The following is a 57,183-nucleotide window of genomic DNA, read 5'->3' as shown; positions in this document are numbered from 1 at the left end:
GCCTGCGGGTCCTGGCCTACCGGGAAGCCATCGACGAACCCGGTCTGCGCCGCCCAGCCATCGCGGTCGGGCAGCACGCTCACCTTCAGGCCGGCGCTGGCACGTTCGAATTCGACCGGCAGCTTGCGCGCGGCACTGCCGAACGGTTTGGCCTTGGCCGCGTCATCAGCGTCGGCATCGCCGAACTGCACCACGAAGTTGTCCTGCGACCGGTAGATGCTGGTGCCGTCCCAGAAGTGCTCGTGGGCGAACGTCTGGATGTTGGCCACATGGCGCGGGGCGAACTGCGGCGCCAGCTCTATGATCACCCGTCCGGCCGGCAGGTCCATGTACAGCAGGTTGGCCGGGTCCGGCGTGCGCCAGTCGCTGGCCGCCGACGCATCGAGGATCTGCTGCGGGCTGCGGTATGGCGTGGCCGCGCTGGACAGGGCGGGCAGCAGGCAGGCGAGGGCAAGGGCGGACAGGGCGAGACGAGGGCGCGACATGGAATCCCCGGAACATGAACGAGGCTTCGATTCTGCGCGAGCAGCGCGTCGACGCCAACCAGCAGGGTGACTAACGACACATTCGCTATACCGGACTTCGCACTACTGTTTACTCCAACATAGTGGAGGGGCGGTCATGAGCGAGGACGACGTCCACCTGAAGAAGTTCCAGAAGGAGCTCAGTGCCGGAACCGTGTCGCTGGCCCTGCTGGCGGTGCTGGCCCGGGCCGGGGAGCCGCTGTATGGCTACCTGATCGCCAAGGAGCTGGAGCGCGTGGGTGAGGGCGTGCTGAGCGGCAAGCAGAGCGCGCTGTACCCGGTGCTGCGCAACCTGGAGGGGGCCGGCCTGCTGGAAAGCCATGTCGAGCCGTCCAGCAGTGGCCCGCCGCGCCGCTACTACCGCATCAATGAACGTGGCCACCGGGTGCTGGCGCAGTGGCGCCAGGCCTGGCAGGCCACCCGCGATTCCGTCGATTCCGTGTTGGAGGGGGTACCGCAATGAACGAGCAGAACCTGGCAGGCAGTGGCCTGCCCACCACGATCGCGCAGTACCTGGCACAGCTGCGCGCGGCCCTGCAGGGTGCCGATCCGGCGATGGTGCAGGACGCCCTGTACGACGCCGAGGAGTACCTGCGCTCCGAACTGGCCGCGCAGCCGGGCCGCAGCGAGGCCGAGGTGATCGCCGACGTGGCCGGCAGCTACGGGGCGCCGGAGGAAGTGGCGGAAATCTATCGCGAGACCGAGGTGACGGTGAACCGCGCGCTGCGCACGCCGCGCGCCGACACCGGCCCGGTGCTGCGCGCCGCCGCCGAGGCCATTGGCGGCGCACCGGCCGCGTCGACCCCCGTGCCGGTGCCGCGCTCGCTGATGGCGCGCTTCTTTGGCGTGGTGACCGATCCGCATACCTATGGCGCTCTGTTCTACATGCTGCTGTCGCTGGCCACGGGCATCTTCTTCTTCACCTGGGTGGTAACCGGGCTGTCGCTGTCGCTGGGCCTGATGATCCTGATCATCGGCATCCCGCTGACGGTGCTGTTCTTCGGCTCGGTGCGCGGGCTGGCGCTGCTGGAAGGGCGGCTGGTGGAAGCGCTGCTGGGCGAACGCATGCCGCGCCGGCCGCAGTACACCGACCGCAGCCGCACCTGGCTGCAGCGCATCGGCGACATGTTCACTGATGGCCGCACCTGGCTGACGCTGCTGTACTTCCTGCTGATGCTGCCGCTGGGCATCGTCTACTTCACCATCGCGGTGACCCTGCTGGCGGTGTCGCTGGCCTTCATCTGGTCGCCGGTGGCGGCGCTGTTCGACTCGACCGCGCCGAGCATCTACATCGATGGCACCAACGTGCTGCCGCTGGCGTTCACGCCGGTGCTGGCGGTGGTGGGTGCGCTGCTGCTGCTGCTGACGATGCACCTGGCCCGCGGCATCGGCAAGCTGCATGGTCTGCTGGCCAAGAACCTGCTGGTGCGGCTGTAACAGGCCGGGGGGAATCCTGCAGTGGTAGGTGCCAACCTTGGTTGGCACGATGCCGCCGGCATCGGGGTCCACGGAAGAGCGCCAACCAAGGTTGGCCTCTACCCGGAGCAGGCCGACCCCACGGCGGGGTCTTACCCCGCCTTGCGCCGCAACGGGGTGACGTTGCTCTTCTTCTTCGTGGCCTTGGCGGCCGGTGCTTCGGCATGGGCGGCGAAGAAATCGCGCACCTTCGGGTACACCACTTCGCGCCAGCGGCGGCCGCTGAAGATGCCGTAGTGGCCGGCGCCTTCGACGATGAAATGTTCGCGGCGGTCGGCCGCGATGCCGGTGCACAGCGCCTGCGCGGCTTCGGTCTGGCCGAGGCCGGCGATGTCATCCAGCTCGCCTTCGATGCTCAGCAGCGCGGTATCGCGGATGGCCGACGGGTCGACCTTCTCGCCATTGACCACCCACTCGCCACGCGGCAGCAGGAAGTCCTGGAACACCACCGAAATGGTGTCGAGGTAGTACTTGGCCGGCATGTCCAGCACCGCGTTGTACTCGTCGTAGAACGTGCGGTGCGCGTCGGCGTCTTCCAGGTCGCCCTTGACCAGGTCGGTGTAGAAATCCCAGTGCGAACTGAAGTGGCGGCTGGGGTTCATCGACAGGAAGCCGGCGTGCTGCAGGAAGCCCGGATACACGCGGCGGCCGGCGCCGGGGTAGCTGGCCGGCACGGTGTGGATGACGTTGTTCTCGAACCACGACAGCGGGTTCTGCGTGGCCAGGTTGTTCACTGCGGTCGGGCTGCAGCGCGCATCGATCGGGCCTCCCATCATCACCAGAGAACGCGGGGTCGGCTCGCCACGGCTGGCCATCAGCGAAACCGCGGCCAGCACCGGCACCGTCGGCTGGCACACGCTCACCACGTGCAGGCGTTCGACGCCAAGGTGGCGGATGAATTCCTGGATGTAGGCGATGTAGTCGTCCAGCCCGAACTCACCTTCGCTGGCCGGCACCATGCGCGCATCCACCCAGTCGGTGACGTACACGCGGTGGTCGCGCAGCAGCGTGCGCACGGTATCGCGCAGCAGCGTGGCGTGGTGGCCCGACAGGGGCGCCACCACCAGCACGAACGGCTGGTTGAGCATCGTGTGCAGCTGGTCGGCTTCGTTGCTGTGGCGCTTGAAGCGCAGCAGCTTGCAGAACGGCTTGCTCACTTCCTCGTGCACGACGATCGGCACGCGCTCGCCTTCGACGTCGATTTCGTTGATGCCCCATTCGGGCTTCTCGTAATCCTTGCCGATGCGATGGAAGAGTTCATTGACCGCCGCCAAGCGATCAGCGCCGGGCATCTGCGACCACCAGTGGCCCTGGTTGGCGAAGAACCTGGCGTTGGCCTGGGCCTGGTGCACCCAGGGGGCGAGCAGGTTGCGGGTCAGTTCGTGTAGTTGATAGAGCATGACGACCGAATATGTATGGTCATATGTTGCCGCGCAGCATATCCCATCCGGGCGTCCCACAGGTTAAGTGGGGCAAAAATAATGAATCCGGATTCACATCTTTTCCAGGGCGGCGGCCTCGCTGGCCAGACCCGGGCCCAGCCACAGGTGTGAACCAACGGCCTGCAGGCCCTGGCGGGCCAGCTCGCGGCGGTACCAGCGCGCCGGCCGGGCCTGGAAGCCCTCGTGGTCGCCGTCGAACGCATCCTCGGCCGCGAAGGTCTCCAGGAAGGCCACCCCGGCGGTCAGCTCGCCCACGCCGGACAGGCCAGCGCGCAGTTCGCGGTCGGGCACGTAGTGCATCACGTCCGAGCACACCAGCAGGTCGACCGGGGCACAGGGCCGCAGCCAGGCGAAATCGCCGAAGCTGGCCATGTGCAGGTTGCGGGTGCGGCCGTAACGGCGCACAGCGTACTCGCTGCTGTCGAAGCCGAGGTATTGGACCTTCGGACGCAGCTTCAGCAGCGGCGCGCGCCAGGCGCCTTCGCCGCAGCCGATGTCGAGCACGCTGCGCACCGGCCGCTCCAGGTAGTACTCGGCGGTGGCCACGGCCAGGGCGACCTTGCGCGCCAGGCGGGCGCTGCCGCCGATATCGGCACGGCGGTACCAGCGTTGGAAATAGGCGGCGTCGTAGGTCTTGTCCATGGGGCAGGGCACGTAGAGGGTGAAAACGGCGCCTATCGTAAGGCGTCGCGGCCATGGCGCGGCAATTGGCCGCGGCATCCACCCACGGGGTGGCTCTACTGCGACAATGGGCGCCCATCCCCGCCAGCCGCCGGAGCGAGCGCATGCAGAGCTATTACTGGGTCAAGACTTTCCATCTGCTTTTCGTGGTGGCCTGGATGGCGGCGGTGTTCTACCTGCCGCGGATCCTGGTGAACCTGAGCGAGACCGCCGGCCAGTTGCCGGTAACCGAGCGGCTGCAGCTGATGGGCCTGCGCCTGTACAGGTTCGGCCACATGATGTTCGGTTTCGCGCTGATCCTGGGCCTGGTGCTGTGGCTGGGGTACAAGGTCATCCCTGATTTCCCGACCATGGTCGCGCCCGGTGGCGCCGGCTGGCTGCACGCCAAGCTGGGCCTGGTGGTGCTTCTGCTGGTCTACTTCATCTGGACCGGGCGCCTGCTGAAGGGTGTGGCCAAGGGCCGCGCGCTGCCGTCCTCGCGCGCGCTGCGCTGGATCAACGAGATTCCGCTGCTGGCCTTCATCCCGATTGTCTGGCTGGTGCTGGCCAAGCCGTTCTGACATGCCCCGGTAGATCCACGCCATGCGGGAAGGGGCCCCTGTAGAGTCGAGCCATGCTCGACTGCTTCGATCAGCAGCAGTCGAGCATCGCTCGACTCTACAGAAAGGCAGGGCGGCCGATCAGGCGGCTTCGTAGGTGCCGTAGCTGCGCAGGCGCGTATAGCGCTGTTCCAGCAGCTGTTCGGTGGAAAGCTTGTCCAGCGCTTCCAGCTCGTTCAGCAGCACGGCCTTCAGGCGCTTGCCCATCTGGGTCGGGTTGCGGTGGGCGCCGCCGGTCGGCTCGCGCACCACCTTGTCCACCAGGCCCAGGCTCTTCAGGCGCGGGGCGGTCAGGCCCAGCTGTTCGGCGGCGTCCTTGGCCTTGCCGGCGTCCTTCCACAGGATCGAGGCGCAGCCTTCCGGGGTGATGGTTGAATACACCGCGTATTCCAGCATCACGGTGCGGTCGCCCACGCCCAGTGCCAGCGCGCCGCCGGAACCGCCTTCACCGATGACGGTGCAGATGATCGGCACCTTCAGCTCGGCCATTTCCATCAGGTTGCGGGCGATGGCTTCGGACTGGCCGCGCGATTCGGCGTCGATGCCCGGCCAGGCGCCGGCGGTGTCGATCAGGGTCAGCACCGGCAGGCCGAAGCGTTCGGCCATCTTCATCAGGCGCAGGGCCTTGCGGTAGCCCTCCGGCTTGGGCATGCCGAAGTTGCGCTTGATCTTTTCCTTGGTGTCGCGGCCCTTCTGGTGGCCGATCACCATCACCGAGCGGCCATTGATGCGGGCCAGGCCGCCCATGATGGCCTTGTCGTCGGCGAAGGCGCGGTCACCGGCCAGTTCCTGGAACTCATCGAAGATGATGCGCAGGTAATCGGCGGTATACGGGCGCGACGGGTGGCGGGCCAGCTGCAGCACTTGCCACGAGGTCAGGTTGCGGAAGATCTGCGCGGTGCGCAGGCGCAGCTTGTCCTGCAGGGCGTGAACCTCGGCCTCGACATTGACCGCCGGTCCGGCACTGGCGTTGCGCAGTTCCTGGATCTTGGCTTCCAGGTCGGCGATGGGTTGCTCGAAGTCGAGGTAGTTCGGATTCATCGGAAGCCGTCGTGTAAAGAAGAGGGGAATTCTAGCCGAATGCGCAGCAATGGCCCGTACGCCTTCGTCTGGAAGGCGACGGTACCCCAGCCGGGCAGGGGGCGCCAGTCAGCTCAGGGCAGGACCACGGCGCTGCGGGCCATTTCGGTGCTGCGCACGGTGACGAAGTCGTTGTAGGCCTGGTTGGCGGCCACCGGCAGCTTCGAGCCCAGCGTCGCGGTGGCCTGGGTGAACGCCATGCTGGCCTGGAAGTCTTCCTTGCGCAGGGCCTTCTGCTCGGCTGCGGTGCTGGCCTTCAGCCAACGCGCGTAGAGATCGCGCAGCGGGCCGGCGTGGGCTTCGAAGGCCGGATCCAGAGCGGGCAGGCTGGCCGGGGCCGGTTCCAGGGAGTAGACCGGGGCCACGTAACCGGCCGGCTGCTCGCGCTTGAACGCGCCCGGTTCGCCCATGCCTTCCTCGACATAGGTGATGAAGTCGGGTGCGGTGAAGATCTTGGTGCTGATCTTGCCGCCCGAGGAATCGACGTGGGCCACGATCTGTTCCTGCGGGAACGGTTCGCGCACGCCGAAGTTCCAGGTCTTGTCGATGAACAGGCCGTGGAACTTGTCGAACGGGCCCTTGAACGCCACGCCGCCGATCTCGATGCCCAGGCCGCTGGCGCCGAAGTTCTTCAGCTTGTCTTCGCCGGTCACGTAGATCTCGCGCGCGGTGACGTACTCGCTGAGGGTCGGGTTGATCAGGCCGCCGCGGCTGTCGACGTAGACGATGAAGCGCACATCGCCCAGGCGCTGGGTATGCAGGGTGTGCTCGCCCGGCGCCAGGCTGACCGGGCGTGAGGCGTTGGGCGCCACCGGCAGGTCCTTGCCATCGATGCTGACGGCCAGCGGCGTGGCGGTCGGGTTGTCGATCTCGAAATCGACCTTGGACGAGCAGGCGGCCAGCACCAGGGCAGCGAAGCAGGGGAACAGCAGTTTCATGACGGTCTATCGTCCTTGATGGCAACAGCGGAAAAACGCAACGCGTGGGCCAGCCTAGTTGGCCCACGGCGGGCTGTAGCGCACTTTCAGCGTGCGCACGGCCGGATCGGCACGCAGCGCCTCCATCAGCTTGGAGTCGATGCGCACCGCGTTTTGCCCGGATACGTCGAGCATGCCGGCCACGCCGCCCTGCGGGCCCTTCAGCAGCAGGTCCAGGCGCAATGGCGTGCGCCCGGGGCGATGGCGGTCGAGCAGGGCATTGACGCGCTCCCAGACCGGGCGCTGCTGGCGCAGGTCCAGGCGCAGCGACAGGCGCGTGGCGTAGTTGGCGCAGACTTCATCGAAGTCCCAGCACTGGCGGATGCGCAGCGCGTAGCCACCGTTGAACTCGTCCTCGCGCAGGCCGCCCTTGACCACCAGGATGCGGTCCTTGGTCATCAGGTGGCCAAACTCGGCCATGGCATCGGAGAACGCGCTGCACTCGACGCGGCCGCGGCCATCCTCGAGCTGGATGAAGATCTGGCTTTCGCCCTTGCGGCGCACGCCGACCACCTGGCCGGCCAGCACGGTCGGTACTTCCGGGCGCCAGCGCTTCTCGCCGCCGTTGCCACCACCGCCACCGCTGTTGCTGGAACTCCAGATCTTCTCCACCGAGCCCAGGTCGTTGCCGACCAGGTCGCGCACATCGTCGCGCCACGGGTCGAACGGGTGGCCGCTGAGGTAGAAGCCCAGCGTGTCGCGCTCGCCGTTCAGGCGCTGCAGCAGCGGCCATTCATCGGCTTCGACCAGGTCCAGCTGGATGGTCACGGTGCTCGGGTCGGGGCCGCCGAACAGCGAGTTCTGGCCCGAGGCACGCTCGCGCGCCATCTGCTCGGTGGCCTTGATCACTTCCGGCAGCTGCAGCATCAGCGACGCGCGGTTGTGGCCCAGCTCGTCCAGCGCGCCGCAGTTGATCATCGCTTCCAGCGTGCGGCGGTTGAGCTTGGCCGAACCGACGCGGGTGCAGAAATCGAGCAGGTCCTTGTAGTCGCCGCCCTTCAGGCGCTCGTCCACCACCGCTTCGCAGGCACCCTGGCCGACGCCCTTGATCGCGCCCAGGCCGTACTGGATGGTGTCCGGCGTGACCGCTTCGAACATGAACGCAGAGTGGTTCACCTTCGGCGGCAGCACGGTCAGGCCGAGGTTGCGCACTTCGTCCAGGAAGCCGACCACCTTTTCGGTGTTGTCCAGGTCCGAGGACAGCGTGGCCGCCATGAACTCGGCCGGGTAATGGCGCTTGAGCCAGGCGGTCTGGTAGCTGACCAGCGCGTAGGCGGCGGCGTGCGACTTGTTGAAGCCGTAGCCGGCGAACTTCTCCATCAGGTCGAAGATCGCATCGGCCTTGGCTTCGTCGACGCCGTCCTTGGCCGCACCCTCGCGGAAGATCTCGCGGTGCTTGGCCATTTCGGCCGGCACCTTCTTGCCCATCGCACGGCGCAGCAGGTCGGCGCCGCCCAGCGAGTAGCCGCCGACGATCTGCGCCATCTGCATCACCTGCTCCTGGTACACCATGATGCCGTAGGTGTCTTTCAGGATCGCTTCGGTGCGCGGATCGGGATAGATGATTTCTTCCTGGCCGTGCTTACGCGCGTTGAAGGAAGGAATCAGGTCCATCGGGCCGGGTCGGTACAGCGACACCAGCGCGATGAGGTCTTCGAAGCGGTCGGGGCGCGCGTCCTTCAGCAGGCGGCGCATGCCCGAGGATTCGAACTGGAACACCGCACCCGTGTTGCCGTTGGCGAAGATGTCCTTGTAGGTGGGCGCATCGTCCAGCGGGATCGCGGCGATATCCACCGGCGGGATGCCGGCGCGCTCATGGCGCTTGTTGATCGCCTTCACCGCCCAGTCGATGATCGTCAGCGTGCGCAGGCCGAGGAAGTCGAACTTCACCAGGCCGACTTCTTCGACGTCGTTCTTGTCGAACTGGGTGACCGGGTTCTTGCCCAGGCCGTTTTCATCGTGTTCGGCGTACAGCGGGCAGAACTCGCTCAGCGGCTCGGGCCCGATCACCACGCCACCGGCGTGCTTGCCGGCGTTGCGGGTCAGGTCTTCCAGCTGCAGCGCCAGGTCGATCAGGTCGCGGACATCGTCCTCGCTCTCGTAGCGCTGGATCAGTTCGGCCGAGGCCATTTCCGAGCTCGGGCCTTCCTTGCCCTTGCCCAGCGCATCCTTCAGGTGGATGCCGAGGATGTTCGGGATCAGCTTGGAAACACCGTCCACCAGGCCGTACGGGAAGCCCAGCACGCGGCCGGAGTCACGCACCACCGCCTTGGCCGCCATGGTGCCGTAGGTGATGATCTGGCTGACGCGTTCGCGCCCGTACTTGCGCGCGACGTAGTCGATCACTTCATCGCGGCGGTCCATGCAGAAGTCGATGTCGAAGTCGGGCATCGACACGCGTTCCGGGTTCAGGAATCGCTCGAACAGCAGGTTGTACGGCAGCGGGTCCAGATCGGTGATCTTCAGCGCCCACGCTACCAGCGAGCCGGCACCCGAACCACGGCCGGGGCCGATCGGGATGCCCTGGTTCTTGCCCCACTGGATGAAGTCGGCAACGATCAGGAAGTAGCCCGGGAAGCCCATCTTGATGATGGTGTTGAGCTCGAACTCCAGGCGTTCGAAATACTCTTCGCGGGTCTTGCCCGGCGCCAGCGGATTCTTCTCAAGGCGCTCTTCCAGGCCGTCGCGCGACATCTTCTGGATCCAGGTGTCCAGGGTCTCGTCGTCGGGCACCGGGTAGTTGGGCAGGAAGTAGGTGCCCAGCCGCATCTCGATGTTGCAGCGCTCGGCCAGTGCCAGCGTGTTGTCGATCGCATCGGGGATGTCGGCGAACAGCGCGCACATCTCCTCGGCCGACTTCAGGTACTGCTGGTCGCTGTACTCGCGCGGGCGCTTGGGATCGTCCAGCACGCGGCCGGTGGAAATGCACACGCGCGCTTCGTGCGCGCTGAAATCGGTCGGCGCCAGGAAGCGGACATCGTTGCTGGCCACCACCGGCAGGCCGCGCTGGCCGGCGGCCATCAGCGCGAAGCGGTTGAAGGTTTCCTCGCCATCGCGGCCGGTGCGGGTCAGCTCCAGGTGCAGGCCATCGCCGAAAGCGCGCTGCCAGTCCGCCAGCTGTTGCTCGGCCAGGTCGTGCTTGCCCTCCAGCGCCAGGCGCCCGGCCAGGCTGTCACGGCCGGCCAGGGCGAACAGGTTGGCGTTGCCGGCCTTCAGCCATTCCGGGTGGATGGCCACGCCGCCTTCCGGGCGGTGGCCTTCCATCCAGGCACGGGTCAGCAGCCGCGACAGGCTGAGGTAGCCCTCGCGGTCGCGGCACAGCAGGGTCATCCGCCACGGGTCCTGGCCTTCCTCGGTGATCATCACGTCGGCGCCGGCGATGGGCTTGATGCCCACGCCTTCGGCGGCCTTGTAGAACTTGACCAGGGCGAACAGGTTGTTCAGGTCGGTCACCGCCAGCGCGGGCATGCCGAGTTCGACCGAGCGCGACAGCAGGTTGGCCTGCTTGGCCTTTTTCGGGTCCGCCTGGTCCGGTTTGGCCGGCACGCGGATGGTCGAGTCCGCCAGCGAGAACTCGGTGTGGACGTGGAGATGTACGAAGCGGGAGTTGGACATGCCGGACCAGGTTGGAGCGCGCGGGCCCCGGGTGCTGACGGGGGAATCGTCGCCGGGGTCGGGAAGCGCTGGAGTGCCCGGTCAGGGTAGCGAGGGCAGGGGGTGGCGACAAGGACTTGACGGTGCAGCGATTGCGCGGATCCGCCGGGCGCGGTCACCCGTTCATGGTAGCGCCGGGCCATGCCCGGCGGCCGTTGTTCAGGCAATCGCGATGTCGGCGGCCACAACCTGCGGCACTTCCAGGCATTCGCGCACCGGCGCGAAGCTGCGGCGATGCTCGTCGCAGGGGCCATGCGTGCGCAGCGCGGCCAGGTGGGCCGGGGTGCCGTAGCCCTTGTGCTGGTCGAAGCCGTACTGCGGGTGCCGCACGTGCAAGTCCTGCATGTAGCGGTCGCGCGAAACCTTGGCCAGGATCGAGGCGGCCATGATCGCGCGGTCGATGCCATCACCGCCGACCAGCGCCTGCGCCGGCAGCACCAGGCCCTTGGGCACGACGTTGCCATCGATGCGGGCGAAGCCGGCCACGTGGGTCACGGCCGCCACTACATCGCGCATGCCCTGCAGGGTGGCCTGGTAGATGTTCAGGCGGTCGATGGCGTTTACGTCCACCAGCACCACTTTCCAGGCCAGGGCCCGTTCAATGATGCGGTCGTGCAGCTGTTCGCGGCGCGCCGCGGTCAGTTGCTTGGAATCGTCCAGGCCGTTGATGCGCGGCCGCGCCGGGTCGAACACCACGGCGGCGACGGCCACCGGGCCGGCCAAGGGCCCGCGGCCGGCTTCGTCGACGCCGGCCACCAGACGCTCCGGCTCGACCACCGCCGCGCCGTCGAACAGGGCCAGGCTGGCCGCAGCGGCAGCGCGACGGCTCATGCGGGTTCCTGGTTGCGCACCAGCAGCTCGCCCACCGCGTCGGCGGCACGGGCGGAGGCATTGCGACGCAGGCGTTCGTGCAGGCGCTCGTAGGTGCCCTGCAGGTCGGCCGTGCGCTGCGGGTGGTCGAACCACTGCTGGATGGCCGCCGCCAGCTTGTCCGGGGTGCAGTCGTGCTGCATCAGTTCCGGGGCAAGATCCTGCGCGGCGAGGATGTTGGGCAGGGCGAAGCGGTCGACCTTGATCAGCCCCAGCGCCTTTACCAGGCGGTAGGTCAGTTCGTTGACCCGGTAGCCGACCACCATCGGCCGCTTCACCAGCATCGCCTCCAGGGTGGCCGTGCCGGACGCCAGCACCACCACGTCGGCGGCGATCATCGCCGTGCGTGCCTGGCCATCGAGGACATGCGAGTACGCCACCGGCAACGCCGAGCGCGACAGCTGTTCCTCGATCAGGCGGCGGCAGGCGGCGTTGGCCGCCGGCACCACCACGTGCAGGCCGGGGATGCGTTCGGAGACCTGCCAGGCGGCTTCGAAGAACGGTTCGCCCAGGCGCGAGATCTCGCCTAGGCGGCTGCCCGGCAGCACCGCCAGCACCTTGGCCGAGGCAGGCAGGCCGAGCGCGGCGCGGGCTGCATCGCGGTCACCGTGCAGCGGAATGTCATCGGCCATCGGGTGGCCGACAAAACGCGCATCGATGCCGTGCTTTGCATAGATGGGCGGTTCCATCGGGAACAGGCACAGCACCAGGTCGGCACTGCTGCCGATCTTCTCAGCACGCTTCTCGCGCCAGGCCCAGACCGAGGGGCTGACGTAGTGCACGGTGGGAATGCCGCGCTGCTTCAGCCAGCGCTCGATGCCCAGGTTGAAATCCGGGGCGTCGATGCCGATGAACACATCCGGCTGCCACTCCAGCGCACGCTCACGGAACGCCGAGCGCAGCTTGAGCAGGCGCGGCAGGTGGCGCAGCACTTCGGTCAGGCCCATCACCGCCAGCTCGCTGGCGTCGTGCCAGGTCTGGCAGCCGGCGGTGCGCATGGCATCACCGCCGATGCCGGCGAATTCGGCATGCGGGAAGCGGGCCTTCAGCTCGCGCACCAGGCCCGCACCGAGCAGGTCGCCGGAGGCTTCGCCGGCCACCAGCGCGATCCGCAACGGGCGCTCGCTGAGCACCCGCTGCGCCGGCACGCTGCCGGCCATCGAGGCCAGCGGGACGACGGCAGCGCCGGCCGGCGCCTGGCCGGTCGTGCTGCTCATCGCAGCAGGTGCCTTTCGGTGTGCTCGATGAAGTCCAGCATGGAGCGGACGTCATCGCTGGCCTGGGCCTGTTCGGCCAGCTGCTGCTTGGCTTCGGCCAGCGGCAGGCCGGCGACGTACAGGGTGCGGTAGGCGCGCTTGATGGCCGAGATGCGCTCGGCATCGAAGCCGCGGCGCTTCAGGCCTTCGCTGTTGATGCCACGCGGGCGGCCCAGCGAATCGGTGCCGACCATGGTGAACGGCGGCACATCGCCGTTGGTCAGCGCGCCCATGCCGAGGAAGGCGTGGGCACCGATGCGGCAGAACTGGTGGGCACCAGCGAAGCCGCTGATGATCACGTAGTCGCCGACGGTGACGTGCCCTGCCAGGGTGGTGTTGTTGGAGAACACGCAGAAGTTGCCGACGTGGCAGTCGTGGGCAACGTGCGTGTAGGCCAGCATCCAGTTGTCGTTGCCGATGGTGGTGATGCCACCGCCGCCGCCGGTGCCGCGGTTGAGGGTGACGAACTCGCGGAACACGTTGCGGTCGCCGATCACCAGTTCGGTGCGTTCACCGGCGAACTTCTTGTCCTGCGGCTCGCCGCCGACCGCGACGTGGCCGATGAAACGGTTGTCGCGGCCGATCCGGGTCGGGCCGTGGATGCTGCAATGCGGACCGACTTCGGTGCCGGCGCCGATCTCGACGTCGGGCCCGATGATCGTGAACGCGCCCACGCGGACGTCGTCGGCCAGTCGAGCCGACGGATCGATCACCGCGGTGGGATGGATCAGGGCAGCGCTATCGGTCATCTCGTTCCTCCGTACAGGGTCATTCGCGGGTGCCGGCGCACAGCACCTCGGCGCAGGCGACCACTTCACCGTCGACCTTGGCCACGCAGTCATACACGGCCATGTTGCGGATCACGCGCTTGATCTCGACGTGCATTTCCAGCACGTCGCCCGGCACCACCTGCTTGGTGAAGCGGGCCTTGTCGACCTTGACCATGTAGAACAGCTTGGACTGCGAATCGCGGCCCAGGGTGAGCTGGGTCAGCACGCCGCCGGCCTGGGCCATGGCTTCGATGATCAGCACGCCCGGCATGATCGGCTGGTTGGGGAAGTGGCCCTGGAAGAACGGCTCGTTGATGCTGACGTTCTTGGTGGCGACGATCCTGCGGGCTTCGTAGTCGATCGACAGAACCTTGTCGACCAGCAGGAACGGGTAGCGGTGCGGCAGCAGCGTCTGGATCTGTGCCATGTCCGGCAGGGTCTGGGGCTGGCTCATTCTTTCTCCTTGCTCACAGACAGGATGCGACGGGCCAGTGCATCAAGCTGCTTGAAGCGCGCGGCGTTCTTGCGCCACGTGCGGTTGTCGGTCAGGGGCGTTCCGGACGAATATTCGCCCGGCTCGGTGATGGAGTTGCGGACCACCGATTTACCGGTGATCACGACCTTGTCGCAGATTTCCAGGTGGCCGACGACGCCAACGGCGCCGCCGAGCAGGCAATAACGGCCGATCTTGGCGCTGCCGGCGATGCCGGTGCAGCCGGCGATCGCCGAGTGGGCGCCGATCTGCACGTTGTGCGCGATCTGCACCAGGTTGTCCAGGCGCACGTCTTCGGCGAGCACGGTGTCTTCCAGCGCACCGCGGTCGACGCAGGTATTGGCGCCGATCTCGCAGTCGTCGCCGATGCGCACGCCACCCAGCTGCGGCACCTTGATCCACTTGCCGGCGTCCATCGCCAGGCCGAAGCCATCGGCACCGAGCACGGCGCCGGGATGGATGCGCACGCGCTTGCCGAGCTTCACGCGGGTGACCAGGGTGACGCGGGCGATCAGTTCGCAGCCACTGTCGAGGGTGCAGTCTTCGCCGATGATGCTGCCGGCGCCGATGATGCAGTTCTCGCCGACCACGCTGCGCGCACCGATGGTGACGAACGGGCCGATGTGGGCGCTGGCGGCCACCTGGGCCTGCGGGTCGATGACCGCGCTGGGGTGGATGCCCGGCTCACGCACCGGCGCGACGTCGAACAGCGCGGCGATCTTGGCGAAGGTGGTGTAGGGATCCTTGGCGACGAGCGCGGCGCCGGGGGCGGCCTCGGCGTCTTCGGCACGCAGGACCACCAGCGAGGCCTGGCTGTCGGCCAGCTGCGCGCGGTAGCGCGGGTTGGCAAGGAAGGTCAGCTGGCCGGCACCGGCATGGGCGAGGGTGGCCACGCCACGGATGGCGGTGGCGGGATCGCCATGGACCTGCAGGCCGAACTGATCGGCGAGTTGCTGGGCGGTGTAGGTAGGAGTATTCACGGCGGGAGTTTAACGTGTGGAGCCAGTCCGGTCATGCGGCGCGGTTCCACGGCGCCTTCCTGCTACCGGGTGGAGGCGGCGGGTGGCCCTGGTCAGGACACGCAAAATCCCCTCCATGGTGCTCGATGGCGCCATCCATGGCGCCAACGGTCCTGCCCAGGGCCACCCCCCGCCTCTGGACACGTTCCTGCGGGCGGCTAGCATTCGAAGCCTCTGTAGAGCCGAGCCATGCTCGGCTCACCGCGTGTGAACGCGTTAACGCAAACGAAAACGCCGGGCAGAGCCCGGCGCTTCGTAACCCGTCTGGTGGAGAGCCCCTTCCTGTTAAGGGGGGCGCGCCCCTGGGAATCGCAGGAGCGATTCCCAACGTTGCCATGCAACGGCCCGAAGGGCGCATGCCATGGATGGCATGCGTAACGGCGCGGGGGATAGGGAGCAGGATAGGCCCCGCGGTTTGCATCGCAAACCGTGGGAACGTTTGGGGGCCAGTTAGAACTGGCCACCAAACGTAAATTGCAGGCGTTCAATCTCGTCGCCGTCTTCCTTCTTCAGCGGGAACGCGTAGCTGATCGAGATCGGGCCGACCGGGGCGCGCCACAGCAGGGCCACACCGGTGGACACGCGCAGCTCGTTGGCCTTGAAGTTGTCCACGCCGTTGTAGACGTTGCCGAAGTCGACGAAGGCCGACACGCGTGCCGACGGGCTGTCGAACAGGCGCGGGAAGTAGGCTTCGACCGAACCGACGGTCTTCAGCGAACCACCCAGTGGCTGGCCGTTGGGGTAGCTGCGGGTCACTTCGCGCGGGCCCAGCGTGTTGTCTTCGAAGCCGCGCACCGAGTTGGTACCGCCGGCGTAGAAGTTCTCGTAGAACGGCAGGCCCGATGCGGTCACTTCGCGAAGATTGCCGTTCTCATCCGGCACGATGGCGGTCTTGTCCTTGCCATAGCTGTCGCCATAACCGATTTCGGCGCGGGTGTTGATGACCAGCGACGGAATGATCGGCCAGTACTTGCTGATCTGGTAGTTCAGCTTGAAGTACTCGACGGTCGAGCCGGGCAGGGTGGTTTCCAGGCCCACGCGCTGGTAGGTACCGCGGGTCGGCATGAAATAGTCGTTGCGCGAGTCGCGCGCCCAGCCCAGTTCCGTGCGCCAGGCATGGAAGGTCTTGCTGCCCATCACGTTGATGTAGTCAACGATCGACTGCGGAGTGGTGCCGGTGTAGGTGGTGATCTGGTTGCTGTCGATGCCGAACATCAGCGAGACGGTGTCGGTCTCGGTGAGCGGCACGCCGAACACCACCTGCGCGGCACCGTTGGTGCTGTTGTACTGCGCGGTGTTGAAGTCGGAGTAATCCAGTTCGCGCCAGGACAGGTTGTAGCCCAGCGACACACCGTCATCGGTGAAGTACGGATTGGTGTAGCTGAAGCCGTAGCGCTGCAGGTAGCTGCTGCGCGAGGCTTCCACCGACACACGGTTGCCGCCGCCGAGGAAGTTGTTCTGCGACAGCTGCACCGAGGTGGTCATGCCGTAGGACTGCGAATAGCCCAGGCCGAACACGAAGCTGCCCGAGGTGGTTTCCTTGACGTTGTAGACCACGTCGACCTGGTCGTTGCTGCCACTGACCGGCGGGGTTTCGACGTCCACCGACTCGAAGTAGCCCAGGCGCTGCAGGCGGATCTTGGAACGGTCGATCGCCGCCTGCGAGTACCAGCTGTTCTCGAACTGGCGCATTTCGCGACGCATCACTTCGTCGGAGGTGCGCGTGTTGCCCTTGAAGATGATGCGGCGCACCGACACACGCGGGCCGGGGACGACCTGCATGTTCACCGCGACGGTCTGCTCGGCACGGTTGGTGGTCGGGATCGGGTTCACCTTGGCGAACGCGTAGCCGATGTTGGACAGCGAATTGGTGATCGCGTCGGAGCTGAACTCCAGCAGCGCACGCGAGAACGTGTCGCCGGACTTCTGGATGACCATGCGCTCGACGTCTTCCTGCGGCAGGACGGTGTCACCGCTGACCTTGATCTCGGAGATCTTGTACTGGTTGCCTTCAGTCACGCCGGCCGTCACGAACATGTCGCGCTTGTCCGGGCTGATCGAGACCTGGGTCGAATCGATGCTGAAGTCGACGTAGCCGCGGTCCAGGTACCAGGAGTTCAGCTTTTCCAGGTCGCCGGACAGCTTTTCCTTGGAGTACTGGTCATCGCGGCGGTACCACGACGCCCAGTTGTGTTCCTTCGATTCCCAGGTTTCCAGGATGTCCTTGCTGTCGTACTTCTCGGTACCGACCAGGTTGACGTGCTGGATCTTGGCGGCCTTGCCTTCCTTGATCGCGATGGCGATGTCCACGCGGTTGCGGTCCAGCGGGCTCACCGTCGGGGTGATCTCGACGTTGTACTTGCCACGGTCGTTGTACTGGCGGCGCAGCTCCTGCGTCACGCGGTCCAGGCTCAGGCGGTCGAAGGTGCCACCCTCGGTCAGGCCGATGTCGGACAGGCCCTTGAGCAGCTGGTCGGACTTGATGTCCTTGTTGCCGGTCACGGTCAGCTTGTTGATCGCCGGGCGTTCCTTGACGGTCACGACCAGGATGTTGCCCTGCCGGTCCAGCTGCACGTCTTCGAAGAAGCCGGTCTTGTAGAGGGCGCGGATGGTCTCGCCGACCTTGCTGTCGGTGACCGTCTCGCCACGTTCCACCGGCAGGTACGTGAACACCGTACCCGAACTGATGCGCTGCAGGCCGTCGACGCGGATGTCGCTGACAGTGAAGGGCTCGGCTGCCTGGGCCAGGGCGGGAGCGCCGGTGACGGCGGCGAGGGCGAGGGCCAGCAGGCGGCGATTGGGGAGTCGCGTCATGTCACGTCCGGTAGGAAGGTCGATTTCATTGGTACGGGATGCCGGCGCTGTAGACGCCAAAAACGTGGAAAAGTTCATCGCGGGACCAGGCCGAGGATGTCGTTGTAGAACGCCAGCCCCATCAGCCCGGCCAGCAATGCAAGGCCGATGTACTGACCTGCGGCGATGGCACGCTCGCTCAGCGGGCTGCCCTTGACCAACTCGATAAGGTAATACAGCAGGTGCCCGCCGTCCAAGATGGGAATCGGCAGCAGGTTGATGATGCACAGGCTGAGCGACAGCAGGGCAAGGAACTGCAGGAACCAATCGAGGCCGCGTTTGGCCGAAACATTGGCCACGCGGGCGATGGTGACCGGGCCGGAAACGTTCTGCAGCGAGGCTTTGCCGGTGACGATACGGGCCATCATGCCCAGCGAATCGGAGGCCAGGCGGCCGGTCTCGCGCACGGCCACGGTCACCGCATCGAGCGGCCCGTAGCGCATCAGGGTGTCGTAGGCGGGGCTGAAGGCGCCGGAGAAGCCCACGCCGATCTGCCAGACCGGCTTGCCCTGGCCGTCCTTGCCCGCGCGCGGGGTCACTTCCAGCGCCAGGCGCTCGCCACCGCGCAGCACTTCGATCATGCCCGGGCCACCACGGCGGCCCAGTTCCTGGATCTGCGCGCTGACCTGGTCCGCGCCGTCGATGCGCTGGCCGTCGATGGCCACGATCAGGTCACCCGGCTGCAGCAGGCCGGCCACGGCCGAATCGGCGGTCAGGCTGTCCACCTGCGCCGGTTGCAGCGATGCCTGCCACTGCAGGCCGGCCAGGCTCGGCACACGGCGTTCATCGAAGCCGGCCGGCAGCTGCGACAGCGGCAGCGTGCGCTTGCGCACCTGGTCACTGCCGTCCAGCACCTCCAGGGTCACGTCACGCCGGTCCATCGCCGCCGCGGTCAGGGCCATGCTGGCATCGCCCAGGGTGACCACGTCGCGGTCGTCCACGCGCAGCACGCGGTCGCCGCTGGCCAGGCCGGCGCTGGCGGCGATGCCGTTGGTGCGGCCGATGGTGGCCGAATAATCCTGCTTGCCGATCACGAACATCGCCCACAGCAGCAGGATGCACAGCAGCAGGTTGGCGATGGGGCCGGCGGCAACGATCGCGATGCGCTGCCAGACGGTCTTGTGGTTGAAGGCCTGCCCGCGCTCATGCGGGTGGACCTCGACCTCGCGCTCGTCGAGGAACTTCACATAGCCGCCCAGCGGCAGAGCGGCGATGGCGAACTCGGTGCCGTGCTTGTCGCGGCGCGACCACAGCGGGCGGCCGAAGCCGACCGAGAAGCGCAGCACCTTCACCCCGCAGAGGCGGCCCACCGCGTAGTGCCCGAATTCGTGGAAGGTGACCAGCAGCCCGAGGCTGACGATCATCCACCAGACCGATCCGATGAAGTCAGTCATGCAGGCTCACGGTGGCGGGCAATGGCAGCGGCGTCATGCGGTATGGGCGTGGCGTTCAGGCGGCGTCGATGGCGTTCAGGGTCAACTGGCGGGCCCGCTGGTCGGCGGACAACAGGCCGTCCAGTGTATCGGCTGCTTCGGTCGGCAGTGTTGAAAGAGCGTTAGCAACCAGTGCGGGAATGCTCAGGAAACCGATCCGGCCCTGAAGAAACGCTGAAACAGCCTCTTCATTGGCCGCGTTCAGCACGGCCGGAGCGGTGCCGCCGGCCTGCATCGCCTGCCAGGCCAGGGCCAGGCAGGGGAAGGCCTCGGTGTCCGGGGCTTCGAAATCGAGCCGGCCCTGGGCCAGCAGGTCCAGCCCGGACACGCCCGATTCGATGCGCTGCGGCCAGCCCAGGCCCACGGCCAGGGTGGTGCGCATGTCCGGCAGGCCCAGCTGGGCCAGGGTCGAGCCGTCGACGAACTCGACCAGCGAATGGACCAGGCTCTGCGGGTGGACCAGCACCTCGATGCGCTCTCCGGGCACCTTGAACAGGTGGTGCGCCTCGATCACTTCCAGGCCTTTGTTCATCAACGTCGCCGAATCGACCGAGATCTTCGGGCCCATGGACCACTTCGGGTGGGCAACGGCCTGGGCTGGGGTCACCTGCTCCAGTTCGGCGCGGCTGCGGCCACGGAACGGGCCGCCCGAGGCGGTCAGGAGGATCCGGCGCACGCCGGCCCCGTCCAGGCTGGCATCGCGCGAGCGCAGGCACTGGAAGATCGCGCTGTGCTCGCTGTCGATCGGGATGATCTCGGCGCCGGCATGCTCGGCGGTGCGGGTCAGCAGCTCGCCGGCCAGCACCAGCGATTCCTTGTTGGCCAGCAGGATGCGCTTGCCGGCGGCGGCCGCCGCCAGGGTCGAGGACAGCCCGGCCGCACCGACGATGGCGGCCACCACGGTGTCGCAGGCATCGCTGGCGGCCAGCTGGTCCAGTGCGGCAGCGCCGGCGTGGGCCTCGGTGGCCAGGCCGGCGTCGCGCAGGCCGTCGCGCAGCTCGGCGTACAGGCTCTCGTCGGCGATGACCGCGTGCGCGGGCCGGTGCTGGCGGCACAGCGCCAGCAGCGCCTGCACCTGGCGGCCGGCAGCGAGCACGGTGGCCTGGTAGCGCTGCGGGTGGCGGGCGATCACGTCCAGCGTGGAGGCGCCAATCGAGCCGGTGGCGCCGAATACGGCGACCCGGCGCAGGTCTGCAACATCATCCATGGTCAGAATCCGAAGATTTCCTTGCCCAGCGCGAACACCGGCAGGGCAGCCAGCACACCGTCGACGCGGTCCAGCACGCCGCCGTGGCCAGGAATGAGGTGGCCCGAATCCTTGGCGCCGGCATGGCGCTTGATCAGGCTTTCATAAAGGTCGCCCAGCACCGAGGCGAACACCGCCACCACCGAAGTGACCAGCAGGCCCGGCAGGTGCGCGACATCCACGCCGGCCAGCCAGCCCAGGCCGGCGGCCACGGCGACACCGGCCAGCAGGCCGCCGAACAGGCCTTCCCAGGTCTTGTTGGGGCTGATGCGCGGGGCCAGCTTGTGCCTGCCGAAGTGGCGGCCGGCGAAATAGGCGCCCGAATCGGCGGCCCACACCAGCGCCAGCGCGGCCAGCAGCCACAGGTGGCCGTTGTGGCCCGGCGGATCGCCGCCGGCATGGATCAGCACCAGCGAGGCCCAGGCCGGGACGATGGCGAGGGTGCCGGCCAGAAGCTTGAGGATGCGGGCGGGACTGCCCGGCTGCGCGCCGAAGGTGAAGAAGCGCAGCCAGACCAGGGCGCCCAGCCACCACGCCACGCCGACCAGGGTCGCCAGCTGGAACAGCACCAGCGAACTGCCATCGGCCCAGACCATCAGCACCATCAGCAGCAGGTTCAGCACCAGCAGCACGGTACGGGGCAGGGTGTCTTCGATGCCGGCCAGCTTCAGCCATTCCCACAGGCCGATCAGGAATACGGCGGCGGCGGCGGCGGCCAGCCACTGGGTAGGCAGCAGCAGGATCGCGGCAATGGCCACCGGCGCCATGATCAGCGCGGCGAGAACTCGGGTCTTGGTCATGGGCTGGGCGTCTCGGTGGCCAGGGCGGCGATCTGGGCGCTGGTCAGGCCGAAGCGGCGTTCACGGCTGGCGTAGGCGTCCAGCGCCTCCTGCAGCTGCCCGGAATCAAAGTCCGGCCACAGTGCCTCGGTGAACCACAGCTCGGTATACGCCAGCTGCCACAGCAGGAAGTTGCTGATGCGGGTATCGCCACCGGTGCGGATGAACAGGTCCGGCGGCGGCAGGTCGGCCAGGGCGACCTGGCGGCCCAGCAGCGATTCGTCGATCTGCTCGGGCAGAAGGCGGCCGGCAGCCACTTCCGCGGCCAGCGCACGGGCGGCGCGGGCGATGTCCTGGCGGCCACCGTAGCTGGCGGCGATCGACAGGGTCAGCGTGGTGTTGTCGGCGGTGCGCTGTTCGGCCAGCTGCATGCGGCTGACCAGCCCGGCGCCGAAGCGCTCGCGTTCGCCGATGAAGCGCACGCGCACGCCACGGCGATGCAGCTCGTCCACTTCGCGGTCGAGCGCGCCGAGGAACAGCTTCATCAGGGCATCGACTTCTTCCTGCGGGCGGCCCCAGTTCTCGCTGGAGAACGCGAACAGGGTCAGGGCCGGAATGCCCAGTTCAAGGCAACGGTCGATGGTGCGGTTGACCGCGCGCGCGCCGGCACGGTGGCCGATCACGCGCGGGCGGCGGCGCTGCTGTGCCCAGCGCCCGTTGCCATCCATGATGATGGCGACGTGGCGGGGCAGGGCGGCCGGCAACGGAGGCGGGACTGAAGGCATCGACTTCAGACCGACAACAGTTCCTTTTCCTTGTCGGCGACGACCTTGTCGACGTCCTTGATGCTGCTGTCAGTCAGCTTCTGGATGTCGTCTTCGCCGCGCTTCTTCTCGTCTTCGCTGATCGCCTTGTCCTTGACCAGCTTGGCCACTTCCTTGTTCGCGTCCTGGCGGATGTTGCGGATGGCGATCTTGGCGCCTTCGCCTTCCTTCTGCACCTGCTTGGCCAGCTCCTTGCGGCGCTCTTCGGTCGGCGGCGGCATGTTGATGCGGATGGCCGCGCCCAGCGTGTTCGGGGTGAACTCGTGGTTGTACAGGCCCTTCTCGATTTCCTTGATCATGCTCTTGTCGAAGGGCGTGACCAGCAGCGAGTGGGCATCGGCGTTGGAGATCGACGCGACCTGGTTCAGCGGGGTGCTGGCGTTGCCGTAGGCATTGACCGTGACGCGGTCCAGCAGGGCGGGAGTGGCACGCCCGGTGCGGATCGAGGTGAGGGTGTGCTTCAGAGCGTCGATGCTCTTGGCCATGCGCGTCTGCGCGTTGTTCTTGATGTCGTTGAGCATCGCCCGGGTCCTGGATGTAACTGGAATCGGGCGATTATAGGCGAATACGGGACGCTGACGGGCCTGGATCGGCCCGCAGCACGCCTGCCGCTCAGGCTCAGGCCGGATCGCGGCCCTGGACCAGGGTGCCGATGTTGGCGCCGCCGAGGATCTTCAGCAGCTCGCCGGGCTGGCCCATGTCGAACACGCGCATCGGCAGGTCGCTGTCACGGGCCAGGGCGAAGGCCGCGGTATCCATGACTTCCAGGCCGCGGCGGATCACTTCGTCGTAGCTCAGGCTGTCGAAGCGGACCGCATCGCTGTGCTTGTTCGGGTCCTTGTCGTACACGCCATCGACCTTGGTTGCCTTCAGCAGCAGGTCCGCGCCGATCTCGATCGCGCGCAGGGCAGCGCCCGAGTCGGTGGTGAAGAACGGGCTGCCGACGCCGGCGGCGAAGATCACCAGGCGGCCCTTTTCCAGGTGGCGGATGGCGCGGCGGCGGATGTAGTCCTCGCACACGTCGTTGATCTTGATGGCGCTCATCACGCGGGCCTTGGCGCCGAGCTTCTCCAGCGCATCCTGCATGGCCAGGGCGTTGATGACCGTGGCCAGCATGCCCATCTGGTCGCCGGTGACGCGGTCCATGCCGCCTGCGGCCAGGCCGGCGCCGCGGAAGATGTTGCCGCCGCCGATCACCAGCGCTACTTCGGCGCCCGCCTGCTGGGCCTCGATCACTTCACGGGCCAGGCGGTTGATGATCTTCGGGTCGATGCCGTAGTCCTCATCTCCCATCAGCGCCTCCCCGGACAGTTTCAGAAGGATGCGGCGATAGGCGAGCTTGGACATATGGACCTCGTGAGCGTGGAAATCGCGGGGAATTCTACGCGCATGCGGCGCGCGGCCAAAGCATTTTGTGCACTGCGGCGCAGAAGGCCGCACTGCCCCGTTCAGCCGGGGCAGAGGGTTCAGCCCAGTTCGGCGCCTGCGGTGGCAGACAGCTCATCATGCCCCAGTTCGCCGGGCGAGCGCGCGATGACGCGGTTACGGCCCAGGTTCTTGGAGCGGTACAGCACGTCATCGGCCGCCCGCAGCAGGTCCTGCACGCCGGCAAAGCGCTCGTAACCGCCCTGGGTGGCCACGCCGGCGGAGAAGGTCACGAACAGCGGCCCGCCCTCCAGCTCGACCATCGGGGTGGAGACGATGCTGGCCAGCACGCGGCGGATGACGTCCAGGGCCGTCGCTTCGCTGGTGTTGGGCAGCAGTGCCACGAATTCCTCGCCACCGAAGCGGGCCACGGTATCGCTGTTGCGCAGCTGGCCCTGCAGCTTGCTGGCGAACACGCGCAGCACCTCGTCACCGGTCAGGTGGCCGTGGGCATCGTTGATCTTCTTGAAGTCGTCCAGATCGATGAAGGCCACCGACAGCGGCCAGCCCTGCCGGCCGGCGCGCTGGAACTCCTGGTCGAGCACGGTTTCCAGCTGGCGGCGGTTGAGCACGCCGGTGAGTGCGTCGCGGTGGGCCTGGTCGGCCAGGCGCTTGGCCCGTGCCTCGAATTCGTCGGCGCGGCGGCGCGCCTGCTCGGCATCCTGCATTTCGCGCAGGTTGCGCAGCGTGGTCAGTTCCTGCGCGTGGTCGATCAGTTCGCGCACGCGGGAGGGTGAGCTCAGGCCGGTCTCGAACAGGCTGGCGATGTCCGGCAGCGCGTCGCTGATGCGCGCCAGCACCTGGTCGAAGCGCGCGCTGTCCAGCTGCAGGCGCTCGTGGGCCTCGTGCAGGGCGCGTTCGCGCGCGCCGTCGGCATCCTCGTCCAGCCAGATGTCGGCAACCGCGCCTGAGAGCTGTACGCAGGCCTGGAAGGTGTTGTCGGTGGCGGGCTCGGACTCGCTCAGGCGGATGCTGTCCACCAGGTAGCGCGGCAGGCCCCACTGTTCGGCCACCCAGGCGCCGACGTCGGCGTGGGTGCAGCCGAGTTCCTCGCGCTCGCGGGCAAGCAGGTCCAGGTTGCCGCCGGCTTCGCGCAGCAGGGGCAGGTAGCGCTCGGATTCGGCCTGGGCCAGGCACAGCACGCCCATGTCCTGCAGCAGGCCGGCCAGCATCAGCTCTTCCAGCCGGCGCAGGCCGCGGGCCTGGCCCAGCTGGCTGGCGGCCAGGGCGCTGAGGATGCTGCGCTTCCAGGCGCGCTGGCGCAGGTCGTGGTCGGCGCCGCCGCCGCCGGTCAGGCCCTGGGTGACGGTGAAGCCCAGCGCCAGGCTGATCGTGGCGTTGAGGCCGAGCATGGTCAGTGCCTGGCCGAGGTTCTCGATCCGGCGCCGGCTGGCATACAGCGGCGAGTTGGCGATGCGCAGCATGCGAGCGCTCAGCGCCATGTCGATGGCGATGATGTCGGCGGCGGTGGCGATGTCCGCTTCCGGGTCCTGGGCCAGTTCGATGATGCGCAGGGCAATACCGGGAGGCGAGGGCAGGTTGCGGCACAGCGCCAGGGCAGCAGTCAGCTCAGGAGGCATGTCGGATCGTTCAATTCCATTAGGACAAGAATACCTAGGGATACATCACAGTCTGCGACTTCTGTTCCTGTTATGCGATTGCGTATTCCCCTGTGTCGAGTATCGGCTTGAATGGCGGATAACGCAAAGATCCTTGTTTTGGCTGTGCGCACCAACGGTGCGCACCTACCGGGGAGAGAGTGCGCACCAAGGGTGCGCGCCTACCGGGGAGAGAGTGCGCACCAAGGGTGCGCACCTACAGGTTTACCGGCCCACGGGCACAAAAAAAGCCGCGGTTTCCCGCGGCTCCTTCTGGTCGTTTCGCAGCCGGTGGGCTGGAATCAGACCTGCATCGCCTTGGCAACTTCGGCGGCGTAGTCTTCAACCACCTTCTCGATGCCTTCGCCCACGACCAGCAGCTGGAAGCCAGCCACGTCGGCGCCGGCGGCCTTGACCACCTGCTCGACGGTGGTGTCGCCCAGCACGTAGGTCTGGCCGTACAGGGTCACTTCGCTGACGATCTTGTTGATCTTGCCGGCGATGATCTTTTCCAGGATGTCGGCCGGCTTGGACTTGTCCTTCTCGGACATCTTGGCCAGTTCGATTTCCTTTTCCTTTTCCACGAACTCGGCCGGCACATCGGCAGCCTTGTTGTGCGGCGGCTTCAGTGCGGCCACGTGCATGGCCAGGCCGCGGGCCAGCTCGACGTCGCCGCCGATCAGGTCAACCAGCACGCCGACCTTGCCGTTGGTGTGGACGTAGGCACCGACGTTACCGGTGGTGTCGACCTTGACCAGGCGACGGATCTGGATGTTTTCACCCAGCTTCTGGATCGCGGTGGCGCGGGCTTCTTCGACGGTTTCGCCGGAGGCCAGCTTGGCGGTCTTCAGGGCTTCGGCGTCAGCGGCGCCCGATGCCAGGGCGGCAGCGGCGACGGAGTCGACGAAGTTCTTGAAGTTGACGTCGTTGGCAACGAAGTCGGTTTCCGAGTTGATCTCGACCAGCACGGCCTTGCCGCCGTCCTGGGCCAGGCCCAGACGGCCTTCAGCGGCCACGCGGTCAGCCTTCTTGTCGGCCTTGGCGGCGCCCGACTTGCGCAGGGCTTCAGCAGCGGCGTTGATGTCGCCGCCGGCTTCGGTCAGCGCCTTCTTGCATTCCATCATGCCGGCGCCGGTGCGCTCGCGCAGTTCCTTGACCAGGGAAGCAGTGATTTCCACGGGATTACCTCACGAAAGAAAGGGGTTGGGCCGGCATGGTGGCCGGCCCGTGTGACAGTGTCCGGTCGCCGCGCCAGTGGCAGCGGTCAGGACAGGTGGGCGCAGGGCGCCCACCGGGGGCCTGGATCAGGCCTGGGCTTCGCCCTTGTCAGCAGCAGCCTTCTTGGCCGGTGCGCGACGGGCCGGCTTGCCTTCTTCGGCAGCAGCGGCGTCGGCGAAGTCTTCTTCACGCACCGAAGCAGCGTGCGGAGCAGCAGCCTTGCCTTCCAGCACGGCGTCGGCAGCGGCGCGGGCGTACAGCTGCACAGCGCGGATGGCGTCGTCGTTGCCCGGGATCGCATAGTCGACCAGTTCCGGGTTGTAGTTGGTGTCGACCACGGCGATGACCGGGATGCCCAGCTTCTTGGCTTCCTTGATCGCGATGTCTTCGTGGCCGATGTCGATCACGAAGATGGCGTCCGGCAGACGGTTCATGTCCTTGATGCCGCCCAGCGAGGCTTCCAGCTTGTCGCGCTCGCGACGCAGGCCCAGCACTTCGTGCTTGACCAGCTTCTCGAAGGTGCCGTCGGATTCACCGGCTTCCAGTTCCTTCAGGCGGGCAACCGACTGCTTGACGGTGCGGAAGTTGGTCAGGGTGCCGCCCAGCCAACGCTGGTTCATGAACGGCATGCCGCAACGCTCGGCTTCTTCACGGATGGTTTCGCGGGCGCTGCGCTTGGTGCCCAGGAACAGGACGGTGCCGCGCTTCTGGGCAACCGACGAGATGAAGTTCATCGCGTCGTTGAACAGCGGGACGGTCTTTTCCAGGTTGATGATGTGGATCTTGCCGCGGGCGCCGAAGATGTACGGAGCCATCTTGGGGTTCCAGTAGCGGGTCTGGTGGCCGAAGTGGACGCCGGCTTCCAGCATCTGACGCATGGTGACCTGGGGCATTGCAATACTCCTGATGGGGAACCGGCGATTCCGCCCGCGGGACAGGTATGCGGGACGCGTGGAAGCGCTGATGGTTCCGGGGTTGGGCTTCCCTGTTGCCTCCGTGGCCGAACTCCTTGCGGAGCACCCCGGCACGGATGGGGGCAACAAGTGTGGATTCGCCGATGACGTACGGCGTGGACGGTGTTCCGCGCACAGGGCGGCAGGACATCCCGGAGATTATAGCCCGGCGGCGGCGTCCGCTGCAATTGCGGGTCTGGGCGCAGGCAGGGCCTGCACCTCTCCATCCTGCAGGCGGGCCCGGAAACGGCCACCGCGGTAGGCGTCGGCACGGGCCGGCAGCTGCCAATGGCGCTCCCGGTCGGCGAGTACATACCCGGCGAGACCCGGCAGCAGCACGTGCGGCTCGCCCTGTGCGTCCTCGTACACGAGGTCGCTGAGGCGGGCGTGGCGGAGCCCCTCATTATGCAGTCTCAGCTCGGGCTGCGCCGCATCGCCGGCCGTCTCCACCCAGAGCCGGGCCGGCGCGCCGGCGGGATCACCGCCGCGGAACAGTGGCAGGGAATAGCGGGGCTGCCGGCGGTCATCGGGGGTCAGCAGCACCCGGTAGGCCTGTTCGGCGGCGAGCGGTGCGGGCGTGCGTGGCAGCAGCCAGACCCGCTGGCGGGCGCCGGCGGGCAGGTCGATCAGGGTGGGGCTGGCCAGGACCTGCTCGCTGCGCTGCAGCCGTTCGGCACCGGTCTGCTGGTCCCAGGCCCAGATCTGCAGGCGCCCGCGCCAGGGCGCCGGGCCGGGGTTGTGCAGCCACAGTTCGGTACGGCCGCCGGCCGCGGGCAGCTGCAGGGTGGTCGGCACCAGCTCCAGTGCCGCCGCCGGCAGGGCCAGCAGCAGGGCCAGAAGGCCGGGCAGCCAGCGCCTGGGCATCAGTAGTAGACCGTGGGTGGTTCGGGCAGCAGGGGGGCGCCTTCGTCCCCGGTCGGCGGCGCCAGCTCACGGACCTGCGCGGGCAGGGCCGGGGCTCGCTGTACTGCGCGGGGACCGGGCAGGGGGCGGTCGTGCCGGGCGCGATGGCGCAGCCCTCGACCACCACCAGACGGATCTGCAGGGCGGTGGTCGACGGCTCGGCCCGGGCGGTCATGCTGGCTGCCAGCATGGCTGTCATCGATAGCGCACGTACCACCGGCCGTCTGCCCTGCTGGAAATCCCTGAGCGCGGTATCGGCTGCGATCGGCGGATCTGTAGCGTCTACTGAAAAAGGCGCAGTCGAGCATGGCTCGACTCTACAAAGGGCGCAGTCGAGCAAGCTCGACGCTACGAAAAGCGCGGTCCAGGGGGGCGGGCTCAATAGGTGATGGTCACCGTGATGCGGTCGTTGTAGGTGCCGGGCGGCGGCTGTCCGGTCACCGGCGGCACGCGGCCGTAGATGGTCAGCTGCTGCGCGGTGCCGGTGCCGGTGCCGCTAACGGTGTCCACGGTGAGGGCGTTGCCCCAGCGCTGGCTGCGCGCGGCATCGCGGTATAGCTCGTAGCCCAGGTAGTACCTGCTGCCACCGATGGTCGTGCTCATCCGCCGCGTGCTGGTGGCGATGGGATTGTTCTGGCCGTTGTCGAGGCTGACCTGGTAGGCGGTGTTCTTCAGGCAGGTCAGGGTCAGGGTGGCGGTCTGGTCGATGTTGGCCTGGATGCCGCCGGTGACGTTGCCGAAGTTCATGTCGGTGGTGACGTAGCTGCCACACAGCGGCAGCACGTTGGCGGTGGCGGTGAAGCTGAAGGCCGCGCTGGCCGTGGCGGTGCCGGTGGCGCCGCCATCGCACGTGGCCGGCACCGTGGCGGTGCCGAGCAGGACTTCGTTCCAGGCCCAGGTGAGAACCACGCTGGCACCGCTGAAAGCGCTGCTGTAGGCGCCCGAGGCCAGCCCCTGGTTGGCCGGGATCTGCGCCGTCAGGCTGGTGCTCTGCGCGCCACTGCCGCCGGTCAGCACGGGTACGTTGTAGCTCATGGTCAGTTCCTGCGCCGGGGGCGTGCCGCGCGGCACCAGACCGGTGACCTGGCTGAGGCTCGGGGTGTTGTAGAGCTGGAAATTCATGGTGTCGGCGCTGCCGGTGGTCATCGTCCGCCAGGCGGAGTTGCTGCCGCCGGTGCCGGGGCCAATGCCCACGCAGACCCTCACGCCGGTGGTGGCCAGCAGGCTCAGCGCGGCTGTGGTGCAGGTGACGGTGATGTTCAGCGTGGCGGTGGTGGGGCCAGCCTCTAGGCTGGTGATGGTGCCGAACGGCAGGGTCGGGTTGGCGGTCGCCACGCAGGTCGCGGCGGCCCGGGTCGGCGCTGCCACCGCCAGGCCGGCCAGCATCAGCAGGACCAGCAGCAGATGGCGGGCGGTCATGGCCCGGTCTCCGGCATGCATTGCAGGGCAGCAGGGCGCGGCTGCGCGCCGCTGGCCACCACCTGCGGCTGCTCCGGCACGCGGGAACGGCACTGGCCGCTGCTGGTGGTGACGTACAGCGTGGTGCCGGGGCTGACGTCTTCCAGGTACAGCAGGCCGTCGTAGCCCACCGTGGCCTGGCGGCCATCCGGCAGCCGGACCTCGCTGCCGGCCTCCAGCGGTTGGCCCTGCAGGTCCTGCAGGATCAGCGTCACCGACGGCCGTGCGCGCAGCTTGAAGGTCACCCCGGTACCGGCCCGCTGGCGCGGCGTGACCCAGTCCTCGATGCGGTCGGCGCGCATGTCCGCCGGCAGGTCCAGGGTGTCGATCGAGACGCGGTTGCGCTGCCAGGACAGCAGCGGGCTGACCAGCAGCAGGCCGCGGTCGTCGGTCACGCCGATCAGCCGGTTTTCCAGCCGCACCGGCACGCCGCCGACGCCGCTGGTGCTGACTACCGCGAAGGCATCGGAGACTTCGCGCGTGGCGAAGGTATGCCCGTCCATCCACACCAGGCTGCCACTGGCGTTGGCATAGGCGAAGTTCAGCCCGCCCTGGCGTGATGCACCGAACGAATAGCGGCCGACGTCGTTGAGGATGCCGACCTCGGCCAGGCCGCCGGTGCCGTCCTCGCCCTGGCGGACCTGGGCGCGCCAGCCGATGCCGCTGGCGCTGCCATCGCCGGGCACCGGCTGGGTGACATCGGCCACCCAGCTCTGGGTCTCGCCGTTGCGCTGGCTGTACACGCTGGCCTGGCGGTTGTTGCCCAGGCTGGCGGTCAGTGACAGGTAGATGCTGCGGTCCTGGGATCTGTCCAGGTTCTGGTTGACCGACAGGTAGGCCGACCAGCGCGGGCTCCAGCTGCGTGACCAGAACAGGCTGGCATAGCGGTTGTCGTCGCCTTCGGGGTAGCGCAGCCGCAGGTAGGTGGCGCTGAGCGTGCCCAGATTCAGCAGGTCCACGCCGACGGTGGCCTGCTCGCTGATGCTGGGTGGCAGGTTGTCCTGCAGCGCGCCCAGGTCGCGGAAATCGCCGTGGCTGCGCACGCTGCGCAGGTTGAAGTTGAAACGGCGGTTGTTCCAGCTGTAGCCCACCGCCCATTGCCCGCCCTGCAGGCCCTGGTAGCGGCTGTGTGCGTAGGCCAGGTTGACCACGCCGGCGCTGCTCAGCTGCCACCAGCCGCCCAGGCCCGCCTCGGCCAGGCCGGCGCCGCCCTCGGCATGGGCCTCGCCGGTGAAGCGGTCGCTGATGCCGCCGCGCCAGCTGGCGCTGGCCACGGTACGGTCGTCGTAGGCGAAGGAGCGCTCGCCGAACTGCTCGCGCAGCCGGCCCACGCCCAGCGACCAGTCCGACAGGCCCTTGGCCAGCAGCTGCTGGGTGCCGTAGAAGCTGAAGTCCAGGGTCTGCATGCGGCCGAACGCATCGGTCACCACCACCTGCGCGCAGCCGGTGCCGCTGATGCCCGGCTGCGCGGCCAGCTGGAACGGACCGATCGGGACCTGGCCGCTGTACTGGCGCAGGCCGTCCACGTAGAGCTCGACGGTGGAGGGCACCACGGCCTGGCCGAGGAATGACGGGGTCGGGGTCAGCACGCGGTAAGGCTGCAACCCATAGTTGCGGCCGATCTGGATGCCGCCCAGGCGCACCGGCCGTGACCAGTCGACGTAGCTGCTGTAGAAATCACCCGCTTCCAGGGTCAGCGCCTGTTCGGGGAAATCCAGGGTCCAGCGCGTGTCCAGGCGCACGCTCTCGCTGCGCCAGGGGCGATCCTCGGCCTGCTGGTAGCGGCGGCTGATGGCGGTGTTCCCGAACGTACCGTCGCCGAACCCGAAGATGCGCAGTTCCGAGGCCACGCTCAGGTTCGCCAGGTCGTCGACACGGCTGCCGTACACGTCATAGTTGAACAGCAAACCGGGCGAGGCCTTGCCGCTGGGCGCAGTCACCTGCGGGCGGCTGAGCACGGTGGTCGGCAGGGTCAGCTGGTCCAATGGCACGTCCAGTGCGAGGGTCTGCAGGCCGGCGTCATAGTGCACCGCCACGCCATTGAGCTGCTCCAGGAAAACCGGCGCCTGGCCGGTGGCGTTGAAGCCGAGCTGGCGCAGCACCTCCGGGCTGGCCTGCAGGCGGCCACGGTCTTCGACGAAGGGCAGCAGCCCGCGCGGCGTGCTGTTCAGCAGCACGTCCAGGTACAGGGTCTGGGTGGCGGTGAGCGGGGTCGGTGCCGGCAGGATGGCATCGGCCGACACCTCGGAGACATCGGCGGCAAGCGTTGCCGCGGGAGCCAGGGCTGCACCCAGCAGCGCGCTCACCAGGGCCTCAGCGAGCCGGTGGGGGCGATAGCGGTGTCTGCGCGGACTCGCCATTGAGCTTGGCCGTGATCTCGTCGTTGTCGCGGTCGATCGCCGTGCGTTCCAGCGGCCAGCGCATCACCTGGCCGGGCAGCACGTAGCCGAGCAGCCCCGGGTGGATGATGCGCGGCCGCTTGGCGCTGCCCAACGCCAGGTCGGCGATCTGCGCATAGCTGTTGCCGCTGTTGCGGATTTCCACTCCGTTGCGGCCATCGTCCAGGCGCACCAGCTGCGCCTGCAGCTGCGGGGCCAGCGTGTCGCCACCGCCGGGCTGGATGAACACCGGGATGGAATAACGGAGGACGAACTGCATGCCTTCGGCGCGGGTGGCCAGGTCCGGCACCTCGTCGACGATCAGGCGGTAGTACTGCTGGCTGGCGGGGGGCTGCGGGTCGGTACGCATCACCCGGATCAGCTGTTGCTGGCCGGCCGCCATTTCGTGCATCGGCGGGGTGGCCATCAGGTCGGTGGTGGGCACCAGCTGCTCCTCGCCGTCCTGCTGGCTCCAGCGGAATACCCGCACCTGCACCTTCACCGGTGACGCACCACTATTGGTCAGCCACAGTTCGGCGGCGCGCTGGCGTGGGTCCATCTGCAGGCTGGTGGGCGCCACCTGCATGCTGGTGGCCGCCGCCGCGACAGCCGACAGAACGAGGCCGAGCAGCAGCGCCACCCCGGTGGCGAGCCACGGGCGGGGAAGGGCCATCCGATGCCACCCCATCAATAGGTGATCGTTGCGGTGACCGTGTCCAGGTAATTACCGGCCGCGGCGTTGTTGGTGCTCAGGTTGGTGATCTGGCCATACACCTGGTAGGGAACTGCCAGGCCCGTGCCGATACCGGCCTGGGTGTTGGTGCCCGAAGTGGCGCCCCACACCAGGGTGCGCGCCGCGTCCTGGTACAGCTGGTAGCCGACATAGTTGTTGGCCGTCACCGCGGCATTGGTGTTCTTCATCCGTCGGGTGGTCACGTCGTTGGCGGTGCCCGCATTGGCGCCGGCATTGAGCGAGATCGTGTACGGGGTCAGTGCAGAGCACTGCGCGGTGACCGAGCCCTGGCCCAGGGTCGGGGTGGTGGTGGTCGACGCGGCCGTGCCGAAGTCGACGTTGGTGGCCGCGGCTGCGGTGATCGTGCAGGCCTTGGTGACGATCAGGGTGACGTTGAACGTCGTGGTGTCGGCAGCCGTTGCGGGGCCGGCCAGGAGCAGGGCCACGGCCCAGGTAAGCGGGGAACGCACTGCAGATCGCATGGACAACCTCCCTGACCCGAAGGTCTGTTGAACAGGACGGAGTGGCAGGTTCTGAGCCGCATTGACGACGGTCCCGTTCAGCCTAGGGACGCTAAGTGTCTGTATTCAGTGATAATTGAAACGGATAAAGCGCGTGTTGGGTCACATTTTTTTGGACCTTGCCGGAAACGCGCATCGCCTCCGCCGCCAGTTGGGTCTGGTTCGTTCAGATTGCGGCTGGATCGGCGATAATGGCTGCCATGAGCGTGAATCTGAAAACCCCGCAGGAAATCGAGGCGATGCGCATCGCCGGCCGCCTGGCCAGCGAAGTGCTCGACATCGTCACCCCCCACGTCAAGCCCGGTGTCACCACCGAGGAGCTGGACCGCATCTGCCACGACCACATAGTGAACGTGCAGGGCGCCACGCCCGCCAATGTCGGCTACCGCGGCTTCCCCAAGAGCGTGTGCACTTCGGTCAATAATGTCATCTGCCACGGCATCCCCAGCGAAGGGAAGGTGCTGAAGGACGGCGACATCATCAACATCGACGTCACCGTCATCAAGGACGGCTGGCACGGCGATACCAGCCGCATGTACTTCGTCGGCACGCCGTCGGTGATGGCCCGCCGCCTGGTGGAAGCCACCTATGAAGCCATGTGGCGCGGCATCCGGGCGGTGCGTCCGGGCGCGACCCTGGGCGACATCGGCCATGCCATCCAGAGCTATGCCGAGGGCGAGCGTTTCAGCGTGGTGCGCGAGTACTGCGGCCACGGCATCGGCAAGGTCTACCACGATGAGCCGCAGGTAGTGCATTACGGCCGCCCGGGCCAGGGCCTGGTGCTGCAGCCGGGCATGACCTTCACCATCGAGCCGATGATCAACGAGGGCACCCGCTACAACAAGGTGCTGCCGGACGGCTGGACCGTGGTGACCAAGGACCGCAAGCTGTCGGCGCAGTGGGAGCACATGATCGCGGTCACCGAGACCGGCGTGGACGTGCTGACCCTGTCGCCGGGCGAAACGCAGGTCTCCTGACGATGCGGCCGGCGGGTTCACTGCTGGATGCGCCGGCCGATTCGCTCGAGGATCCCGAATGGGCGTCCGCCGCACGGCAGGCGCTGCAGCAGGCCGATGCGCGCCTGTACCGCCGCTTCGACCAGGGCGACAACATCGAGCGCCTGATCGCGCTGCGCGCGCGCGCCGCCGACCACCTGATCCGCCTGGCCTGGCAGCGCTGCGTGCCGACCGGCAGCGGCCTGTCGGTGTTCGCGGTGGGTGGCTACGGCCGCGGCGAGCTGTTCCCGCGCTCGGACATCGACCTGCTGGTGTTCGGCGAAGCGCCTGCGCAGCTGGCCCATGAGGCAGGGCTGTCGCGGCTGTTCGCGCTGCTGTGGGACTGCGGCCTGGCGGTCAGCCATGCGGTGCGTTCGGCGGCGCAGTGCCGTGAGGCTGCCGCCGACCAGACCGTGCTGACCGCACTGATCGAAGCCCGCCCGATCGTGGCCGACGAGGCTGCCCGGGGTGCGCTGCGCGGGGCCGTCGACGACCGCGAACTGTGGCCGGCACGCACCTTCTTCCTGGCCAAGCTGGAAGAGCTGCGCAACCGCCACCAGCGCTTCGGTGATACCGCCGACAACCTGGAGCCGGACCTGAAGGACGGCCCCGGTGGCCTGCGCGACCTCAACACGCTGGGCTGGATGGCGCTGCGCGCCTTCGGCGTGCGTGACCTGGAAGCGCTGGTCGGGCTGGGCCACCTGGGCGCCGATGAAGCGGCCGCACTGAAGCGCGAGCGCGCGGTGCTTGCACGTCTGCGTTTTGGCCTGCATCTGGTGGCGCGCCGCCCGGAAGAGCGCCTGCGCTTTGATTACCAGAAAACCCTGGCCGCGCGCCTGGGCTTCGCAGACGACGCCGAGAACCTGGGCGTCGAGAAGATGATGCAGGGCTTCTACCGCGCCGCCCTGGTGGTGCGCCGGATCAGTGACCGCCTGCTGCAGCGCTTCGAGGAGCAGTTCGACGGCGAGGCGCAGCCGGAACCGTTGACGGTGGGCTTTTCGCTGCGCCGCGGCTACCTGGCCGCCAACGATGCCGAGTGGCCCTGCGGTGACGTCGGCCAGGTTTTCGCTCTGTTCGCGAGCTGGGCCAACAACCCGCAGATTCGCGGCCTGCATTCGCTGACCGCCCGCGCGCTGGCCGAGGCGCTGCCGCTGCTGCCGGCCTACGAACGCGCCGATGCCAATGCCCGCGAACAGTTCATGGCCCTGCTGCGCGGCCAGCGTCCGGTCGACACGCTGTCACGCATGGCGCGGCTGGGCGTGCTCGGGCAGTGGATTCCCGCCTTCGCCCAGGTCAGCGGGCGCATGCAGTTCGACCTGTTCCATGTCTACACGGTTGACCAGCACACGCTGATGGTCCTGCGCAACATCGGCCTGTTCGCCAGCAGCCGTGCCGACGAACGTTTCTCGATCGCCCACGAAGTCTGGCCGCGCCTGCGCAAGCCCGAACTTCTGCTGCTGGCCGGCCTGTTCCATGACATCGCCAAGGGCCGTGGCGGCGACCATTCCGAGCTGGGGGCGGTGGACGCGCGCGCGTTCTGCCACGCCCATGCACTGAGCGGCAGCGATACCGAACTGGTGGCCTGGCTGGTCGAGCAGCACCTGCGCATGTCGGTGACCGCGCAGAAGCAGGACATCGCCGATCCGGTGGTGATCCATCGCTTCGCCACCCTGGTCGGCAGCCGCGACCGCCTGGACTACCTGTACCTGCTGACCTGCGCCGACATCGCCGGCACCAGCCCCAAGCTTTGGAACGCATGGAAGGACCGGTTGCTGGCCGATCTGTACTTCGCCACCCGGCGCGCGCTGCGCGATGGGCTGGAGCACCCGATGCCGGCCGCCGAGCGCGTGGCCGAGGCGCGCGACAGCGTGCGAGCGCTGGTACGCGAGCAGGGCTATGACGATGCCACCATCGACCGCCAGTTCGCGGTGATGCCCGACGAGGGCTTCATGCGCTTGCGTCCGGAACAGCTGGCCTGGCAGGCCTCGGCGCTGGTGCCGATCAAGCAGGGCCACACCCTGGTGAAAGTGCGGCGGATCAGCGTGGATGACCCCGCGCTGGAAGTGTTCGTGCACTCGCCGGATCGCGATGGCCTGTTCGCTGCGATCGTGATGACCCTGGACCGCAAGGGCTACGGCATTCATCGCGCACGCGTGCTGGATGGCCCGTCGGACACCATTTTCGATACCTTCGAAGTGAGCCCGGCCGACACCTTCGCCGACGGCAGCAGCGCCAACCTGGAAGCCGCGCTGCGCGAAGCGCTGGGTGGCGACCTGACCCTGCTGCGCCCGTCGCGGCGTGTGGTGCCGCGGCAGCTGCGCCACTTCCGTTTCGCCCCGCGCATCGAGTTCCGCGATGAACCCGGCGCGACCCGATTCGCCCTGGTCGCCCCCGACCGCCCCGGCCTGCTGGCCGACGTGGCGTTCGTGCTGCGCAACCAGGGCCTGCGCGTGCATGACGCGCGCATTGCCACGTTCGGCGAACGCGCCGAAGACACCTTCGTGATCAGTGACGAACACGACCTCCCCCTGACCGAACCCGCCCGGCAGCAGCTGCATGAGGCAATGCTGGCCTGCCTGGACCCTGATCGAAACGCCGGAGACCCCACCTGATGGCTACCAAGCCCGTGAAAAAGACTGCTGCGACCGCCAAGCGCGCAGCGGCGAAGAAGACTGCCGCACCGAAGAAGGCCGCCCCTGCCAAGGCACCGGTGAAGAAGGCTGCTGTTGCGAAGAAGCCGGTCGCGAAGAAGGCTCCGGCCAAGAGCGCTGAAGTCGCACGCGCCGAAACCATCGCCCGCAAGTCGCTGCGCAAGGCGCCGGTGCCGGGCGTGGAAGAACTGAAGTTCGGCATCGAAAGCGCCTTCGAGCGCCGCGCCACGCTGACCCTGCATGAGCTGGAAGGGTCCACCCGGCCGCTGGTCAACCGGGTGATCGATGGCCTGGAAACCGGCGAATTCCGCGTTGCCGAGCCGGACGGCCACGGCGGCTGGAAGGTCAACGAGTGGCTGAAGAAGGCCGTGCTGCTTTACTTCCGTGTCAACGACATGGCCGTGGTTGACGCGCGCCCGGCGCCGTTCTGGGACAAGGTCGAATCGCGCTTTGCCGGCTATGACGAAGCGAAGTTCCGTCGCGCCGGCGTGCGCGTGGTGCCGGGTGCGATCGCCCGTCGCGGCACGTACTTCGGCAAGGACGTGGTGCTGATGCCGAGCTTCACCAACATCGGCGCCTACGTCGGCGAAGGCACCATGGTCGATACCTGGGCCACCGTCGGTTCCTGCGCGCAGATCGGCCAGCACTGCCACCTGTCCGGCGGCGCCGGCATCGGCGGCGTGCTCGAGCCGCTGCAGGCCAGCCCGACCATCATCGAAGACCACTGCTTCATCGGTGCGCGTTCGGAAGTGGTGGAAGGCGTGGTCGTCGGCCACCACAGCGTGATCGGCATGGGCGTGTTCCTCAGCCAGAGCACCCGCATCTACAACCGCGCCACCGGCGAGATCAGCTACGGCTACATCCCGCCGTACAGCGTGGTGGTGTCCGGCTCGCTGCCGAGCAAGGACGGTACCCACTCGCTGTACTGCGCGGTGATCGTCAAGCAGGTCGATGCCAAGACCCGCAGCAAGACCAGCGTCAACGACCTGCTGCGCGGCCTGGCCGACTGACGGAGCGGCAGGCATGAGCACTATCGTCTACGGTTTGAAGAACTGCGACACCTGCAAGAAGGCGACCAAGTGGCTGGACCGCTTCGGCGTGCCGTACACCTTCGTCGACTACCGCGACAACAAGCCCAGCCCGGAGACCCTGCTGGAGTGGGCCGCGCAGCTGGGCGGCCTGGCCGCGATGGTCAACAAATCGTCCACCACCTGGCGGCAGTTGCCGGACAACCGCAAGGCCGCTGAATCGGATGCCGAGTGGAAGCTGCTGCTGCGCGAATACCCGCAGCTGATCAAGCGCCCGCTGGTGGTCACCGCCGACGGCACGGTGAGCCAGGGCTTCAGTGACAACGGCTTCAAGACACGCTTCGGCGTGGGTGGCGCGTGAGCGCCGTCCTCGACCTGACCTGCGAGCTGATCGCGCGGCCGTCGGTGACGCCGGACGATGCGGGCTGCCAGGCGCTGCTGTCCGCGCGCCTGCAACAGGCCGGTTTCCAGTGCGAACACCTGCGCCTGGGCGAGGTCGACAACCTCTGGGCGACCCATGGCAGCGGCGCGCCGGTGCTAGTGCTGCTGGGCCACACCGACGTGGTGCCGCCGGGACCGCGCGAGGCGTGGCAGAGCGATCCGTTCACCCCGGAGATCCGCGACGGCGTGCTGTACGGCCGTGGTACCGCTGACATGAAGGGCAGTGTGGCGGCCTTCGTCATCGCTGCCGAGCAGTTCGTGGCCGCGCATCCTGACCATGCCGGCACGCTGGCCGTGCTGCTCACCAGCGACGAGGAAGGCGATGCCATCGACGGCGTGCGCCATGTCGCGCGGCTGTTCTCCGAGCGTGGCCAGCGCATCGACTGGTGCATCACCGGCGAGCCTTCGTCGACGGCGACGCTGGGCGACCTGCTGCGCGTCGGCCGCCGCGGCAGCCTGTCGGCCAAGCTGCGCGTGCAGGGCGTGCAGGGCCACGTGGCCTACCCGGACAAGGCGCGCAATCCGATCCACCAGGCGGCGCCGGCCCTGGCCGAACTGAGTGCGCGGCGCTGGGACGAGGGCTATGAAAGCTTCCCGCCGACCAGCCTGCAGATCTCCAACATCCACGCCGGCACCGGCGCCAACAACGTGATTCCCGGCGAGCTGGAGGTGGATTTCAACATCCGCTACAACCCGCACTGGGATGCGCCGAGGCTGGAAGCGGAGATCAGCGCGCTGCTGGACCGGCACGGCCTGCAGTACACGCTGAAGTGGCACCGCAGCGGCGAGCCGTTCTATACCCCGGAAGGCCCGCTGCGTGCGGCCGCGCGCGCGGTGCTGGCTGAACACATCGGCCGTGCCCCCGAAGAGAGCACTGGCGGTGGCACCTCCGATGCGCGCTTCATCGCACCGCTGGGTGCGCAGTGCATCGAAGTGGGGCCGGTCAACGCCAGCATCCACCAGGTGGACGAGAACGTGCGCGTGGACGAGCTGGAGGCCCTGCCGGGCCTGTACCAGCGGCTGGTGGAGCGCCTGCTGGCGTGAGGGCTGACGCCGGGCATGGCCCGGCGCTAGCCACCACCCTACGGTAGCGCCGGGCCATGCCCGGCGGCACGCACCTGGTTGCCAACGCAACTGTTGCACGGCCCCAAAAACCGCGATACGGTCAGTGCCATGTCGATCCACCTGGCCACCGCCGTCAACAATACCAACCGCAATAATCTGCGCATGAACAATCGTGCGCGGCCGATGCGGGACTGCGCCCTGGGTAGATAGACAGCAACATACGCCCGGACACCAGAAAACCCGCATCGGCTGATGCGGGTTTTTTTGTGCCCGGGCGCAGCCCTCCCGGGCCTGGTTGGCCGGTCGAACACCTTCCCCCCGTGTCATCCCCCACAACAGGAGCGCCACCCATGTGTTCGATCTTCGGAATCTTCGGCCTGCAGGCCGGTGACGATCTTCCCGCCCTGCGCCGCCACGCGCTGGAACTGTCGCAGCGGCAGCGCCATCGCGGCCCGGACTGGAGCGGCGTGTACCTGGACGAGGGCGCGCTGCTGGTCCACGAGCGCCTGGCCATCGTCGACCCTGCCGGCGGCTCGCAGCCGCTGCTGTCGGCCGACGGCCAGCTGGCCCTGGCGGTCAACGGCGAGATCTACAACCACCAGGCCCTGAAGGCCACGCTGGCCACCGCGTATGACTTCCAGACCGGTTCGGACTGCGAAGTGATCAACGCCCTGTACCGCCAGGGCGGTGCGCCGGCGCAGTGGCTGGAACAGCTCAACGGCATCTTCGCCTTCGCCCTGTGGGACCGCGATGCCGGCCGCGTGCTGGTGGCGCGCGACCCGATCGGCGTGGTGCCGCTGTACTGGGGCCACGATGCGCAGGGGCGCCTGCGCGTGGCCTCGGAAATGAAGGCGCTGGTGGATTCCTGCGCCGACGTCGCGCAGTTCCCGCCGGGCCACTACTACGACAGCGCCAGCGGTGAACTGGTGCGCTACTACCAGCAGCCGTGGCGCGAATACGCCGACGTGGAAGGCCGTCAGGCCGACCTGGCCGAACTGCGCCAGGCCTTCGAACAGGCGGTCGAGCGCCAGCTGATGAGCGACGTGCCGTACGGCGTGCTGCTGTCCGGTGGCCTGGATTCCTCACTGGTGGCCGCCGTGGCCGCACGTTACGCACGCCGCCGCATCGAGGATGGCGGCCAGACTGAAGCCTGGTGGCCGCGCCTGCACTCGTTCGCGATTGGGCTCAAGGGCTCGCCCGACCTGGCCGCTGCCGCCATCGCTGCCGAAGCGCTGGGCACCGTCCACCACGGTTTCGAATACAGCTTCGAGGAAGGCCTGGACGTGCTGCCGGAAGTGATCCGCCACATCGAAACCTACGACGTCACCACCATTCGTGCATCGACACCAATGTTCCTGCTGGCCCGCCGCATCAAGGCGATGGGGGTGAAGATGGTGCTGTCCGGTGAGGGCAGCGACGAGATCTTCGGTGGCTACCTGTACTTCCACAAGGCACCGGATGCGCGCGAATTCCACCAAGAGCTGGTACGCAAGCTCGATGCCCTGCACAACTACGATTGCCTGCGCGCCAACAAGTCGATGATGGCCTGGGGTGTGGAGCCGCGCGTTCCGTTCCTCGACCGCGAGTTCCTCGATGTGGCGATGCGCTTCGACGCCGCGCACAAGATGGTCGGCGCCGGCTTCGGTGGCCGCCGTATCGAAAAGGCGGTGCTGCGCGAAGCTTTCGATGGCTACCTGCCTGACAGCATCCTGTGGCGGCAGAAAGAGCAGTTCAGCGATGGCGTCGGCTACGGCTGGATCGATGGCCTGAAGGCGCACGCCGAGGCGCAGGTGAGCGACCGCGTGCTGGCGGCGGCTGACAAGCGCTTCCCGCACAACCCGCCGCAGACCAAGGAGGCGTACTACTACCGCCACCTGTTCGAGCAGTTCTTCCCGAGCCGTGCCGCGGCGGAAACCGTGCCGGGCGGCAAGTCGATCGCCTGTTCATCGCCGGCCGCCATCGCCTGGGATGCGAGCTTTGCTGCAGCCGCCGATCCGTCCGGCCGTGCCATCGCCGGCGTCCACGAGCAGGCCCTGGCCTGACGTCTGCGCCGGGCACGGCCCGGTGCTACCGAAGAATGATTCCGCCGGACACGGCCCAGCGTTACCTTCCCCGGTAGCGCCGGGCCATGCCCGGCGGGCGCGCGGCGAAGGACGTATCATCGGCCCCCTGCACATTGGGGAATGTTCATGGACGTACAGACCGGGGGCAGCGTGCCGCCGATGAAATGGGGTTGGCGTTACCTGGCGTGGGCGGCGGTTCCGCTGGCGATCGGCCTGGCGCTGGCGCGTTATGCCGGGCCGGGCGTGCCGTCGGTCGCGGCCAAGGCCCAAGCCGTGGTCGGCAGTGATTGGGCCCACCACCTGTCCTCGCCGCTGGGCCTGTTCCTGCTGCAGCTGCTGGTGCTGCTGCTGGTGGCCAAGGGCGCGGGCGCCCTGCTGAAGTATTTTGGCCAGCCGGCGGTGATCGGCGAAATGGCGGCCGGCCTGATGATGGGCCCGTTGGTGCTGGGCAGCCTGCTGCCACAGCTGCATGGTGCCTTGTTCCCGGCTGCGTCGCTGGGGCCGCTGGGCATGCTCAGCCAGCTGGGCGTGCTGATGTTCCTGCTGGTGGCCGGTGCCGAACTCGACCTCGGCGCGCTGCGCGGCCGCCGCACATTCGCCTTCACCGTCAGCCATGCCGGCATCGCATTGCCGTTCGCGCTGGGCGTGGCTCTGGCCGTCTGGCTGTATCCCGAGCACGGCCCGCAGGGCGTCGGTTTCACTGCCTTCGCGCTGTTCGTCGGCATTTCCATGAGCATCACCGCCTTCCCGGTGCTGCTGCGCATCCTTGCCGACAGGGGCATCACGCAGACCCCGCTGGGGCAGACCTCGATCGCCTGTGCAGCGCTGGGCGACGCCACGGCGTGGTGCATGCTGGCGCTGATCGTGGCCGCCGCGCAGGCGACCGGCTGGCTGTCGGCCAGCGTGAACCTGGTCTGCGTGGTGCTGTTCATCGCGCTGATGCTGGGGGCGGTGAAGCCGTGGTTCGCCCGCCAGCAGATTGCCCCGGGGCGCGAGGGTCGCTGGCTGCTGGGCATCCTGCTGCTGTCACTGGCCAGTGCGCTGGTCACTGAGGTGCTGGGCATCCACGCGCTGTTCGGCGCGTTCGCAGCCGGCGTGGCGGTGTCCTCCAACACGCAGCTGCGCGACCTGCTGGTGGCCAGGGTCGAACCCTTCGCCGCGACCCTGCTGTTGCCGCTGTTCTTCGCCATGACCGGCCTGCGCATGCGCGCCGATGCGTTGCAGAGCAGCGATCTGCTGCTGTGCGCGGTGGTGATCGTGGTGGCGACCGCTGGCAAGCTGCTGGGCACCTGGAGTGCCGCGCGCAGCACCGGCATGGAGAACCGCGAGGCCTGGCGCCTGGGGGCGTTGATGAACACCCGTGGCCTGATGGAGCTGATCGTGCTCAACCTGGGCTATGAGCTGGGCCTGCTCGGCGACCGCCTGTTCGCGGTGCTGGTGATCATGGCCCTGGTGACCACGGCGATGACCGGCCCGCTGTTGAACCTGATCGAGCGCCGCAAGGCCTGCTCGGGTAGCGCCGGGCCATGCCCGGCGAGCGCGCCGCGCGGATGGAGAGTGCGTCGCCGGGCATGGCCCGGCGCTACCTCTGACCCTGCTGTAGAGCCGAGCCTACGCTCGGCTTCGCGGCAAGGCAGCCGAGCATGGGCTCGGCGCTACATTTACCGCGCCGGCACGAGCTTCAGCACATGCTGCGCCTTGCCCGGCAGGAACGGGGTGGGGCGGCCATGCACCCAGTCTTCGTGGCCGGCGCCCCAATAGGGCGACAGCGGGTGGCCACTCTGGCCGCCGGGCATGTGCACGATGCCGTCGGCTTCGTGGCCCGGCGAGACCACCATGCGCTGCGAAGCGCCGAAGCTCGGCCCCTGCACGCGCGGCATGTCGCGGTCACCGGGCAGCTGATCGGCGGGCATGCACAGCCAGCGGCGGGTGAAGGCGGGCAGGGCACGCGAGACCGGGTGGCAGATGTCGGCGACGTTGCGCTCGCCCCAGGTGCGCTGCTGCAGCGGCCCCTGCTTTTCAAGGTCGGCTTCGAGGGTGCGCGCGGCCTTGGCCAGCAGTGCGTCCCAGCTGTCCACGCCCGGCGGCAGCAGGTTGGCCGGGCGCTGTTCCAGCATCGGCCAGACCACACCTTCCAGCTGCGCAAGCCGCGGCGGCAGGTAGTCGTCGCCCAGCCTGGCCTTGGCAGGGGCCAGCAGCGCGCTCTCGATGGCATCCAGCACGTCGCCGCGGAAACCGCGCACGATGCGGTAGCTGGTTGAATGGGCCGAGGCACGCACGTCCCAGTGTTCGCTGGCGGCAGCCAGGTGCTTCAATGACGGATCGTCGCTGTGCTCGGCGGTTTCGTGCAGCAGCACCCACCAGCGCTGCAGGAACACCGCACGGTCGTCCAGCTGGATTGCCAGCAGGTCGTGCTCGTCGAAGCGGTCCTGGGTGGCCAGCAGGTTGCGGATCTGCTGGCCGCGCGCGCCCAGGTCATAGCCGGCATTGCCGACCACGGCCAGGGTGGCATCGTCGACCACGCGGCTGTTGGCGGTCCACAGGCGTTGCCCCGGCGGATCGACCAGGGCCGGTGCGGCATCGCTGCGGATCGGCCACGGCGCGCAGTCCGTGCTGATCTGCGCGGTGTTGAAGCCCTGCGGCACGCAGCCGGGGCCACGGTCCGGGCGCGCACCGACCAGCCGCCAGGCGATGCGCCCGCTGCGGTCGCCGATCACCAGGTTTTGCGCGGGAATGCCCGCGTGGTCGGCCGTTGCCAGTGCCTGGTCGAGGTCGCCGGCGCGGGCCATGTCCGCGAAATCCATGCGCACCGCGCCGGGCAGGTGGGCGACCCAGCGCAGGGCGTCACCGCTGCCGTCGGCATGGGTGTGCAGGATCGGACCCCAGGCGGTTTCGCGCACCGGCAACACGACGTCGCCCTGGCCTGCTACCGCAATGCGTTCTTCGTGCACCGTCACCGCCGCATTGGCCGGTTCGCGGCGGAAGTCGGCGGTGTCGATGTAGCTGTTGGTGAAGCCCCACGCGATATGCCCGTTGCTGCCCACGATGACCGCCGGTACGCCGGGCAGCGAGAAGCCACTGACGTCGACTTGGCCGCCGGGTGCTTTCGGGTCCGGGTAGCGCAGGCGTACGCGGAACCACAGGCTGGGTGCGCGCAGGGCCAGGTGCATGTCGTCGGCAATGATGGCGCGGCCATCGGCGGTGAGCGCACCGGCCACGGCGAAGTTGTTGCTGCCGACCGCATCGACCTCGGCGGCAGGCGCCGCGGGTGCGGCGGCCAGCGAGCGCAGGTCCAGCTGCGCGGCATCGGGCAGCTGTGCATCACCGCGCGGCTCGCCCTGCAGCGGCGCGTCCCAGCTGCTGCCATCATGGGACAGCAGTGCGTGCAGGGCCGGCGGCACCACGTCGCGGATGCGCGCCAGCGCCAGTTCGTTCTGGTTGTCCGGGTCCTGCAGGTCGGCATACATGGCCAGCCCGGCCAGCACGCTGTCGCTGGCCTGCCAGGGCGCGGGTGACTGCCGCAGCAGCAGGTAGGCCCAGGGCCGCACCGACAGATCGGCCAGGCCTGCGTTGACACCGTCCACGTAGGCGCGCACGGCCTGCGGGTTGTCGCCCAGTGCCTCGTCCAGGTGCGCCTCGGTGCGCGCGCGCAGCCGGTGCACGCGCATGCGCTTGTCGGCGTCGATGGCTACAGGCCCGAACAGCGCCGACAGTTCACCTGCGGCACTGCGGCGCATCAGGTCCATTTCGAAATAGCGTTCCTGCGCATGCACGTGGCCGAGCGCGCGCATGGCATCGGCCTGGCTGCCGGCGGTGATGGTGACCACGCCCAGCGCGTCACGCTCGACGCTGACCGGTGCGGCCAGCCCGGGCAGGGCCTGCTCGCCTTCCAGCTCGGCCAGGCTGCCGCGCAGCAGCAGCCACAGGACCAGTGCGGTGACCAGCACGATGGCGATGAGCACTGCCAGTATCCAACGCCAGGTACGTCGCATTGCAGGTCCTTACGGCACTCGAGGGGGGATTGTAGCCGCAGGCGCAACTGCGACTGATTCCGATTAGATCACCGTATTTTGAAATGCGGCACCCTATGCCGCATCGATCCACAGGAGCACCCCCATGAAAGGCAACCCGGACGTCATCGCCTGCCTGAAGGAACTGCTGCGCGGCGAGCTTGCTGCCCGTGACCAGTACTTCATCCATTCCCGCCGCTACGAGGACCAGGGCCTGTTCGCGCTGTACGAACGCCTGAACCACGAGATGGAAGAAGAAACCCAGCACGCCGACGCGCTGCTGCGCCGCATCCTGTTCCTGGGCGGCGACCCGGACATGCGCCCGCATGCCACCGAGCCGGGCAAGACGGTGGAAGAGATGCTGCAGAAGGATCTCGATACTGAATACGCCGTTCGGAACAATCTCGCCGCTGGCATGAAGCTGTGCGAGGAGAAGGGCGACTACGTGAGCCGCGACATGCTGCTGGCGCAGTTGAAGGACACCGAGGAAGACCACGCCTGGTGGCTGGAACAGCAGCTGGGCCTGATCAAGCGCATCGGCCTAGAGCTGTACCAGCTGAGCAAGATCGACGGCAACGGTGCCCCGGCGCACTGAGCCGGCGCCGCGCTTTTGTAGAGACTACCTTTGGTCGGCTGCTCTACAAACAGCAGCCGACCAACGGTCGGCTCTACCAGAGGCAGAAAGCAGCCGACCAACGGTCGGCTCTACCCGCTGCACCAAGCAACGTCGCCCGCCAGCACCGGAGCACCGCGAGCCAGCCTTCGCCAGCCAGCCGCTCCACCGCCCGCCAGCCGACACACGAAAAAGCCGGGGAATCCCCGGCTTTTTCGTGTCTGACGTCAGGCAAGGCGTGTCAACCAAGGTTGACACCTACCAGGGGCGGTGTCCGGGGTCAGATCCGTTTTCAACGAAAACGGCTCTGACCCCCGTTCCCCGTCATTCCACTGACAACCCTTCCACCTTCTGCCAGCCGCGCGGCAGCAGGTGGCCGCGGGTGGCGCGGGCGCCGAGGTAGGCGTCGAGCTCGTTGAACTTCAAACCCATGGTGCGCTGGCCGCTGCGCACCTGCAGGGTCTGGCCGGGGCTGATCGACACGATCGCCACGACCCGCTCGGTGGCCAGCTTGGCCTTGGGGATCTCGATGATCTTGTTGCCCTTGCCCTTGTCCAGTTCCGGCAGGTCGTTGGCGGCGATCGCCAGCAGGTTGCCGGAGCTGGTCACCGCCACGATGCGGTCGGTGGCCACGTTGGCCACGGCCGACGGGGTCAGCACCGAGGAACCGGACGACAGGTTCAGCATCGCCTTGCCGGCCTTGTTGCGGCCGATAAGGTTCTCGAAGCGGGTGACGAAGCCATAGCCGTGGCTGGAGGCCAGCACGAAGCGGGTATCCGGCTCGGCGCTGGCCAGGGTCACGAAGCTGGTGCCCGGTGCCGGCGAGAAGCGGCCGGTCAGCGGTTCACCATTGCCACGCGCCGAGGGCAGGGTATGCACCGGCGTCGAGTAGGCGCGGCCTTCGCTGTCCAGGAAGGCGACCTGCTGGGTGCTGCGCGCGCGCACCGAACCCTGCAGGGCATCACCATCGCGGTAGGACAGGGTGGCCGCATCGATGTCGTGGCCCTTGGCCGCGCGGATCCAGCCCTTCTCCGACAGCACGACGGTCATCGGCTCGCTCGGCACCAGCTCGGTTTCGTCGATGGCCTGCGCGGCCTGGCGCTGCACCAGCGGCGAACGACGCGCGTCGCCGAACTTCTTGGCGTCGGCGGTCAGTTCGTCGCGGATCAGCTTCTTCAGCTTGGCCTTGCTGTCGAGGATGCCGAGGATCTTCTCGCGCTCCTTGGCCAGCTCGTCCTGCTCGCCGCGGATCTTCATCTCTTCCAGGCGGGCCAGCTGCTTCAGCTTGGTTTCCAGGATGTACTCGGCCTGGTCTTCGGACAGGCCGAAGCGCGCGATCAGCGCTGCCTTCGGTTCGTCCTCGGTACGGATGATGTGGATCACCTCGTCCAGGTTGAGGAAGGCCACCAGCAGGCCTTCCAACAGGTGCAGGCGGCGCTCGACCTTCTGCAGGCGGTGCTGCAGGCGGCGGGTGACGGTGGTGCTGCGGAAGGCCAGCCATTCGCTGAGCAGCATCTTCAGGTTCTTCACCTGCGGACGGCCGTCCAGCCCGATCACGTTGAGGTTGATGCGGTAGCTGCGCTCCATGTCAGTGGTGGCGAACAGGTGGCCCATCAGCTGGTCGGCGTCGACGCGGTTGGAGCGCGGCACCAGCACCACGCGCACCGGGTTGGCGTGGTCGGATTCATCGCGCACGTCTTCCAGCCACGGCAGCTTCTTGGCGCGCATCTGCGCGGCGATCTGCTCGATCACCTTCGACGGCGACACCTGGAACGGCAGCGCGGTGACCACCACGTTGTTCGCTTCCTTGGTGAAGGTCGCACGCGCACGCACGCTGCCGTTGCCGGTCTCGTACATCGTGCGCAGGTCGTTGGCCGGGGTGATGATCTCGGCGGTCGAAGGGTAGTCCGGGCCCTTCACGTGCTCGCACAGGTCGCGCACGCTGGCATCGGGATCGTCCAGCAGGTGCAGCAGCGCGCTGACGATCTCGTTGAGGTTGTGCGGCGGCACGTCGGTGGCCATGCCCACGGCGATGCCGGTGGTGCCGTTGAGCAGCAGGTGCGGCAGGCGCGCCGGCATCCAGGTCGGTTCCTGCAGGGTGCCGTCGAAGTTCGGCGCCCAGTCGGTGGTGCCCTGGCCGAGCTCGCCCAGCAGCACTTCGGCGATCGGGGTCAGCTTGGATTCGGTGTAGCGCATCGCCGCGAACGACTTCGGGTCGTCGCTGGAGCCGAAGTTGCCCTGGCCCTCGATCAGCGGGTAGCGGTAGGAGAACGGCTGCGCCATCAGCACCAGCGCCTCGTAGCACGCGCTGTCGCCATGCGGGTGGTATTTACCGATCACGTCACCGACGGTGCGCGCGGACTTCTTCGGCTTGGACGCGGCATTCAGGCCCAGCTCGCTCATCGAATAGATGATGCGGCGCTGCACCGGCTTCAGGCCGTCGCCGATGAACGGCAGGGCACGGTCGAGCACCACGTACATCGAATAGTCGAGGTAGGCGCGTTCGGCGTACTCGCGCAGCGGCAGTTGTTCGAAACCGTGGAATACGGGGCGGGCAGGTTCGGTCATGCGGCGTTGTTACCTATGTCGGGAGGCGAAGACGGCGGTCGGCGCTCTCAATGCACTGATTATCCGGATGCGGCGGGGGATGCCAAGCCACGTGCGGGATCCAGCCCCGGTTCCAGGCCATGGCCGACCCGTGCCAGGTAGCGCCCGGGTGGCAGGCCGAAGTGGCGGCGGAACACGGTGACGAAGGCGCTGGCGCTGCTGAAGCCCAGTGCGTGGGCGATATCGGCCACGCTGCGGCCCTCGCTGAGCTGGCGCAGGGCCTCGGCCAGCCGGGCCTGCTGCCGCCACTGGGCGAAGCTCAGGGTGGTCTCGTCGCGGAAGTGGCGGGTCAGGCTGCGCGGCGACAGGCCGGCCCAGTGCGCCCATTCGGCCAGACTGCGCTCGTCGGAGGGCTCGGCCAGCAGCTGCGAGGCGATCTTCAGCAGGCGGCGGTCGCGCGGCATCGGCAGGTGCATGCGCTGGCGCGGCGCGGTGCGGATCTCGTCGCGCATGACGCTGAGGATATGCTCGCGGTCGTCGCAGGGGACGTAGTCCAGCGGCCATTCGCAGATGCGCTCGGCCACCGCCTGGGCCAGCTTGGACAGCCCCAGCACGCAGGGGTCGGAGGGCAGCTCGACGCAGGCCGGCGCGGCCAGGGCCATGCCCCAGCCACGCATCGGGCCATCCAGGCTGACCGTGTGCGGTTCCAGCGGCGGCATCCAGCCGGCCGAACCCGGTGCCAGCGACCAGGTGCCGTGCGAGGTGCGGGTGGTCAGCAGGCCGCGCTCGACATAGATCAGCTGGGCGCGGGCGTGGTGGTGCCAGTCCACTTCGCGGGCCAGGCCCTGCGGGCTGTCGAAGCGGAAACCGATGACCGGCGGGCCATCGTTGCGCTCGAACCAGTCCATCGCGACCTCGCGGAGGAGGGTGGGCGGGCCCGGTTCACCTGCCGTTATGACCGGCGGAGGTGGCTGGAATGTGACATTCATTGGCTGGATTGTACTACCGGGCCAGTTCAGGCGGCCATTAAGGTAGCGCCTTCACTGATCGAACCCGTTGCTGCAACACAGCATTCGATGCCAGATCGAATATTTCCATTGAGAAATATTTTTTTTGGAAGAAAATGCTCCCCCATGATCTGTCCGTCCTCCAACCCCCCCAGCTTCGGCCTGCTGCTGCGCCAGGTGCGCGACGGCCTGGTCCGCCAGCTCGACGCGTCCATGGCCGAAGAAGACCTCGGCATCGGCTTCACCCATTACATCGGCCTGAAGCTGCTGGCCCGCATGGCCCCGTGCACCGCCAACGAACTGGCCCAGGCCATCGACCAGGTGCCCAGCGCGGTGACCCGCCTGCTGGACAAGCTGGAAGCCCTGGGCTGCGTGCGCCGCGAGCCGCACAGCCAGGATCGGCGGGCCCTGCAGATCGTTCTGACCGATGAAGGCCGTGCCCTCTGGGCGCGCCTGCAGAAGCGCGGCGACGCGGTGATGGATTTCGCCCTGCGCGACCTGTCTGCCGACGAACGCACGCTGCTGCTGTCCCTCCTGACCCGAATCCGCGATTCCCTGACGACCCCATGAACCCGATCCCGCATCCCACTCTCCGCCGGTCCGGGCGCGCGCTGCTGGTTTCAGCGCTGGCCCTGGCCCTGGCCGCCTGCGCCAGCAGCCGTGGCCTGAACCCGCAGGGCCACGTGCTCGACGTGGACAGCCTGCACAGCGAGCGCACGCTGGCCGACAGCGACCTGAGCGCCACCGGCTTCCCGGCCCAGGACTGGTGGAAGGCGTTGGGCGATCCCCAGCTCGACGCCCTCATCAGCGAAGGCCTGGCCGGCCACCCCAGCCTGGACGCGGCCGATGCGCGCCTGCGCCAGGCCCAGTCGCAGGTCGGCACCAGCCGCGCCGAGCGCCTGCCCAGCCTGTCGGTGTCCGGTGGCTACACCGGCCTGCGCCTGCCCGAATCCATGCTCGGCGACGAGCTGGGTGGCCGTTACGGCGGCAGCAGCCAGGTCGCCTTCAACTTCAGCTACGGCGTTGACCTGTGGGGCGGCAAGCGCGCGGCATGGGAAGCCGCCGTTGACGGCGCGCACGCAGCGACCGTGGATGCGCAGGCCGCACGCCTGAACCTGTCCGCCGGCATTGCGCAGGCCTACACCGAACTGGCCTATGCCTGGCAGCTCAACGACGTGGCCGAGCAGGAACTGACGCGCTCGCAGAAGTCGCTGGAGCTGACCCGCCAGCGCCGCAGCGCCGGCATCGACAGCGACCTGCAGGTGCGCCAGTCCGAAGCCCGCGTGCCGGCCGCGCAGCAGCAGCTGCTGGCCGCGCAGCAGCGCATCGATGCCGCCCGCACCGCGCTGGCCGCGCTGGTCGGCAAGGGCCCGGACCGTGGCCTGTCGATCGAACGCCCGCAGGCGCTGAACCCGCTGGCCCTGCAGCTGCCGGGCGTGCTGCCCAGCGAGCTGCTCGGCCGTCGCCCTGATATCGTCGCCGCGCGCTGGCGCGTGGAAGCGGCCGAAAAGCAGATCAAGGTCGCCAAGACCAGGTTCTACCCGAGCTTCAACCTGACCGCGCTGGCCGGCGTGGTCGCCCCGAACGTGGGCGACCTGCTGAAGAGCAGCTCCACCTTCGCCTACATTGGCCCGGCGCTGAGCCTGCCGATCTTCGAAGGCGGCAAGCTGCGCGCCAACCTGGACAACACCGACGCGCAGTACGACCTGGCGGTGGCCAACTACAACCAGTCCGTGCTGGACGCGCTGCGCGACGTGGCCGACCAGGTCAACGCGTTGCGTTCGCTGGCCCAGCAGGCGCAGGCGCAGCAGCAGGCGGTGGACACCGCCCGCGCGGCGTTCGATCTGGCCCAGCAGCGTTACCGCGCCGGCATCGGCAGCTACCTGGACGTGCTCAGCGCGCAGTCCATCCTGCTGCAGTCGCAGCAGCAGTTGGCCGGCCTGCAGTCGCAGCAGGTGCAGACCTCGGTGCGCCTGAGCAAGGCGCTGGGTGGTGGTTTCCAGCCCACCGACGCCGACGCCGCACCGATCGCCTCCCATTCCGATTCCTCGCATTCCTGAAGACCCACGCCATGAGCCAGACCCAAGACACCGCGGCCCCGGCCGCTCCCAACCGCCGCGGCAAGCTGCTGCGCGGCCTGTTCGTCATCGTCGTGCTGCTGCTTGCCGCACTGGCGCTGTGGTACTTCATGTTCGGTCGTTGGTTCGAAGAAACCGACGATGCCTACGTGCAGGGCAACCAGGTACAGATCACCCCGCTGGTGGCCGGCACCGTGGTCGCCATCAACGTCGATGACGGCATGCGCGTCGAGCGCGGCCAGCTGCTGGTGCAGCTGGACCCGGCCGACACCTCCGTCGCCCTGCAGCAGGCCGAAGCCAACCTGGCCAAGACCGTGCGCCAGACCCGCGGCCTGTACCGCAGCGTGGAGGGCGCGCAGGCTGACCTGAACGCCCGGCAGGTGAGCCTGAAGCGGGTGCGCGAAGACTTCGCCCGCCGCAAGGACCTGGCCGCCACCGGCGCCATCTCCAACGAAGAACTGGCCCATGCCCGCGACGAGCTGGCCGCCGCCGAAGCCGCAGTGGCCGGTTCGCGCGAGACCGTCGAGCGCAACCGCGCGCTGGTCGATGACACCGTCATCGCCACCCAGCCGGACGTGCTGGCCGCCGCCGCACAGCTGCGCCAGGCCTTCCTCAACAATGCCCGCGCCGGTATCGTCGCGCCGGTCACCGGTTATGTCGCCCGTCGTTCGGTGCAGGTTGGCCAGCGCGTGCAGCCGGGCAATGCCCTGATGGCCGTGGTACCGACCGAGCAGATGTGGGTGGAAGCCAACTTCAAGGAAACCCAGCTGCGCCACATGCGCCTGGGCCAGGAAGTGGAGCTGGAGTCGGACCTGTACGCCGGTGACGTGAAGTACAAGGGCCGCATCCAGAGCCTGGGCCTGGGCACCGGTTCGGCGTTCTCGCTGCTGCCGGCGCAGAACGCCAGCGGCAACTGGATCAAGATCGTGCAGCGCGTGCCGGTGCGCATCGCCATCGATGCCAAGCAGCTGGCCGAACATCCGCTGCGGATCGGCCTGTCGATGAAGGCCGAAGTAAGCCTGCGCGACCAGAAGGGCGAAGTGCTGCCGACCGCCGCCGCCAAGGGCACGGTGTTCGACACCGATGTGTATGCCAAGCAGCTGCATGATGCCGACGAGGTGATCCACACGATCATCGAAGGCAACCTGCCGCAGCAGGCCAACGCGGGCTGAGGTCGACATGTCCGCACAAGCTCCAGCGGCGCCCGGCACTCCGGGCGCACCGGCGGCGCCGGGTGCGGCCTCCGGGTTCCTGCCGCCCAGCGTGGCCCTGTGCACCGTCGGCCTGGCGATGGCCTCGTTCATGCAGGTGCTCGACACCACCATCGCCAACGTCTCGCTGCCGACCATCGCCGGCAACCTCGGTGCCAGTTCGCAGCAGGCGACGTGGGTCATCACCTCGTTCGCGGTCAGCACGGCCATCGCGCTGCCGCTGACCGGCTGGCTCAGCCGTCGCTTCGGCGAACGCAAGCTGTTCATCTGGGCCACCCTGGCCTTCGTCATCACCTCGCTGCTGTGCGGCCTTGCGCAGAGCATGGGCATGCTGGTGCTGTCGCGTGCGCTGCAGGGCTTCGTGGCCGGGCCGATGTACCCGATCACCCAGTCGCTGCTGGTGTCGATCTACCCACGCGAGAAGCGAGGGCAGGCGCTGGCGCTGCTGGCGATGATCACCGTGGTGGCGCCGATCTGCGGGCCCATCCTCGGTGGCTGGATCACCGACAACTACAGCTGGGAATGGATCTTCCTGATCAACGTGCCGCTGGGCGTGTTCGCCGCGCTGGTGGTGGGCAACCAGCTGAAGGGGCGCCCGGAGCAGATCGAAAAGCCGAAGATGGACTACGTCGGCCTGATCACCCTGGTGATCGGCGTGGGCGCGCTGCAGCTGGTGCTCGACCTGGGCAACGACGAAGACTGGTTCTCCTCGACAAAGATCGTGGTGCTGGCCTGCGTTGCCGTGGTGGCGCTGGCGGTGTTCCTGATCTGGGAATTGACCGACAAGGATCCGATCGTCGACCTGAAGCTGTTCCGTCACCGTAATTTCCGCGCCGGCACGCTGGCGATGGTGGTGGCCTATGCGGCGTTCTTCAGCGTGTCGCTGCTGATCCCGCAGTGGCTGCAGCGTGACATGGGCTACACCGCCATCTGGGCGGGCCTGGCGACGGCGCCGATCGGCATCCTGCCGGTGATCATGACGCCGTTCGTGGGCAAGTACGCCTCGCGCTTCGACATGCGCATGATCGCTTCGTTCGCCTTCGTGTTCCTGTCGTTGACCAGCTTCATGCGCTCGGACTTCAACCTGCAGGTGGACTACGCGCACGTGGCCGGCGTGCAGCTGATCATGGGTATTGGCGTGGCGTTGTTCTTCATGCCGGTGCTGCAGATCCTGCTGTCGGACCTGGACGGTCGCGAGATCGCCGCGGGTTCGGGCCTGGCCACCTTCCTGCGTACGCTGGGCGGCAGCTTCGCTGCATCGCTGACCACCTGGCTGTGGGCACGTCGCACCCAGGTGCACCATGCCGATCTGACCGAACACATCTCGGCCTACCAGCCGGGCATGCAGGACCAGGTGGCGGCGATGGGGCAGGGCGACCTGCAACACGGCGCAGCGGTGCTGAACAACATGATCAACCACCAAGCCTCGCAGATGGCGTTCAACGACATTTTCTACCTGCTGGGCTGGACGTTCCTGGCGATCATCGCGTTCCTGTGGCTGGCCAAGCCGCCGTTCGGCGCCGGTGCCGGTGCGGCATCTGCCGGCGGGCATTGACGCGGTAGCGCCTGGCCATGCCCGGCGGCTTCTCCGCGGAATGCCTCTACACAATGCACACACCCCGCCGGAAGGCGGGGTTTGTGTTTGCGGGCCGGGCTGCGGCTGCACGTATCCCTCTCATCGCGTGCGGTAGATCCGCTTGAACACAGCACGGTCGCGGAAGACGCGGGGGAGGAACCAGATGCCACCTGCGAGAACGACGACGCCAACGATCCAGCCCGCCGCCTGCAGGTAGGTTCCTGCGAACGAGCCGCACACGATGGCCGCAATCACAACGGCGGTGCCGGCACCCTTGGGCGGGCCGTAATGCACTTCTGCCTGGCATCCGATGCAGACGTGGACACCGTGGTTCGACGCGGTGTGACAGTGGGGGCAGGTGATGCGCGGCATGACGACTCCTTTGCACGGAACAGGGGTGCAGGAAGCGGATCATCACGATGGGGCCGGGCAACCTGCAGCAAGGAATTTGCCTGTTCCACGACGGGAGCGCAGGGAATTTCGCGTAGGAAAAATACGAAACCATGAAGAACGTGCGATAGGTCTCCTCCGCACGCCGGCTTGAAGCGCGCACGGTCTGTCTTCACGCGACCGGGCATCTGTCGTGCCGTGCTGGAGGCGACAATCAAAGCGAAGACCAGCCCGCGGCAGATTGAAAAAAAGCATGCGCGGGTTTAACGATGCAGTAGATCCACGCCGTGCGTGGATGGGCCAGGCAGCCGCGTAATTCCCGAACGCCGGACATGAAAAAACCCGCTTTCGCGGGTTTGATCATTTGCTGAGTCATGGTGCCCAGGAGAGGACTCGAACCTCCACGAAGTTGCCCCCGCTAGCACCTGAAGCTAGTGCGTCTACCAATTCCGCCACCTGGGCGACTCAGGAGACGAATTATGGGGAACCACTGAGGATGTGTCAACAACATTTCACGCTTTTTTCTGTGGCGGTACACCGAGGTGCAGCAGCAGGCTGCGCATCGCCGGTGACAGCCGCGTCCAGTCGGCGAAGCACGCGCACAGGCGGCGCTGCGCCCAGGCATCGGCGAGTGGTATCGCAATGGTGTGCGTGCTGCGCCGATGCTGACGCGCGATCGTCTTCGGCACGATGCCCACGCCGATGCCATGGCCGACCATCGTGCACAGGCCTTCGAACGTTTTCATGCGGATGCGCACATCGAGCCGGCGTCCTGCCTCGCCTGCGAGTTCCTCCACGTAGGTCTGCAGTGCATTGCCATCGGCCAGGGCGACGAAGGTCTCGCCCAGCACGTCAACGAAGTCGAGCGCGCGTTGCGACGCGAAGCGGTGGCCGGCGGGCAGCAGCATCACCAGCGGGTCTTCGGATACTACGTGCCGCTGCAGGCCGTCGGCCGGTACGGCATCGCTGATGATGCCTGCCTCGGCCTGGCCAGCAGCGAGTGCGCGCACGACATCGGTGCTGGTGCGTTCGTGCAGCTCCACGTGCAGGCGCGGGCGCTGCGCCAGCCAGGGCGCCAGCCGCGAGGGCAGGTAGTTGGTCAGCGCCGCGGTGTTGGCATACAGATGCAGGGTGCCGCGCGCACCGTGGGCGAAGGCGTCCATCTCGCCGCGCAGCTGCGCCTGCTGCTGCAGGATCAGCCGTGCGTGATGGGCGAGGGCGGCGCCGGCTTCGGTCATGCTGACCCCGCGCGGATGCCGGTTCAACAGTGCCGTACCGGCATCGGCTTCGATCGCGCGCAGGCGTTCGCTGGCCGAGCCCAGTGCCAGGTTGGCCAGCGCTGCGCCGGCGGTGATGCTGCCGGCATCGGCCACGGCCAGGAACAGGCGCAGGTCGGCGATGTCCATCCGCATTTTGAGTGCTCCGGTCGAGCCTGCCTTCGGCTGGTCCGAAGGCTGTGGCGGCAAGACCGCATTGTGCGCCTGTGTCGGGCCCGCTCCAATGGCGGCATGAACGAGACGATGTATTTCTATGGGATGCTGGTGGTGGTGTTCGTGCTGGCCGGCGTGGTCAAGGGCGTGACAGGCATGGGGTTGCCGACGGTGGCGATGGGCCTGCTCGGTGGTGCGCTGTCGCCGGTGGCGGCGGCCTCGATGCTGTTCATTCCCACCTTTGTCACCAACGCGTGGCAGCTGCTGTCCGGCCCCTCGCTGTGCCCGACCGTGCGGCGGCTGTGGCCGATGATGCTGGCGGTGGTGGTGGTGACGCTGGGTTCGGCCGCGCTGCTGGTGCGGGTGGATCGCACCTGGTCGCGCGTTGCCCTCGGTGTGGCGCTGGTTGTGTATGCGCTGTACGCGCTGGTGGCGCCGGTGTTCCGCGTGCCGCAGCGGCGCGAGCGCTGGCTGGGGCCGCTGGTGGGTGCGATATCCGGCGTGGTGACCGGCGCCACCGGTGTGTTCGTAATGCCAGCGGTACCTTACCTGCAGTCGCTGGGCATGCAGCGCGAGGAGCTGGTGCAGGCGCTGGGCCTGGCGTTCACCGTGTCGACCATTTCGTTGACCACCGGCTTGGTGATCAACGGTGCGTTTGGTGTGCAGCAGCTGGGCCTGAGCGCATTGGCAGTTGTGCCGGCACTGCTGGGCATGTGGTTGGGGCAGGTGATCCGCCAGCGCATCAGCGCACGGGTGTTCCGCGCGTGTTTCCTTGGGTTCCTGCTGCTGCTAGGGCTGGAGCTGATTCTGCGGCCGTTGTTCTGATTGCGCGCGATGCGTCTTCGTAGAGTCGAGGGTGGGGGGCGGCGGGGGGCCGGAGACGGCGGGCAAGCGCGAGGAGAACGGGGGCGGGGG

The 57,183-nt window shown here is 67.8% G+C and carries 46 protein-coding genes, 1 tRNA gene and 1 pseudogene (1 of these 48 only partly in view); 16 read left to right on the top strand and 32 right to left on the bottom strand.

Annotated elements, in window-relative coordinates; translation table 11 throughout:
- Positions 1–485, bottom strand: the 5' portion of a protein-coding gene (locus tag FJU31_RS11870; protein WP_150454925.1) for a peptidylprolyl isomerase. It extends 415 nt beyond the left edge of the window; 485 of the gene's 900 nt are visible here — the first part of the coding sequence; it begins with the start codon at positions 483–485; its stop codon lies beyond the left edge, outside the window.
- Between the two features lie 136 nt (positions 486–621).
- On the opposite strand from FJU31_RS11870, the gene FJU31_RS11865 reads away from it, so the two are divergent.
- Together FJU31_RS11865 and FJU31_RS11860 are read left to right on the top strand one after the other, a co-directional pair.
- Positions 622–987: a PadR family transcriptional regulator gene (locus FJU31_RS11865; RefSeq protein WP_150454924.1), complete on the top strand. Its 366-nt coding sequence runs from the start codon at positions 622–624 to the stop codon at positions 985–987.
- Entirely contained in the window at positions 984–1,961 is a 978-nt protein-coding gene (locus FJU31_RS11860; RefSeq protein ID WP_150454923.1) for a sensor domain-containing protein, read from the top strand. The genes FJU31_RS11865 and FJU31_RS11860 overlap by 4 nt, the downstream gene beginning before the upstream one ends.
- Before the next feature lie 131 nt (positions 1,962–2,092).
- Here FJU31_RS11860 and FJU31_RS11855 read toward each other — a convergent pair whose 3' ends face one another.
- Together FJU31_RS11855 and FJU31_RS11850 are read right to left on the bottom strand one after the other, a co-directional pair.
- The gene (locus tag FJU31_RS11855; protein WP_150454922.1) at positions 2,093–3,400 is read right to left on the bottom strand and encodes a polyhydroxyalkanoate depolymerase; all 1,308 of its coding nucleotides are present in this window, start codon (positions 3,398–3,400) and stop codon (positions 2,093–2,095) included.
- Positions 3,401–3,493: 93 nt separating this feature from the next.
- Positions 3,494–4,084 carry a class I SAM-dependent DNA methyltransferase gene (locus FJU31_RS11850; protein ID WP_150454921.1) on the bottom strand — a complete coding sequence of 197 codons (591 nt, stop codon included), beginning with the start codon at positions 4,082–4,084 and terminating at the stop codon, positions 3,494–3,496.
- Positions 4,085–4,227: 143 nt separating this feature from the next.
- Here FJU31_RS11850 and FJU31_RS11845 point away from each other — a divergent pair, with 143 nt between their 5' ends.
- Positions 4,228–4,683 (top strand): CopD family protein, encoded by a 456-nt coding sequence (locus tag FJU31_RS11845; RefSeq protein ID WP_150454920.1) that lies wholly within the window; start codon positions 4,228–4,230, stop codon positions 4,681–4,683.
- 120 nt (positions 4,684–4,803) lie between these two features.
- Here the strand turns inward: FJU31_RS11845 and FJU31_RS11840 are convergent, their stop codons facing one another.
- The 23 genes from FJU31_RS11840 to FJU31_RS11730 form a co-directional block, all read right to left on the bottom strand.
- Positions 4,804–5,763: an acetyl-CoA carboxylase carboxyltransferase subunit alpha gene (locus FJU31_RS11840; protein WP_150454919.1), complete on the bottom strand. Its 960-nt coding sequence runs from the start codon at positions 5,761–5,763 to the stop codon at positions 4,804–4,806.
- A 113-nt stretch (positions 5,764–5,876) separates the two neighbouring features.
- On the bottom strand, positions 5,877–6,740 hold the full coding sequence (locus tag FJU31_RS11835; protein WP_150454918.1) for a hypothetical protein: 864 nt from the start codon (positions 6,738–6,740) through the stop codon (positions 5,877–5,879).
- Between the two features lie 54 nt (positions 6,741–6,794).
- Entirely contained in the window at positions 6,795–10,394 is a 3,600-nt protein-coding gene (gene dnaE / locus FJU31_RS11830) for a DNA polymerase III subunit alpha (protein WP_150454917.1), read from the bottom strand.
- 198 nt (positions 10,395–10,592) lie between these two features.
- The gene (locus FJU31_RS11825; RefSeq protein ID WP_150454916.1) at positions 10,593–11,264 is read right to left on the bottom strand and encodes a ribonuclease HII; all 672 of its coding nucleotides are present in this window, start codon (positions 11,262–11,264) and stop codon (positions 10,593–10,595) included.
- Positions 11,261–12,463 (bottom strand): lipid-A-disaccharide synthase, encoded by a 1,203-nt coding sequence (lpxB, locus tag FJU31_RS11820; RefSeq protein WP_239501486.1) that lies wholly within the window; start codon positions 12,461–12,463, stop codon positions 11,261–11,263. Before lpxB ends, FJU31_RS11825 begins: the two co-directional genes overlap by 4 nt.
- A 53-nt stretch (positions 12,464–12,516) precedes the next feature.
- Positions 12,517–13,308 carry an acyl-ACP--UDP-N-acetylglucosamine O-acyltransferase gene (lpxA, locus tag FJU31_RS11815; protein ID WP_150454914.1) on the bottom strand — a complete coding sequence of 264 codons (792 nt, stop codon included), beginning with the start codon at positions 13,306–13,308 and terminating at the stop codon, positions 12,517–12,519.
- Between the two features lie 19 nt (positions 13,309–13,327).
- A complete protein-coding gene (fabZ, locus tag FJU31_RS11810) occupies positions 13,328–13,783 on the bottom strand; it encodes a 3-hydroxyacyl-ACP dehydratase FabZ (protein WP_150454913.1) in 456 nt (151 codons plus the stop codon).
- Complete coding sequence (lpxD, locus tag FJU31_RS11805; RefSeq protein WP_108768299.1) at positions 13,780–14,802, bottom strand: UDP-3-O-(3-hydroxymyristoyl)glucosamine N-acyltransferase; 1,023 nt, start codon at positions 14,800–14,802, stop codon at positions 13,780–13,782. Before lpxD ends, fabZ begins: the two co-directional genes overlap by 4 nt.
- A gap of 489 nt (positions 14,803–15,291) precedes the next feature.
- On the bottom strand, positions 15,292–17,655 hold the full coding sequence (gene bamA, locus FJU31_RS11800; RefSeq protein WP_150454912.1) for an outer membrane protein assembly factor BamA: 2,364 nt from the start codon (positions 17,653–17,655) through the stop codon (positions 15,292–15,294).
- A 74-nt stretch (positions 17,656–17,729) separates the two neighbouring features.
- Positions 17,730–19,088: an RIP metalloprotease RseP gene (rseP, locus tag FJU31_RS11795; RefSeq protein ID WP_150454911.1), complete on the bottom strand. Its 1,359-nt coding sequence runs from the start codon at positions 19,086–19,088 to the stop codon at positions 17,730–17,732.
- 55 nt (positions 19,089–19,143) lie between these two features.
- Entirely contained in the window at positions 19,144–20,334 is a 1,191-nt protein-coding gene (locus FJU31_RS11790) for a 1-deoxy-D-xylulose-5-phosphate reductoisomerase (RefSeq protein ID WP_150454910.1), read from the bottom strand.
- Between the two features lie 2 nt (positions 20,335–20,336).
- Positions 20,337–21,173: a phosphatidate cytidylyltransferase gene (locus FJU31_RS11785; protein WP_150454909.1), complete on the bottom strand. Its 837-nt coding sequence runs from the start codon at positions 21,171–21,173 to the stop codon at positions 20,337–20,339.
- A complete protein-coding gene (gene uppS, locus FJU31_RS11780) occupies positions 21,170–21,937 on the bottom strand; it encodes a polyprenyl diphosphate synthase (protein WP_150454908.1) in 768 nt (255 codons plus the stop codon). Before uppS ends, FJU31_RS11785 begins: the two co-directional genes overlap by 4 nt.
- A gap of 5 nt (positions 21,938–21,942) precedes the next feature.
- Entirely contained in the window at positions 21,943–22,497 is a 555-nt protein-coding gene (gene frr / locus FJU31_RS11775; protein WP_108768305.1) for a ribosome recycling factor, read from the bottom strand.
- Positions 22,498–22,594: 97 nt separating this feature from the next.
- A complete protein-coding gene (gene pyrH / locus FJU31_RS11770) occupies positions 22,595–23,323 on the bottom strand; it encodes a UMP kinase (protein WP_079221256.1) in 729 nt (242 codons plus the stop codon).
- Positions 23,324–23,442: 119 nt separating this feature from the next.
- Positions 23,443–24,981, bottom strand: a complete 1,539-nt coding sequence (locus FJU31_RS11765; RefSeq protein ID WP_150454907.1) for a sensor domain-containing diguanylate cyclase — start codon at positions 24,979–24,981, stop codon at positions 23,443–23,445.
- A gap of 320 nt (positions 24,982–25,301) precedes the next feature.
- Positions 25,302–26,177 (bottom strand): translation elongation factor Ts, encoded by an 876-nt coding sequence (tsf, locus tag FJU31_RS11760; protein WP_150454906.1) that lies wholly within the window; start codon positions 26,175–26,177, stop codon positions 25,302–25,304.
- A gap of 126 nt (positions 26,178–26,303) precedes the next feature.
- Positions 26,304–27,110 (bottom strand): 30S ribosomal protein S2, encoded by an 807-nt coding sequence (gene rpsB / locus FJU31_RS11755; RefSeq protein ID WP_150454905.1) that lies wholly within the window; start codon positions 27,108–27,110, stop codon positions 26,304–26,306.
- Positions 27,111–27,329: 219 nt separating this feature from the next.
- Entirely contained in the window at positions 27,330–28,034 is a 705-nt protein-coding gene (locus tag FJU31_RS11750) for a fimbrial biogenesis chaperone (RefSeq protein WP_150454904.1), read from the bottom strand.
- 417 nt (positions 28,035–28,451) lie between these two features.
- Positions 28,452–29,492, bottom strand: a complete 1,041-nt coding sequence (locus FJU31_RS11745) for a Csu type fimbrial protein (protein ID WP_150454903.1) — start codon at positions 29,490–29,492, stop codon at positions 28,452–28,454.
- Positions 29,489–31,891 carry a fimbria/pilus outer membrane usher protein gene (locus tag FJU31_RS11740; RefSeq protein WP_150454902.1) on the bottom strand — a complete coding sequence of 801 codons (2,403 nt, stop codon included), beginning with the start codon at positions 31,889–31,891 and terminating at the stop codon, positions 29,489–29,491. Before FJU31_RS11740 ends, FJU31_RS11745 begins: the two co-directional genes overlap by 4 nt.
- Positions 31,845–32,582, bottom strand: coding sequence for a fimbrial biogenesis chaperone (locus FJU31_RS11735; protein WP_425473696.1), 738 nt, complete (start codon positions 32,580–32,582; stop codon positions 31,845–31,847). Before FJU31_RS11735 ends, FJU31_RS11740 begins: the two co-directional genes overlap by 47 nt.
- 14 nt (positions 32,583–32,596) lie before the next feature.
- Positions 32,597–33,124: a Csu type fimbrial protein gene (locus FJU31_RS11730; protein ID WP_150454900.1), complete on the bottom strand. Its 528-nt coding sequence runs from the start codon at positions 33,122–33,124 to the stop codon at positions 32,597–32,599.
- A 230-nt stretch (positions 33,125–33,354) separates the two neighbouring features.
- Between FJU31_RS11730 and map the strand changes: the two genes are divergently transcribed.
- From map to FJU31_RS11695, 7 genes and pseudogenes are all read left to right on the top strand, one after another.
- The gene (gene map, locus FJU31_RS11725; RefSeq protein WP_150454899.1) at positions 33,355–34,140 is read left to right on the top strand and encodes a type I methionyl aminopeptidase; all 786 of its coding nucleotides are present in this window, start codon (positions 33,355–33,357) and stop codon (positions 34,138–34,140) included.
- Between the two features lie 2 nt (positions 34,141–34,142).
- Complete coding sequence (locus FJU31_RS11720) at positions 34,143–36,770, top strand: [protein-PII] uridylyltransferase (RefSeq protein WP_150454898.1); 2,628 nt, start codon at positions 34,143–34,145, stop codon at positions 36,768–36,770.
- Positions 36,770–37,819, top strand: coding sequence for a 2,3,4,5-tetrahydropyridine-2,6-dicarboxylate N-succinyltransferase (gene dapD / locus FJU31_RS11715; protein ID WP_150454897.1), 1,050 nt, complete (start codon positions 36,770–36,772; stop codon positions 37,817–37,819). The genes FJU31_RS11720 and dapD overlap by 1 nt, the downstream gene beginning before the upstream one ends.
- 13 nt (positions 37,820–37,832) lie before the next feature.
- Entirely contained in the window at positions 37,833–38,198 is a 366-nt protein-coding gene (locus tag FJU31_RS11710) for an arsenate reductase (RefSeq protein ID WP_150454896.1), read from the top strand.
- Positions 38,195–39,322 (top strand): succinyl-diaminopimelate desuccinylase, encoded by a 1,128-nt coding sequence (dapE, locus tag FJU31_RS11705; RefSeq protein ID WP_150454895.1) that lies wholly within the window; start codon positions 38,195–38,197, stop codon positions 39,320–39,322. Before FJU31_RS11710 ends, dapE begins: the two co-directional genes overlap by 4 nt.
- 371 nt (positions 39,323–39,693) lie before the next feature.
- Positions 39,694–41,385 carry an asparagine synthase B gene (asnB, locus tag FJU31_RS11700; protein WP_150454894.1) on the top strand — a complete coding sequence of 564 codons (1,692 nt, stop codon included), beginning with the start codon at positions 39,694–39,696 and terminating at the stop codon, positions 41,383–41,385.
- A 141-nt stretch (positions 41,386–41,526) separates the two neighbouring features.
- Positions 41,527–42,912, top strand: a pseudogene (locus FJU31_RS11695) (cation:proton antiporter domain-containing protein); the annotation flags it as partial.
- 155 nt (positions 42,913–43,067) lie between these two features.
- Here FJU31_RS11695 and FJU31_RS11690 read toward each other — a convergent pair.
- Positions 43,068–45,398: a penicillin acylase family protein gene (locus tag FJU31_RS11690; RefSeq protein WP_150454893.1), complete on the bottom strand. Its 2,331-nt coding sequence runs from the start codon at positions 45,396–45,398 to the stop codon at positions 43,068–43,070.
- 124 nt (positions 45,399–45,522) lie between these two features.
- Here FJU31_RS11690 and bfr point away from each other — a divergent pair, with 124 nt between their 5' ends.
- A complete protein-coding gene (gene bfr, locus FJU31_RS11685) occupies positions 45,523–46,011 on the top strand; it encodes a bacterioferritin (RefSeq protein ID WP_004151115.1) in 489 nt (162 codons plus the stop codon).
- A gap of 342 nt (positions 46,012–46,353) precedes the next feature.
- Here bfr and parC read toward each other — a convergent pair whose 3' ends face one another.
- Entirely contained in the window at positions 46,354–48,597 is a 2,244-nt protein-coding gene (gene parC / locus FJU31_RS11680; RefSeq protein WP_150454892.1) for a DNA topoisomerase IV subunit A, read from the bottom strand.
- Between the two features lie 59 nt (positions 48,598–48,656).
- The gene (locus FJU31_RS11675; RefSeq protein WP_150454891.1) at positions 48,657–49,565 is read right to left on the bottom strand and encodes a helix-turn-helix domain-containing protein; all 909 of its coding nucleotides are present in this window, start codon (positions 49,563–49,565) and stop codon (positions 48,657–48,659) included.
- A gap of 144 nt (positions 49,566–49,709) precedes the next feature.
- Here FJU31_RS11675 and FJU31_RS11670 point away from each other — a divergent pair, with 144 nt between their 5' ends.
- Genes FJU31_RS11670 through emrB form a run of 4 tightly spaced genes read left to right on the top strand, consistent with a single transcriptional unit; the run spans position 49,710 to position 54,427 of the window.
- Positions 49,710–50,153: a MarR family winged helix-turn-helix transcriptional regulator gene (locus FJU31_RS11670; RefSeq protein ID WP_108746304.1), complete on the top strand. Its 444-nt coding sequence runs from the start codon at positions 49,710–49,712 to the stop codon at positions 50,151–50,153.
- Entirely contained in the window at positions 50,150–51,643 is a 1,494-nt protein-coding gene (gene emrC / locus FJU31_RS11665; protein ID WP_150454890.1) for a multidrug efflux transporter outer membrane subunit EmrC, read from the top strand. The genes FJU31_RS11670 and emrC overlap by 4 nt, the downstream gene beginning before the upstream one ends.
- 11 nt (positions 51,644–51,654) lie before the next feature.
- Positions 51,655–52,833, top strand: coding sequence for a multidrug efflux MFS transporter periplasmic adaptor subunit EmrA (gene emrA / locus FJU31_RS11660; protein ID WP_150454889.1), 1,179 nt, complete (start codon positions 51,655–51,657; stop codon positions 52,831–52,833).
- 7 nt (positions 52,834–52,840) lie between these two features.
- Positions 52,841–54,427, top strand: coding sequence for a multidrug efflux MFS transporter permease subunit EmrB (gene emrB / locus FJU31_RS11655; RefSeq protein ID WP_150454888.1), 1,587 nt, complete (start codon positions 52,841–52,843; stop codon positions 54,425–54,427).
- Positions 54,428–54,547: 120 nt separating this feature from the next.
- On the opposite strand, the gene FJU31_RS11650 is transcribed toward emrB, so the two are convergent.
- The 3 genes from FJU31_RS11650 to FJU31_RS11640 form a co-directional block, all read right to left on the bottom strand.
- Positions 54,548–54,820 (bottom strand): hypothetical protein, encoded by a 273-nt coding sequence (locus FJU31_RS11650; RefSeq protein ID WP_150454887.1) that lies wholly within the window; start codon positions 54,818–54,820, stop codon positions 54,548–54,550.
- Positions 54,821–55,213: 393 nt separating this feature from the next.
- A tRNA-Leu gene (locus tag FJU31_RS11645) sits at positions 55,214–55,300 on the bottom strand.
- 50 nt (positions 55,301–55,350) lie between these two features.
- Positions 55,351–56,250 carry a LysR family transcriptional regulator gene (locus FJU31_RS11640; RefSeq protein WP_150454886.1) on the bottom strand — a complete coding sequence of 300 codons (900 nt, stop codon included), beginning with the start codon at positions 56,248–56,250 and terminating at the stop codon, positions 55,351–55,353.
- Between the two features lie 96 nt (positions 56,251–56,346).
- Between FJU31_RS11640 and FJU31_RS11635 the strand changes: the two genes are divergently transcribed.
- Positions 56,347–57,093, top strand: a complete 747-nt coding sequence (locus FJU31_RS11635; protein ID WP_150454885.1) for a sulfite exporter TauE/SafE family protein — start codon at positions 56,347–56,349, stop codon at positions 57,091–57,093.
- The last annotated feature ends 90 nt before the right edge of the window (positions 57,094–57,183 follow it).

The sequence above is a fragment of the Stenotrophomonas cyclobalanopsidis genome, from assembly GCF_008710035.1.
Taxonomy (GTDB): domain Bacteria; phylum Pseudomonadota; class Gammaproteobacteria; order Xanthomonadales; family Xanthomonadaceae; genus Stenotrophomonas; species Stenotrophomonas cyclobalanopsidis.
The sequence above is the reverse complement of the archived record's forward strand: the minus strand, read 5'-3'. Positions and strand labels throughout refer to the sequence as shown.

Bases quoted from the DNA above. Each gene is read 5' to 3' on its own strand.
- FJU31_RS11865 (WP_150454924.1), top strand. From the start codon at position 622: ATGAGCGAGGACGACGTCCACCTGAAGAAGTTCCAGAAGGAGCTCAGT.
- FJU31_RS11860 (WP_150454923.1), top strand. From the start codon at position 984: ATGAACGAGCAGAACCTGGCAGGCAGTGGCCTGCCCACCACGATCGCG.
- FJU31_RS11855 (WP_150454922.1), bottom strand. From the start codon at position 3,400: ATGCTCTATCAACTACACGAACTGACCCGCAACCTGCTCGCCCCCTGG.
- FJU31_RS11850 (WP_150454921.1), bottom strand. From the start codon at position 4,084: ATGGACAAGACCTACGACGCCGCCTATTTCCAACGCTGGTACCGCCGT.
- FJU31_RS11845 (WP_150454920.1), top strand. From the start codon at position 4,228: ATGCAGAGCTATTACTGGGTCAAGACTTTCCATCTGCTTTTCGTGGTG.
- FJU31_RS11840 (WP_150454919.1), bottom strand. From the start codon at position 5,763: ATGAATCCGAACTACCTCGACTTCGAGCAACCCATCGCCGACCTGGAA.
- FJU31_RS11835 (WP_150454918.1), bottom strand. From the start codon at position 6,740: ATGAAACTGCTGTTCCCCTGCTTCGCTGCCCTGGTGCTGGCCGCCTGC.
- dnaE (WP_150454917.1), bottom strand. From the start codon at position 10,394: ATGTCCAACTCCCGCTTCGTACATCTCCACGTCCACACCGAGTTCTCG.
- FJU31_RS11825 (WP_150454916.1), bottom strand. From the start codon at position 11,264: ATGAGCCGTCGCGCTGCCGCTGCGGCCAGCCTGGCCCTGTTCGACGGC.
- lpxB (WP_239501486.1), bottom strand. From the start codon at position 12,463: ATGGCCGGCAGCGTGCCGGCGCAGCGGGTGCTCAGCGAGCGCCCGTTG.
- lpxA (WP_150454914.1), bottom strand. From the start codon at position 13,308: ATGACCGATAGCGCTGCCCTGATCCATCCCACCGCGGTGATCGATCCG.
- fabZ (WP_150454913.1), bottom strand. From the start codon at position 13,783: ATGAGCCAGCCCCAGACCCTGCCGGACATGGCACAGATCCAGACGCTG.
- bamA (WP_150454912.1), bottom strand. From the start codon at position 17,655: ATGACGCGACTCCCCAATCGCCGCCTGCTGGCCCTCGCCCTCGCCGCC.
- rseP (WP_150454911.1), bottom strand. From the start codon at position 19,088: ATGACTGACTTCATCGGATCGGTCTGGTGGATGATCGTCAGCCTCGGG.
- FJU31_RS11790 (WP_150454910.1), bottom strand. From the start codon at position 20,334: ATGGATGATGTTGCAGACCTGCGCCGGGTCGCCGTATTCGGCGCCACC.
- FJU31_RS11785 (WP_150454909.1), bottom strand. From the start codon at position 21,173: ATGACCAAGACCCGAGTTCTCGCCGCGCTGATCATGGCGCCGGTGGCC.
- uppS (WP_150454908.1), bottom strand. From the start codon at position 21,937: ATGCCTTCAGTCCCGCCTCCGTTGCCGGCCGCCCTGCCCCGCCACGTC.
- frr (WP_108768305.1), bottom strand. From the start codon at position 22,497: ATGCTCAACGACATCAAGAACAACGCGCAGACGCGCATGGCCAAGAGC.
- pyrH (WP_079221256.1), bottom strand. From the start codon at position 23,323: ATGTCCAAGCTCGCCTATCGCCGCATCCTTCTGAAACTGTCCGGGGAG.
- FJU31_RS11765 (WP_150454907.1), bottom strand. From the start codon at position 24,981: ATGCCTCCTGAGCTGACTGCTGCCCTGGCGCTGTGCCGCAACCTGCCC.
- rpsB (WP_150454905.1), bottom strand. From the start codon at position 27,110: ATGCCCCAGGTCACCATGCGTCAGATGCTGGAAGCCGGCGTCCACTTC.
- FJU31_RS11750 (WP_150454904.1), bottom strand. From the start codon at position 28,034: ATGCCCAGGCGCTGGCTGCCCGGCCTTCTGGCCCTGCTGCTGGCCCTG.
- FJU31_RS11745 (WP_150454903.1), bottom strand. From the start codon at position 29,492: ATGACCGCCCGCCATCTGCTGCTGGTCCTGCTGATGCTGGCCGGCCTG.
- FJU31_RS11740 (WP_150454902.1), bottom strand. From the start codon at position 31,891: ATGGCGAGTCCGCGCAGACACCGCTATCGCCCCCACCGGCTCGCTGAG.
- FJU31_RS11735 (WP_425473696.1), bottom strand. From the start codon at position 32,582: ATGGCCCTTCCCCGCCCGTGGCTCGCCACCGGGGTGGCGCTGCTGCTC.
- FJU31_RS11730 (WP_150454900.1), bottom strand. From the start codon at position 33,124: ATGCGATCTGCAGTGCGTTCCCCGCTTACCTGGGCCGTGGCCCTGCTC.
- map (WP_150454899.1), top strand. From the start codon at position 33,355: ATGGCTGCCATGAGCGTGAATCTGAAAACCCCGCAGGAAATCGAGGCG.
- FJU31_RS11720 (WP_150454898.1), top strand. From the start codon at position 34,143: ATGCGGCCGGCGGGTTCACTGCTGGATGCGCCGGCCGATTCGCTCGAG.
- dapD (WP_150454897.1), top strand. From the start codon at position 36,770: ATGGCTACCAAGCCCGTGAAAAAGACTGCTGCGACCGCCAAGCGCGCA.
- FJU31_RS11710 (WP_150454896.1), top strand. From the start codon at position 37,833: ATGAGCACTATCGTCTACGGTTTGAAGAACTGCGACACCTGCAAGAAG.
- asnB (WP_150454894.1), top strand. From the start codon at position 39,694: ATGTGTTCGATCTTCGGAATCTTCGGCCTGCAGGCCGGTGACGATCTT.
- FJU31_RS11690 (WP_150454893.1), bottom strand. From the start codon at position 45,398: ATGCGACGTACCTGGCGTTGGATACTGGCAGTGCTCATCGCCATCGTG.
- bfr (WP_004151115.1), top strand. From the start codon at position 45,523: ATGAAAGGCAACCCGGACGTCATCGCCTGCCTGAAGGAACTGCTGCGC.
- parC (WP_150454892.1), bottom strand. From the start codon at position 48,597: ATGACCGAACCTGCCCGCCCCGTATTCCACGGTTTCGAACAACTGCCG.
- FJU31_RS11675 (WP_150454891.1), bottom strand. From the start codon at position 49,565: ATGAATGTCACATTCCAGCCACCTCCGCCGGTCATAACGGCAGGTGAA.
- FJU31_RS11670 (WP_108746304.1), top strand. From the start codon at position 49,710: ATGATCTGTCCGTCCTCCAACCCCCCCAGCTTCGGCCTGCTGCTGCGC.
- emrC (WP_150454890.1), top strand. From the start codon at position 50,150: ATGAACCCGATCCCGCATCCCACTCTCCGCCGGTCCGGGCGCGCGCTG.
- emrA (WP_150454889.1), top strand. From the start codon at position 51,655: ATGAGCCAGACCCAAGACACCGCGGCCCCGGCCGCTCCCAACCGCCGC.
- emrB (WP_150454888.1), top strand. From the start codon at position 52,841: ATGTCCGCACAAGCTCCAGCGGCGCCCGGCACTCCGGGCGCACCGGCG.
- FJU31_RS11650 (WP_150454887.1), bottom strand. From the start codon at position 54,820: ATGCCGCGCATCACCTGCCCCCACTGTCACACCGCGTCGAACCACGGT.
- FJU31_RS11640 (WP_150454886.1), bottom strand. From the start codon at position 56,250: ATGCGGATGGACATCGCCGACCTGCGCCTGTTCCTGGCCGTGGCCGAT.
- FJU31_RS11635 (WP_150454885.1), top strand. From the start codon at position 56,347: ATGAACGAGACGATGTATTTCTATGGGATGCTGGTGGTGGTGTTCGTG.